At 72.9% G+C, this 57,671-nt stretch carries 49 protein-coding genes (1 of these 49 running past the window's edge); 26 read left to right on the top strand and 23 right to left on the bottom strand.

Annotation, left to right across the window (positions count from 1 at the left end):
• The 3 genes in view from M8C17_RS30295 to M8C17_RS30285 are tightly spaced (at most 3 nt apart) and all read left to right on the top strand, a layout consistent with a single transcriptional unit that may run on beyond the window.
• Nucleotides 1-538, top strand: the 3' portion of a protein-coding gene (locus tag M8C17_RS30295; RefSeq protein WP_252420001.1) for a macrolide family glycosyltransferase. The gene continues 686 nt to the left of window position 1, outside the view; 538 of the gene's 1,224 nt are visible here — the last part of the coding sequence; its start codon lies off the left edge, out of view; the stop codon is at nt 536-538.
• A gap of 3 nt (nt 539-541) precedes the next feature.
• Complete coding sequence (locus tag M8C17_RS30290; RefSeq protein ID WP_252420000.1) at nt 542-1,033, top strand: hypothetical protein; 492 nt, start codon at nt 542-544, stop codon at nt 1,031-1,033.
• Entirely contained in the window at nt 1,030-1,974 is a 945-nt protein-coding gene (locus tag M8C17_RS30285) for a hypothetical protein (RefSeq protein WP_252419999.1), read from the top strand. The genes M8C17_RS30290 and M8C17_RS30285 overlap by 4 nt, the downstream gene beginning before the upstream one ends.
• Before the next feature lie 43 nt (nt 1,975-2,017).
• Here M8C17_RS30285 and M8C17_RS30280 read toward each other — a convergent pair whose 3' ends face one another.
• The 3 genes from M8C17_RS30280 to M8C17_RS30270 all read right to left on the bottom strand — a co-directional run bounded on the left by M8C17_RS30280 (nt 2,018) and on the right by M8C17_RS30270 (nt 4,264).
• Nucleotides 2,018-3,133 (bottom strand): aromatic acid exporter family protein, encoded by a 1,116-nt coding sequence (locus M8C17_RS30280; RefSeq protein ID WP_252419998.1) that lies wholly within the window; start codon nt 3,131-3,133, stop codon nt 2,018-2,020.
• Between the two features lie 146 nt (nt 3,134-3,279).
• Nucleotides 3,280-4,002: a dienelactone hydrolase family protein gene (locus tag M8C17_RS30275; protein WP_252419997.1), complete on the bottom strand. Its 723-nt coding sequence runs from the start codon at nt 4,000-4,002 to the stop codon at nt 3,280-3,282.
• 73 nt (nt 4,003-4,075) lie between these two features.
• Nucleotides 4,076-4,264: a hypothetical protein gene (locus M8C17_RS30270; protein WP_252419996.1), complete on the bottom strand. Its 189-nt coding sequence runs from the start codon at nt 4,262-4,264 to the stop codon at nt 4,076-4,078.
• 19 nt (nt 4,265-4,283) lie between these two features.
• On the opposite strand from M8C17_RS30270, the gene M8C17_RS30265 reads away from it, so the two are divergent.
• From M8C17_RS30265 to M8C17_RS30255, 3 genes are all read left to right on the top strand, one after another.
• On the top strand, nt 4,284-4,955 hold the full coding sequence (locus tag M8C17_RS30265; protein ID WP_252419995.1) for a hypothetical protein: 672 nt from the start codon (nt 4,284-4,286) through the stop codon (nt 4,953-4,955).
• Nucleotides 4,956-4,992: 37 nt separating this feature from the next.
• Entirely contained in the window at nt 4,993-5,382 is a 390-nt protein-coding gene (locus M8C17_RS30260; RefSeq protein WP_252419994.1) for a hypothetical protein, read from the top strand.
• Between the two features lie 136 nt (nt 5,383-5,518).
• Nucleotides 5,519-6,205 (top strand): hypothetical protein, encoded by a 687-nt coding sequence (locus M8C17_RS30255; RefSeq protein ID WP_252419993.1) that lies wholly within the window; start codon nt 5,519-5,521, stop codon nt 6,203-6,205.
• A 52-nt stretch (nt 6,206-6,257) separates the two neighbouring features.
• On the opposite strand, the gene M8C17_RS30250 is transcribed toward M8C17_RS30255, so the two are convergent.
• Nucleotides 6,258-6,713: a hypothetical protein gene (locus tag M8C17_RS30250; protein WP_252419992.1), complete on the bottom strand. Its 456-nt coding sequence runs from the start codon at nt 6,711-6,713 to the stop codon at nt 6,258-6,260.
• Between M8C17_RS30250 and M8C17_RS30245 the strand changes: the two genes are divergently transcribed.
• On the top strand, nt 6,688-6,978 hold the full coding sequence (locus M8C17_RS30245) for a cellulose binding domain-containing protein (protein WP_252419991.1): 291 nt from the start codon (nt 6,688-6,690) through the stop codon (nt 6,976-6,978). The two genes, M8C17_RS30250 and M8C17_RS30245, sit on opposite strands and share 26 nt — an antisense overlap.
• Before the next feature lie 132 nt (nt 6,979-7,110).
• Entirely contained in the window at nt 7,111-12,612 is a 5,502-nt protein-coding gene (gene pulA / locus M8C17_RS30240) for a pullulanase-type alpha-1,6-glucosidase (protein WP_252419990.1), read from the top strand.
• Nucleotides 12,613-12,719: 107 nt separating this feature from the next.
• On the opposite strand, the gene M8C17_RS30235 is transcribed toward pulA, so the two are convergent.
• From M8C17_RS30235 to M8C17_RS30225, 3 genes are all read right to left on the bottom strand, one after another.
• Nucleotides 12,720-14,372, bottom strand: coding sequence for a hypothetical protein (locus M8C17_RS30235; protein ID WP_252419989.1), 1,653 nt, complete (start codon nt 14,370-14,372; stop codon nt 12,720-12,722).
• A 299-nt stretch (nt 14,373-14,671) separates the two neighbouring features.
• On the bottom strand, nt 14,672-16,411 hold the full coding sequence (locus tag M8C17_RS30230; RefSeq protein ID WP_374559653.1) for a right-handed parallel beta-helix repeat-containing protein: 1,740 nt from the start codon (nt 16,409-16,411) through the stop codon (nt 14,672-14,674).
• Nucleotides 16,412-16,792: 381 nt separating this feature from the next.
• Nucleotides 16,793-18,274: an aminopeptidase P family protein gene (locus M8C17_RS30225; protein ID WP_252419987.1), complete on the bottom strand. Its 1,482-nt coding sequence runs from the start codon at nt 18,272-18,274 to the stop codon at nt 16,793-16,795.
• A gap of 133 nt (nt 18,275-18,407) precedes the next feature.
• Between M8C17_RS30225 and asnB the strand changes: the two genes are divergently transcribed.
• Nucleotides 18,408-20,369 (top strand): asparagine synthase (glutamine-hydrolyzing), encoded by a 1,962-nt coding sequence (asnB, locus tag M8C17_RS30220; RefSeq protein WP_252419986.1) that lies wholly within the window; start codon nt 18,408-18,410, stop codon nt 20,367-20,369.
• Nucleotides 20,370-20,483: 114 nt separating this feature from the next.
• On the opposite strand, the gene M8C17_RS30215 is transcribed toward asnB, so the two are convergent.
• The 4 genes from M8C17_RS30215 to M8C17_RS30200 all read right to left on the bottom strand — a co-directional run bounded on the left by M8C17_RS30215 (nt 20,484) and on the right by M8C17_RS30200 (nt 25,529).
• Entirely contained in the window at nt 20,484-21,578 is a 1,095-nt protein-coding gene (locus M8C17_RS30215) for a lytic polysaccharide monooxygenase (RefSeq protein WP_252419985.1), read from the bottom strand.
• 261 nt (nt 21,579-21,839) lie between these two features.
• Nucleotides 21,840-24,071, bottom strand: a complete 2,232-nt coding sequence (locus tag M8C17_RS30210) for a xanthine dehydrogenase family protein molybdopterin-binding subunit (protein WP_252419984.1) — start codon at nt 24,069-24,071, stop codon at nt 21,840-21,842.
• On the bottom strand, nt 24,068-25,063 hold the full coding sequence (locus tag M8C17_RS30205) for a xanthine dehydrogenase family protein subunit M (protein WP_252419983.1): 996 nt from the start codon (nt 25,061-25,063) through the stop codon (nt 24,068-24,070). Before M8C17_RS30205 ends, M8C17_RS30210 begins: the two co-directional genes overlap by 4 nt.
• Nucleotides 25,050-25,529, bottom strand: coding sequence for a (2Fe-2S)-binding protein (locus tag M8C17_RS30200; RefSeq protein WP_252420005.1), 480 nt, complete (start codon nt 25,527-25,529; stop codon nt 25,050-25,052). Before M8C17_RS30200 ends, M8C17_RS30205 begins: the two co-directional genes overlap by 14 nt.
• Nucleotides 25,530-25,682: 153 nt before the next feature.
• Here M8C17_RS30200 and M8C17_RS30195 point away from each other — a divergent pair, with 153 nt between their 5' ends.
• Both M8C17_RS30195 and M8C17_RS30190 read left to right on the top strand, forming a co-directional pair.
• Nucleotides 25,683-26,834, top strand: a complete 1,152-nt coding sequence (locus M8C17_RS30195; protein ID WP_252419982.1) for an XdhC family protein — start codon at nt 25,683-25,685, stop codon at nt 26,832-26,834.
• A 139-nt stretch (nt 26,835-26,973) separates the two neighbouring features.
• On the top strand, nt 26,974-27,909 hold the full coding sequence (locus M8C17_RS30190) for a carbohydrate kinase (protein ID WP_252419981.1): 936 nt from the start codon (nt 26,974-26,976) through the stop codon (nt 27,907-27,909).
• Between the two features lie 112 nt (nt 27,910-28,021).
• Here M8C17_RS30190 and M8C17_RS30185 read toward each other — a convergent pair whose 3' ends face one another.
• Nucleotides 28,022-28,852: an MBL fold metallo-hydrolase gene (locus tag M8C17_RS30185; RefSeq protein WP_252419980.1), complete on the bottom strand. Its 831-nt coding sequence runs from the start codon at nt 28,850-28,852 to the stop codon at nt 28,022-28,024.
• A complete protein-coding gene (locus M8C17_RS30180; protein WP_252419979.1) occupies nt 28,849-29,253 on the bottom strand; it encodes a thioesterase family protein in 405 nt (134 codons plus the stop codon). Before M8C17_RS30180 ends, M8C17_RS30185 begins: the two co-directional genes overlap by 4 nt.
• A gap of 150 nt (nt 29,254-29,403) precedes the next feature.
• Here M8C17_RS30180 and M8C17_RS30175 point away from each other — a divergent pair, with 150 nt between their 5' ends.
• Complete coding sequence (locus tag M8C17_RS30175) at nt 29,404-30,504, top strand: phosphatase PAP2 family protein (RefSeq protein WP_252419978.1); 1,101 nt, start codon at nt 29,404-29,406, stop codon at nt 30,502-30,504.
• An 18-nt stretch (nt 30,505-30,522) separates the two neighbouring features.
• On the opposite strand, the gene M8C17_RS30170 is transcribed toward M8C17_RS30175, so the two are convergent.
• From M8C17_RS30170 to M8C17_RS30160, 3 genes are all read right to left on the bottom strand, one after another.
• Nucleotides 30,523-32,058, bottom strand: a complete 1,536-nt coding sequence (locus M8C17_RS30170; protein WP_374559645.1) for a PH domain-containing protein — start codon at nt 32,056-32,058, stop codon at nt 30,523-30,525.
• Nucleotides 32,059-32,098: 40 nt separating this feature from the next.
• Nucleotides 32,099-32,680 (bottom strand): PH domain-containing protein, encoded by a 582-nt coding sequence (locus M8C17_RS30165; protein WP_256483661.1) that lies wholly within the window; start codon nt 32,678-32,680, stop codon nt 32,099-32,101.
• Between the two features lie 222 nt (nt 32,681-32,902).
• Nucleotides 32,903-33,136 carry a hypothetical protein gene (locus M8C17_RS30160; RefSeq protein WP_252419976.1) on the bottom strand — a complete coding sequence of 78 codons (234 nt, stop codon included), beginning with the start codon at nt 33,134-33,136 and terminating at the stop codon, nt 32,903-32,905.
• 240 nt (nt 33,137-33,376) lie between these two features.
• Between M8C17_RS30160 and M8C17_RS30155 the strand changes: the two genes are divergently transcribed.
• The 3 genes from M8C17_RS30155 to M8C17_RS30145 are packed head-to-tail and all read left to right on the top strand — an operon-like array spanning nt 33,377 to nt 36,410.
• The gene (locus M8C17_RS30155; protein WP_252419975.1) at nt 33,377-34,483 is read left to right on the top strand and encodes a MoxR family ATPase; all 1,107 of its coding nucleotides are present in this window, start codon (nt 33,377-33,379) and stop codon (nt 34,481-34,483) included.
• A complete protein-coding gene (locus M8C17_RS30150) occupies nt 34,462-35,463 on the top strand; it encodes a DUF58 domain-containing protein (protein WP_252420003.1) in 1,002 nt (333 codons plus the stop codon). The genes M8C17_RS30155 and M8C17_RS30150 overlap by 22 nt, the downstream gene beginning before the upstream one ends.
• Entirely contained in the window at nt 35,460-36,410 is a 951-nt protein-coding gene (locus tag M8C17_RS30145; RefSeq protein ID WP_252419974.1) for a VWA domain-containing protein, read from the top strand. Before M8C17_RS30150 ends, M8C17_RS30145 begins: the two co-directional genes overlap by 4 nt.
• A 347-nt stretch (nt 36,411-36,757) precedes the next feature.
• On the opposite strand, the gene M8C17_RS30140 is transcribed toward M8C17_RS30145, so the two are convergent.
• The 4 genes from M8C17_RS30140 to M8C17_RS30125 form a co-directional block, all read right to left on the bottom strand.
• Nucleotides 36,758-37,993 carry an acyltransferase family protein gene (locus M8C17_RS30140; protein ID WP_252419973.1) on the bottom strand — a complete coding sequence of 412 codons (1,236 nt, stop codon included), beginning with the start codon at nt 37,991-37,993 and terminating at the stop codon, nt 36,758-36,760.
• Nucleotides 37,990-38,895: an alpha/beta hydrolase gene (locus M8C17_RS30135; protein WP_252419972.1), complete on the bottom strand. Its 906-nt coding sequence runs from the start codon at nt 38,893-38,895 to the stop codon at nt 37,990-37,992. The genes M8C17_RS30140 and M8C17_RS30135 overlap by 4 nt, the downstream gene beginning before the upstream one ends.
• A gap of 99 nt (nt 38,896-38,994) precedes the next feature.
• Nucleotides 38,995-39,657, bottom strand: a complete 663-nt coding sequence (locus M8C17_RS30130; RefSeq protein WP_252419971.1) for a response regulator transcription factor — start codon at nt 39,655-39,657, stop codon at nt 38,995-38,997.
• A complete protein-coding gene (locus M8C17_RS30125) occupies nt 39,654-40,892 on the bottom strand; it encodes a sensor histidine kinase (RefSeq protein ID WP_252419970.1) in 1,239 nt (412 codons plus the stop codon). Before M8C17_RS30125 ends, M8C17_RS30130 begins: the two co-directional genes overlap by 4 nt.
• 155 nt (nt 40,893-41,047) lie before the next feature.
• Between M8C17_RS30125 and fabG the strand changes: the two genes are divergently transcribed.
• The 4 genes from fabG (at nt 41,048) to M8C17_RS30105 (ending at nt 44,502) form a co-directional block, all read left to right on the top strand.
• On the top strand, nt 41,048-41,752 hold the full coding sequence (gene fabG, locus M8C17_RS30120) for a 3-oxoacyl-ACP reductase FabG (RefSeq protein WP_252419969.1): 705 nt from the start codon (nt 41,048-41,050) through the stop codon (nt 41,750-41,752).
• A 36-nt stretch (nt 41,753-41,788) separates the two neighbouring features.
• Entirely contained in the window at nt 41,789-42,556 is a 768-nt protein-coding gene (gene fabI / locus M8C17_RS30115; RefSeq protein WP_252419968.1) for an enoyl-ACP reductase FabI, read from the top strand.
• 101 nt (nt 42,557-42,657) lie between these two features.
• On the top strand, nt 42,658-43,686 hold the full coding sequence (locus M8C17_RS30110) for a ferrochelatase (RefSeq protein ID WP_252419967.1): 1,029 nt from the start codon (nt 42,658-42,660) through the stop codon (nt 43,684-43,686).
• A gap of 36 nt (nt 43,687-43,722) precedes the next feature.
• Nucleotides 43,723-44,502 carry an HAD-IIA family hydrolase gene (locus M8C17_RS30105; RefSeq protein ID WP_030488300.1) on the top strand — a complete coding sequence of 260 codons (780 nt, stop codon included), beginning with the start codon at nt 43,723-43,725 and terminating at the stop codon, nt 44,500-44,502.
• A gap of 46 nt (nt 44,503-44,548) precedes the next feature.
• On the opposite strand, the gene M8C17_RS30100 is transcribed toward M8C17_RS30105, so the two are convergent.
• Nucleotides 44,549-45,343: a hypothetical protein gene (locus M8C17_RS30100; protein ID WP_252419966.1), complete on the bottom strand. Its 795-nt coding sequence runs from the start codon at nt 45,341-45,343 to the stop codon at nt 44,549-44,551.
• A 172-nt stretch (nt 45,344-45,515) separates the two neighbouring features.
• Between M8C17_RS30100 and M8C17_RS30095 the strand changes: the two genes are divergently transcribed.
• Entirely contained in the window at nt 45,516-46,328 is an 813-nt protein-coding gene (locus M8C17_RS30095) for a DUF3097 domain-containing protein (RefSeq protein WP_252419965.1), read from the top strand.
• A gap of 33 nt (nt 46,329-46,361) precedes the next feature.
• On the opposite strand, the gene M8C17_RS30090 is transcribed toward M8C17_RS30095, so the two are convergent.
• Entirely contained in the window at nt 46,362-47,663 is a 1,302-nt protein-coding gene (locus M8C17_RS30090; RefSeq protein ID WP_252419964.1) for a serine hydrolase, read from the bottom strand.
• 130 nt (nt 47,664-47,793) lie between these two features.
• On the opposite strand from M8C17_RS30090, the gene M8C17_RS30085 reads away from it, so the two are divergent.
• The 4 genes from M8C17_RS30085 (at nt 47,794) to M8C17_RS30070 (ending at nt 52,737) form a co-directional block, all read left to right on the top strand.
• Nucleotides 47,794-48,267, top strand: coding sequence for an NfeD family protein (locus tag M8C17_RS30085; RefSeq protein ID WP_252419963.1), 474 nt, complete (start codon nt 47,794-47,796; stop codon nt 48,265-48,267).
• A 5-nt stretch (nt 48,268-48,272) separates the two neighbouring features.
• A complete protein-coding gene (locus M8C17_RS30080) occupies nt 48,273-49,379 on the top strand; it encodes an SPFH domain-containing protein (protein WP_252419962.1) in 1,107 nt (368 codons plus the stop codon).
• Between the two features lie 151 nt (nt 49,380-49,530).
• Nucleotides 49,531-50,298, top strand: coding sequence for a hypothetical protein (locus M8C17_RS30075; RefSeq protein WP_252419961.1), 768 nt, complete (start codon nt 49,531-49,533; stop codon nt 50,296-50,298).
• 237 nt (nt 50,299-50,535) lie between these two features.
• The gene (locus M8C17_RS30070; protein WP_252419960.1) at nt 50,536-52,737 is read left to right on the top strand and encodes a transglycosylase domain-containing protein; all 2,202 of its coding nucleotides are present in this window, start codon (nt 50,536-50,538) and stop codon (nt 52,735-52,737) included.
• 113 nt (nt 52,738-52,850) lie between these two features.
• Here the strand turns inward: M8C17_RS30070 and M8C17_RS30065 are convergent, their stop codons facing one another.
• Entirely contained in the window at nt 52,851-54,698 is a 1,848-nt protein-coding gene (locus M8C17_RS30065; RefSeq protein ID WP_252419959.1) for a thiamine pyrophosphate-requiring protein, read from the bottom strand.
• Between the two features lie 82 nt (nt 54,699-54,780).
• Here M8C17_RS30065 and M8C17_RS30060 point away from each other — a divergent pair, with 82 nt between their 5' ends.
• Nucleotides 54,781-55,638: an RNA methyltransferase gene (locus M8C17_RS30060; protein ID WP_252420002.1), complete on the top strand. Its 858-nt coding sequence runs from the start codon at nt 54,781-54,783 to the stop codon at nt 55,636-55,638.
• Between the two features lie 49 nt (nt 55,639-55,687).
• Complete coding sequence (locus M8C17_RS30055; protein WP_256483647.1) at nt 55,688-57,481, top strand: PucR family transcriptional regulator; 1,794 nt, start codon at nt 55,688-55,690, stop codon at nt 57,479-57,481.
• The last annotated feature ends 190 nt before the right edge of the window (nt 57,482-57,671 follow it).

Genomic DNA, 57,671 nt, shown 5'->3' with positions numbered 1-57,671 from the left:
CGCCTCGCTGGGCACGGTGTTCGGCGCCGACCCGGGGCTGCTCCGTGCCTTCGCCAACGCGCTCGCCCCGCTGGGTGGCACCGTGATCGTCTCCACCGGACAGACCGATCCCGCCGCGCTCGGCCCGCTGCCGGCCAACGTGATCGCGCACCGCTCCGTACCGCAGTTGGAGGTGCTGGCCCGCGCGGCGCTGTTCGTCACCCACGGCGGGGTGAACAGCGTCAACGAGGCCCTGTACGCCGGCGTACCGATGCTGGTGGTCCCGCAGGGCGCTGACCAGTCGTTGGTGGCCTCCCGCGTCGTCGAGCTCGATGCCGGGCTCGCCGTCCGCACCGAGGACGTCAGCGTGGAGGTCGTGCGCGCCCTCGCCCAGCGCCTGCTCGACGAGCCCCGATTCCGTGACGCCGCGAGCACCTTGCGGGTCGCCCAGCGTCAGGCGGGCGGCTATTCGCGCGCCGCCGACGAACTCGAGCGCTATGTGCAGCAGACCGGCCGGGTCGCTCAGCCGGTCTCTGCCGATCTGCCGCCGCAGGGCTGACCGATGTCCCCCGTCGTCGTCATCCTGCTGCTGTTCGCTGGGCTGTCCGAGGCCGCCGGCCGTCTCCTGCCCGTGGTGGCCCGCCTGTCTGGCGTGTCGCACGTCAGGGTGTTCGGGTTGCTGCTGGCCGGCGCCGTGGTCGACGGCGCGGTATTCGCGCTCTGGCCGCTGTCCGCGTGGGCACTCGCCGAGATGGTGCTGCCCGCCGTGCCGTCCCATGGAGCCGCGTTGGTCTGGACACCAGGCCTGGCCGCTCCGCTGCTGCTTGCCGCAGTCCTCGCGTTCCCGCTGCTCGGGCCGCTGCTGCACTTCGTGCTCATGCTGGGAGTGGGGGCTGGTCTCGCCGCCTCACTCGCCACGGTGGCCGGGCTCGGCTGGTGGGACGCCGTCGGCTGCGTGGCCGTCGCGGGGGTCGGCCTCGGCGTTGCCGTCGAAGGCGTCCGCCGCCTGGTGGTGAGGCTCAACACGACACGAGCACCGGAGCCCCTCACGTGACCGAGCTGGTGCTCCTGCTGCTGCTCGGCGGGATCGGACCTGTCCTGCTCGCCGAAGCTCTGCTCGCCCGCTACGAGGTGCTGGTCTATGCCGCGGGCTGGCGCACTCCCACCATCGCACGCCCCGCGGGCGCCCTCCCCGCCCGGGGCGCGGACCCGGACCGCCCACCGGACGCGTACCTGGTCTATCTGGACGGCATCGGGAAACGCCGCTTCCACGACACCCGCGACGGCGGCCGACTGGTGAAGTCCCTGATCGCCGGAGCGCCGGAGCTCAGGGTGCTGGGCCAGGTGCAGCCCTACTCCCCGCTGGCCCTTCCGCTGGCCGACCGGCCGGTGTGGTCGTGGCTGCGCCGCCACATCGGGCTGGTGCTGTTCCTGCACAACGTGATGCAGACCTTCGTCGCCGCCGACCGCCGGTACCGTCCCCTGTACAACCGCGCCGTCGGCTCGCAGATCGCCACCGAGCTTCGGCTCGCCGGTTACCAGCCCGACAGCGGTATCCCCGTGGTGATGCTCAGTTACAGCGGCGGCGCCCAGGTCGCCACCGGCGCGGTGGACGAACTGTGGTCCCAGCTGCGCTCCCCGATCTGGCTGATCACTCTGGGCGGGTTCCACAACGGCGCCAACGACATCAGCCGCGCGCAGCACCTCGACCGGCTCACCAGTGCCGGCGACCGCATCGAGCGGGTCGGCACCTGGTTGTTCCCGCAGCGGTGGCGGCTGTTCCGCGGAAGCGGTTGGAACAGGGCCGATCGCGAGGGGAAGATCACCGAGCACTGGCTCGACCCGGCCACCCACGTCGGTCCGCGCAGCTACATCAGCCCGGAGGCCCGGCTACCCGATGGCCGCAGTCACCTCGACCGGACAGCCGACACCGTGATCGCGCTGATCCGGGATCGTCTCAGCGCGACTGCGGAAACCGACGGCCCGCTGCCCTGAACGGCGCGATCCATGGCGCACAGCACGACCGCTGGTGCATCGGTCAGACGTCGGCGTTCAAACCCGCCTGCTGATTCGCCTCGCTCCGGGGGAGCCCGGACACCTGGAGCAGTTGGCTGATGACAACGCGCAGTTGTGTGACGACGACAGCCCCGGTGAACTCGACACCCTCGGCGCATGCCTCGTCGACGTCATCGATCGCCCGCAGCGCTCGCTCCCGGGCGCGATCCGGCTCCCGTCCGGCGAGGAAGTCACGATGCAGGAGCCTGAACGCCTGGCCGAAGTGCTCGATCGCTGTCGGAAGGCCAGCCGGCAGCGGCTCTCGGGCGCGAATGGCCGACACGGCCCACTGCACCATCTCGCGGCTGTTGGTGTAGGCGAGTTCAAGGTGTTCGGCCGCGTGCTCGTACCGGCGCATGATGCCCAGCCGTCGTCTTCGCCACGGTGAGAGTCGCGCGACCTCGCATGCCGCGGCGACCATCTCTGTCGTGTTGCGTCGTGCCGCCTCCGCCGTACGCAGTCGTTGCAGTGCCTCCTCGGCCTGCCGGACGTCGCGGCGGGTCAGCGCGTCGGCGGTGGCGGTCATTTCACGGGCGATGGCATCGACTGCCGGACCGGCGGCGCGGTGGACGATCCGCACCGGATTGAGCGGCAGGATCAGCAAGGCCACGACGATGGCCACCAGGACACCGACCAGCGCGTTCGCCGTCCGCGGCACGGCCAGATCCGGCCTTTCCGGAGACACCGTTCCCAGCAGGACGGCGGTGCTTCCCGCCTGCACCATGACGGCGCCGGTGCCTCGGAACAGGGCTGCCGCCGAAATCGTCAATGCCACGACCAACCCGGTCTGTATCGGTCCTGCCCCGATGAACCGTATGATCCCGTCCCCGATCAGCACGCCCAGGATCACGCCGGCGAGGAGTTCCACGGTGCGCCTGGCCCGGTTGCCGATGGCCGCCGCGATCGTGCCGACCGCGGCGGCGGGCGCGAACAGCGGCTGCGGATTGTGCAGCACGTCGCTCGCGATGAACCACGCCAACCCGGCGGCCAGCCCCGCCTGCACCGCGACGATGAGGTAGGTACGAAGCCGGTCGTAGGCGTCCCGGCCTTCCCGCAGCGCGCTCTCCGCCGGTCGGGCACCCCGACGTCTGCTGCGCACCTCTCACCTCCACCGTCGATCGGCCCTGTGACGATCGTCGTACGTTGGTGAGCGTCGGGTGCGCGAGATCCCCAATCTGGTGCGCCGACGGCGGAAGCCCGAGTGGTGCCTGGTCAGGAGCCTTGGCGACCCCGGCCGACGGGGGGTCAGCCGGCGTCGAGCAGGTCCAGGACCGCGTCCCGGGCGGCCAGGACGGCCGTCTCGGACTGCGGCGTGTGGTCGAGGATGTCGAAGCTGTGCTGCCCGTCCGGCACCTCGATGACCTGCACGGGCCGGCCGTGGGTGGTGGCCGCGGCGAGGAACGCCTCGATGCCGGCCAGGACGGGGGGTATGTCCCGCCCGGCGCGGGTCAGCACCAGCGGGACATCGGCGCCCGAGCCGAGCGCGTCGACGGGCAGGAACCTCGGGTCGATCTCCCAGCCGGGCAGCGGGATGAGCAGCGGGTAGGTCAGCGCGATCCCGCGCAGCCACGGCGGTGGGACCCGGAGCCAGTCGGCCGCGAAGAGGCCCCCGCCGGAGAAGAACCAGAGCACCACCCGGTCCGGGTCGACCCGGGGGTCGGCGCGGACCTGCTCGACCATGGCGGCGATGTCGTCGGCCGTGGCGGGCAGCGCCGACAGGTCGGCCACCTGGTAGCTGATCAGCGCGGCGACCAGGCCGCGCTCGGCGAGCAGCGCGCCGTAGCCGCGGTAGAGCATCCAGTCGCGGGGATCGGGCACGTCAGGGGGCAGCGGGGCGCCGTGCACGATCACGACGGCGGGCGCGGGACCGGTGCCGGCGGGTAGGTGGAGATCGACGTTGCCGTGCCGTTCGACCGGCGCGGCGGGGGCTGACAGGACGAAGGGTCGTTGTGCGACGGGCGTCGTCATGCGCCGAGAATATCGATCATCAGCCCGCCCAACTGTCCCGTCGTGTCCACGGGGGAGCGTCGGGAGCGGGTGGTCAGGCGGGGTCGGCCGGCTTCGCGGCGTCGCTGGCCTGGGCGTGCCGCTCCAGCAGTCGCTGCCGGATCTCCTCGGGGGTGTACGCGCGGCGGCGCCGTTCGGCCCGCGCGATGACCACGCCGGAGGCCGCGACCCCGGCGAGGCCGGCGAGCCCCAGGACCTTCCACCACCGCATCCGTTGCCGCATCGGCCTAGGGTAGACCCTCATGAGCATCAGCCTGGATGAGGCGGTCGAGTTGACCCGCACCGGCGACGTGTGGGTGTTCCGGGGCCGTAGCGTGCCGGACCGGGCGATCCAGTTCACCACCAACAGCCCGGTCAACCACGTCGGCATGGCGGTGGTGCTGGACGACATGCCGCCGCTGATGTGGCACGCGGAGTTGGGCAGGTCGTTGCCGGACCTGTGGTCGGGCAGCCATCAGCGCGGGGTGCAGTTGCACGACCTGCGGGACGCGGTGTGCGTCTGGGCCAACCGGTACGGCCAGCGGGCCTGGCTGCGGCAGCTCGACCCGCCGGCGGACGGGGAGATGGAGCGGGCGGTGCTGCGGACGGTCGCGCGGTTGGACGGCACACCGTTTCCGTCCACCGCCCAGTTGGCCTGGCGGTGGGTGCGGGGTCGGGTGCCGGCGCTGCCGCGTCCCGGTCGGCCCGCATCGCCGTCGACGCCGGTGACATCGCCGGGGGCTCGGGACCGGGCGCTGGAGACGGCGTACTGCGCCGAGGTGGTGGCGGTGACGTACGAGGCGATGGGGCTGCTGCCCGCCGGCCGGCGTCCGAACTGGTACGACCCGGGGCGTTTCTGGAGTGGGGACGACCTCGGTCTGGCCGGGGGTGCCGGGCTGGGTGCGGAGATCGAGGTCCTGGTTCCGCCGCGGTGAGGTTTGGCCGGGGCGGTGACCGGCAATTGCTGTCGCCGTGAGTGCCTCCACCGATCTCGACACGCTGGCCGACTTCTTCGACCGGTACGGCGTGGCGTTGACCTGCGGCGACCTGCCGGCCATCGCCGGTTGTTACGCCCTGCCGGGTCTGGTGGTGGCCGACACGTACAGCTTCTCGTTCACCACGCCGGCGGCGGTGGCCTTGTCGTTCGTGGGTGCGGCGCCCGACTACCAGGACCGGGAGTTGGTGGCGGCGCACGCCCTGATCGAGGATGTGCAGCCGATGTCCGCGCTGCTGACGATGGTGGCGGTGGAGTGGGAGTTCCTGGACAGTCGGGGGCGTGCGGTGCCGGGGGAGCGGTACCGCTACCTGCTGCGCACCACGGACGACGGGCCGGTCATCTGCACGGTCGTCCGGACGGCCTGACCGGCGGGACCGTCCGCGCGGGCGGGCCGTTTTCCGGTCCGGGCCGGCCGGTCGGCCCGATCCGTACCCGCCCGATTTCCGTTCTGGCCGGTGCTGGCTACGCTGGCGCGTCGGCGGGGGGACGAGGGGAGACCTGATGGCGGTGCGGCCGGACGGCGCGGCAGGTGCGCCTACCGCGACGCGGGTGCTGGCTTCGGTGCCGTGGATCGTGGTGTTGCTCGGCGTGTGCGTGCTGGTGGTGCTGCTGGTGGTCGCGCTGCTGTCGTTCCGTACCCGGGAGCGGGAGGGCATGCCGGCGGCCGCGCCGCCGGTGTTCCTGCCGACGGCGCCGGCGGTCGTGTCGCCGAGCGCGACGCCGACCCCCGGCGCGGAGCGGCGCTCGGCCTCGCCGCGGCCGTCGCGCAGCAGCCGGACGCCGTCGCCGCGGCCGACCACCGGCTCGCCGGCTCCCGCGCGGACGAGTTCTTCCGCGCCGCCGGCGGTGCCGCTGGGACCGGCGGGTGACCCGGTCGCCGCCCGGTACCAGGTCGGTACGGATGGCTGGGACGGGACCGCGGCGGTGCTGTCGATCAGCAACACGTCGGGGCAGTCGGTCCAGTGGCGGGTGGAGTTGACGTTCGACGAGGACATCCGTGCCCTGCGCGTCGGTGACGACTCGGGGGTCTCGGTGTGGTCGCGTGGAAACGGTGAGTTCGTGCTGCAGGGCACCCGTTCGCTGGACCAGGGTGACTCTCGGACGTTGCGGTTGCGGGTGGGCTGGGGCGAGTCGGCGGAGCGGCCGGTGCGGTGCACGATCAACGGGGTCGACTGCCAGGTGGGTTGAGCGTGTGGCCCGGGGCGGTGTGTGTGTCGGCGGCGCTTCCGGGCGCTGGTCGCTACGCTGCTCGGACGGCCCGCTGAGGGAGGTCCATGTCCGGCATGCGTCGCGCCGCGCGCCAGTCTCGCGGTCCGATCGCCATCACGTCGTCGCCCTGGATCGTGGTGTGCGCCGGCGTCGTCGTGATGGTCGTGCTGCTCTTCGTGGCTCTGGGTGCGTACCGGGGGCGTAGTCCCGCGCCGGAGGGCGCATCGGCGCTGCCGTCGGCGGTGCCGCTGCCGCAGGCGCCGGTCCCGCCGACTGTCTCGACGCCGGCGTCGCCGAGGTCGTCGGCGCCGCCGTTGCTGCCCGGGCTGTCGCCGCGCGCGAGCGGGCTGCCGTCGAGCGTCGCGGCCGGGTCGCGAACGCCGGCTGCCGGGCCGACGTCGTCGCGGCCGCCGACGCGGGCGCCGGAGCCTCCGACGGGGATGAGTGGTCGGTACCGGGTCGTGCAGAGCTTCGACGGGGGTTTCATCGGCGAGGTGCTGATCGTCAACGCGTCCGGCGGGGCCCGGGGTTGGACGGTGCGGCTGGATTTCTCGGGCGGGCGGCTGGTGACCACCTGGGTGGAGGGTGTGCCACAGGGGACGGTGCGGCCTGCCGACGGTGGCGGCTTCACGTATGTCAGTGGGGTGGACGTGCCGGCGGGTGGCTCGGCGGCGCTGCGGTTCCACGTGGAGAGGGCGTCGACCCGTCCGCAGGGGTGCACGGTCGACGGGGTGCGCTGCACGGGGTTCTGATCGGGACGGTCACCAGGTGAGGCGCATGCTTTCGCAAGGAAGCTGCTTTGTTGCCACCATGTTTGCAAGGTATTGCAGAATGTTTCGGCAAGGGTTAGCGTGCGGCCAATCCGCGACCAGAGGAAGGCGTCGATGAAACCCCCGCCGATACCGCGCACCGCCCTGCTGGCCCTCGTCTCCCTGCTCACTCTCACGCTCGTCGGCACTCCGGTCGCCGTGCACCAGGCGGACGCCGCGGCGGCCCCCCGCCCGTCTGGCACCGACCCGTTGGCGACCGCCGGCGCGGCGCAGTGGAACGACGAGCCCACCGCCGAGGCGCTGCTGAAGGCCGGCGGCGACACCGCCCGCGCCGAGCAGTTCTACTTCGTCCTGCCGGACCGGTTCGCCAACGGCGACCCGCGCAACGACCGGGGCGGCCTCGCCGGTGACCGGCTGCGTACCGGGCTCGACCCGACGGACAAGGGCTTCTACCACGGCGGCGATCTCAAGGGCGTCATCGACAAGCTGGACTACATCCAGGGGATGGGCACCACGGCCATCTGGCTCGCCCCGATCTTCAAGAACCGGCCGGTGCAGGGCGCGGGGGCCGACATCTCGGCGGGCTACCACGGCTACTGGATCACGGACTTCACGCAGGTGGACCCGCACTTCGGCACGAACGAGGAGATGAAGCGGCTGGTCAAGCTCGCCCACCAGCGCGGCGTCAAGATCTACCTCGACGTGATCGTCAACCACACCGCCGACGTCATCAAGTACGCCGAGGACACGTACGCCTACGTGGACAAGGCCACCTCGCCGTACACCGACGCGCAGGGGCGGGCGTTCGAGGACCGCAACTACGCCGACGGCAGCCGCGCCTTCCCGCCGGTGAACCAGGGCTCGTTCCCCTACACCCCGATGTTCGACGAGCCGAAGGACGCCACGGTCAAGGTCCCGGCCTGGCTGAACGACGCCACCATGTACCACAACCGGGGCGACTCCACCTTCGCCGGTGAGAACAGCGAGTACGGCGACTTCTTCGGCCTCGACGACCTGTGGACCGAGCGCCCCGAGGTGGTCCAGGGCCTGACCAGGGCGTACGGGGACTGGATCGGCAGCACCGGTGTCGACGGGTTCCGGCTGGACACCGTCAAGCACGTCAACATGGACTTCTGGCCGCAGTTCAGCCGGGGCATCGAGCGGGCCGCCGAGAAGGCCGGCAAGAAGGACTTCTTCATGTTCGGCGAGGTGTACAGCGCCGACCCGGAGGTCAGTTCCAGCTACGTCCGGCAGGGTGGCCTGCCGGCCACCCTGGACTTCGCCTTCCAGGAGGCCGCGCGCGGTTACACCGCCGGCGCCGGTTCGGCGAAGGCGCTGGCCGACGTGTACGCCCGCGACGACCTCTACGCCGCCCGGGACACCGACGCCGGCCGGCTGACCACCTTCCTCGGCAACCACGACATGGGGCGGATCGGCTCGTTCATCGCCGGCGGCGGCACCGACCCGGCAAGTCACCTGCGCCGCGACCAGCTCGCCCACCAGTTGATGTTCCTGACCCGTGGCCAGCCGGTGGTCTACTCCGGCGACGAGCAGGGTTTCACCGGCCCCGGTGGGGACAAGGACGCCCGGCAGGACATGTTCGCGTCGAAGGTCCCCGACTACCTCGACGACGACCTGCTCGGCACCGACCGCACCCACGCCAGTGACCAGTTCGACCCGGCCCACCCGCTGTACCGGACCATCGCCGAGCTGGGCCGGCTGCGCCAGGCGCACCCCGGGTTGCGCGACGGCGTGCAGGTCACCCGGTACGCCGCCGACGGGCCGGGCGTCTTCGCCGCCTCCCGGGTCGCCGCCTCCGATCGCACGGAGTACGTCGTGGCGGTGAACAACGCCGACACCGCGCAGACTGTCACCGTGGACACCTGGTCGGCCGGCGCCACGTTCACCGGCATCTACGGATCGTCCGGCGCCGCGAACGCGGGCGCTGACGGCAGGCTGACCCTGACCGTGCCGCCGCTGTCGGCGGTGGTGCAGCGGGCGGGTACGCCCATCGCCCGGCCGGCCGGCACGCCGACCGTCCGGATCACCAGCCCCGCCCCCGACGCGCTGGTGGCCACCCGGGCGGCGGTCACCGCCCAGGTCACCGGGGATCCGCTGGCCACCGTCACGGTCGCGGCCCGGGTCGCCGGCGGTCGGTGGACGCTGCTGGGCAGCGCCGACCACGCGCCGTACACGGTGCAGCACGACCTGACCGGGCTGGCCGGCGGGACGCCGGTGGAGTACAAGGCGGTGGTCCGCGACGGGCGGGGCCGCACCGCGACCGCCCGGTCCACCGCGATCGTGGGCACTCCGGCGCAGGGCGGGTCCCGGGAGTGGGCGGTCGTGCACTACCAGCGCCCCGCCGGTGGGTACGACGACTGGGGGCTGTACGCCTGGGGTGACATCGACCCGGCGTACGTCACCGAGTGGCCCAAGGGACAGCCGTTCGCCGGGGAGGACTCGTACGGCCGGTTCGCCTGGGTGAAGCTCAAGCCGGGCGCGAGGTCGGTGGGCTTCGTGGTGGTCGACAGGAACGGCACCAAGGACGTCGGCGCGGACCGCAGCATCGACGTCACGTCCACCGGCGAGGTCTGGCTCAAGCAGGGCGACCCGGCGGTCTACCCGACCCGCCAGGCAGCCACCGGTGAGCCGGCACCGCCGGTCGAGGAGGGCACCGCGGTGATCCACTACCGGCGGGCCGACGGCAACTACGACGGCTGGGGCCTGCACCTGTGGGACGGCGCGGCGAACCCGACGGAGTGGTCGGCGCCGTTCAAGCCCACCTCCACCGACGCGTTCGGTGCGGTGTTCCGGGTGCCGCTGGCGGCCGGGGCCACCGGGCTGAACTACATCATCCACAACGGCGACGCCAAGGACCTGCCGGACGACCAGCGGCTTGACTTCGCCAGCGCGGGCCGGGAGGTGTGGCTGTTGGCCGCCACCCCGGGCCGGCTGCTGCCGACCACCACCACCGGCGCCGGCCGGGACACCGACATCGGCAAGCAGAAGGCGCACTGGATCGACCGGTCCACCGTGGCGTGGCAGACCGGGCTGACCGACGGCAGGACGTACGCGCTGGTCGCCGCGCCGAACGGTGGGGTCACCGTGGCCGACGGGGAGCTGACCGGGACGTACACCACGTTGCCGTTGCGGGCGCAGCGCAACGGGCTCACCGAGGCCCAGCGGACGGCATTCCCGCACCTGTGGTCGTACCGCAGCTTCACGCTGGAGCGGGCGGACCTGGCCAAGGTGCCGGCGGCGTTGCGCGGGCAGCTGCTGGTCACCGAACGCGACGCCGAGGGCGCGCTGCTCGCGGCGACCGGCGTGCAGATCCCCGGTGTGCTCGACGACGTGTACGCCCGCGCCGCCGACGCCACCCTCGGGCCGACGTTCACCGGCCGCACGCCGAGCCTGGCGGTGTGGGCGCCGACCGCCCGGACGGTGGCGTTGCAACTGTTCGACTCGCCCACCGCGCAGCCGACGACGGTGCCGATGCGCCGCGACGACCGCACCGGGGTCTGGTCGGCGCGCGGCAGCCACGCCTGGACCGGGAAGTACTACCGGTACGAGGTGCGGGCGTGGCAGCCGGCGGCGCAGCGGATGGTCACCGCCTCGGTGACCGACCCGTACTCGGTGGCCCTGGCGGCGGACTCCACGCACAGCCAACTGGTCGACCTGAACGACCCGTCGCTGGCACCGGCGGGCTGGCGGACGCTGCGCAAGCCGGCGGCGGTGCCGGCGGCGAAGGCGCAGGTCTCCGAGCTGTCGGTGCGGGACTTCTCCATCGCCGACGACACCGTGCCGGCGCGACGGCGGGGGACCTACCTCGCCTTCACCGACCCGAAGACCGCCGGCATGACACACCTGCGGCAGCTCGGCGAGGCCGGCGTCACCCACCTGCACCTGCTGCCGGCGTTCGACTTCGCCACCATCCCCGAGAAGCGGGCCGACCAGCGCCAGCCGGCCTGCGACCTGGCGGCGCTGCCGCCGGATTCCGAGGAGCAGCAGAAATGCGTGGCGGCGGTCGCCGAGGCCGATGGCTACAACTGGGGCTACGACCCGTTGCACTACACGGCGCCGGAGGGCGGCTACGCGGTCGACCCGGCCGGCGCGGCGCGGACCACCGAGTTCCGGCAGATGGTCGCCGGGGTGAACGACGCCGGCCTGCGGGTCGTCATGGACGTGGTCTACAACCACACGTCGGCGGCCGGCACCGACGCGAAGTCGGTGCTCGACCAGGTGGTGCCCGGCTACTACCACCGGCTGCTGGAGGACGGCACCGTCGCCAACTCCACCTGCTGCGCCAACACCGCTCCCGAGCACGCCATGATGGGCAAGCTGGTCGTCGACTCGCTGGTCACCTGGGCCAGGCAGTACAAGGTGGACGGCTTCCGGTTCGACCTGATGGGTCACCACCCGAAGGCGAACATCCTGGCCGTGCGTGCGGCGCTGGACAAGCTGACCGTGGCCCGCGACGGCGTCGACGGCAAGGCGATCCTGCTGTACGGCGAGGGCTGGAACTTCGGCGAGGTCGCCAACGACGCCCGGTTCGTGCAGGCCACCCAGGCCAACATGGCCGGCACCGGCATCGGCACCTTCAACGACCGGCTGCGCGACGCGGTGCGCGGCGGCGGCCCGTTCGACGCCAACCCGCGCGTCCAGGGCTTCGCCTCCGGGCTCTACACCGACCCCAACGGTGACCCTGTGAACGGGTCGACGGCCGAACAGAAGGCCCGGCTGCTGCACGCCCACGACCTGATCAAGGTGGGGCTCACCGGCAACCTGCGCGGGTACCGGTTCACCGACTCCTCCGGACGGCAGGTCACCGGCGCGCAGGTGGACTACAACGGCTCTCCGGCCGGCTACACGGCCGCACCGGGGGAGGCCGTCACCTACGTCGACGCGCACGACAACGAGATCCTGTACGACGCGTTGGCGTACAAGCTGCCGCAGGCCACCGCGGCGGCCGACCGCTCCCGGATGCAGGTGCTGGCGCTGGGCACGGTGGTGCTGGGGCAGGGCACCGGTTTCGTCACCACCGGCACCGAGCGGCTGCGGTCGAAGTCGCTGGACCGCAACTCGTACAACTCCGGTGACTGGTTCAACCAGATCCGCTGGGACTGCGCCAGCGGCAACGGGTTCGGCGCCGGCCTGCCGCCGGCGCAGGACAACCAGGACAAGTGGTCGTACGCGAAGCCGCTGCTGGCTGACCGGGCGCTGGTGCCGGACTGCGCGGCCATCGACACCACCAACGCCCGGTACGCCGAACTGCTGCGCATCCGGGCGTCCTCGCCGGTGTTCGGGCTGAGCACCGCCGCGCAGGTGCAGCAGCGGGTCGCGTTCCCGCTCTCGGGTGCGACGGAGACGCCGGGTGTGCTGACGATGACGCTGGACGCCCGCGGGCTGGGTGGCCCGTGGACGTCGGTCACCGTGGTCTTCAACAGCACCCCGGCGGCGGCGAAGCAGACCCTGACCGGTCTGCGCGGGGCGGACGTGGCACTGCACCCGGAGCTGGTCAACTCGGCCGACCCGGTGCTCCGTACGGCGTCGTTCGACCGGGCGGCCGGCACCTTCACCGTCCCGGCGCGCAGCGTGGCGGTCTTCGTGCAGAAGTGAACGGAACGGACGTGAACCGGCCCCCTTCCGCGCGCTGCGGAAGGGGGCCGGTTCGCCTCTGCTGGCCGTCGTGCCGCCGTCACCGGCCGCACGTCACCCGAGGGTGATCAGGCGAAGCAGTTCTCGACGGTGCCGCCCGGGATGGCCAGGCAGTTCGTCGGACGGTTCGCGGTGATCGCGGACTTGTCGTCCACGTTCACCTCTCCGAAGAAGCTGAAGACACCGCCCGGAGCGAAGGTGGAGAAGTTGTGGGCGACCTTCGTCTTCGACAGGTTGACCTCGCCGAAGATGTTGAAGATGCCGCCGCCGACCCCGATCGGGCCGACGGCCCGGTTACCGACGACCTCGCTGTCGCGCAGCGTGAGGACGCTGTCGGCGTTGAAGACCCCGCCGCCGAAGAACCCGGCGGTGTTGTCCTTGATGGAGCTCTTCTCCACGGTGACCGCGCTGTCGAAGGCGATGGCCAGGCCACCACCCACGCCGACGGTGCTGTTCTTCTCCACCGTGACGTTGTGCAGGTTCATCTGGCTCTCCGCCGCGGCGATGCCGCCGCCAGCGAGGACCGCGGTGTTCGAGACGAACTTGGTCTCGTACGCGGTGGTGTTGCCCTCGATGTCGAGGAGGCCACCGCCGAAGCCCAGCGTCTTGTTGTCGCTGATCTCGCTCTTCTTCAGCTCGACGGTCCCGCCGTCGATGTCATCGGTGAAGATCTCCGCGGCGCCGTTCGAGATACCGCCACCGCCGATGATCGCGACGTTGTCCTTGATCTTCGACTCCTCGACCTTGAGGACGCCGGCGTTGAAGACGCCGCCACCGAAGAAGAAGGCGGTGTTGCGGGCCACGGTGCTGTGCCAGATCTTCGTGGTACCGAAGTTGGCCACGCCACCGCCGTTGCCGCCCGACTGGTTGAGGACGACCTCGGACTCCAGGATGTCGGCGGAGCCGCCCGGCTGCACCAGGATGCCGGCACCGTCGTTGTCACCCGGCTCCTCGACGAGCGGCGTCACGACGCCCGGCGTGGCCTTCGGCGTGACCTTGGGCGCGGCCTTCAGCCCCGCCTTCGGGTTGGCCTGCCGCGTGGTGAGCGCCTGGTTCAGCGGGACGCCCGCCTTCACCTGGGCCGCGATCGCCTCGGAGTCCGAGTAGGCCGCCCAGACGTCGGCCGGCTGGACGCTGTTGTACAGCTCGAGGGTCTGGCCGCCCTTGATGGTCAGGCCCTTGATGGTGAGGTGGCCACCGCTGCCCACGTTGAGGATGCGGAAGTAGTCGGCCGTGGCGTCCCGGGTGATCGTCGTGTGCTCACCCTTGAGGGTGATCCGCTCGGTGATCACCGGCAGGCCGTTGCCGTCCTCGTTGCGGGTCAGGTTGTAGGTGCAGCCCTTGGCCAACTCCAGCACACCGCCGTTCTTGCTGTTGGCGAACGTGATCGCCTGGATCAGCTTGTCGGTGTCGCAGGGCACCTCCTTCCCGCGCTCGTGGTCCCGGTCCTTGTCCCGGTCCTTGTCCCGGTCCTTGTCCCGGTCCTCGTTCCGGTCCTTCTCCCACTCGCGACCCTCGTCCCCGCGCTGGTCGCCGTCCTTGCTGACCTGGGCGGTGTTCCAGTTCAGGCCGCTCACCGCACCGGCGCTGCCCGCGACGCCCACCGCCGCGAGACTGACCACGCCCGTCAATCCGGCTACGCCACTGGCGAGCCAGAGCTTGCGGCGGCGCTTGGCCGTCGCCCGCCCGGAGGCTTCGTTGTTCGTTAGGTAGTTGGACATCGGAGCTCTCTGCCCTCTCCTCGTACCAGACAGGGTCGCCGCCCTCAGACGGACGTCCCCTGCTACAAATCGGTTGTAGCTCCCAAAAACACCGTATGAGAATGTTCCTCGCCTGGCCGGCTTATCCGAAAGAAGCCCACATTCGGTTCATGTACCGCCGGGACCCCCCGGACACCCCGGCCGGGCACGCATCCCCACAAGCCGGCTGTCGGCCCTTCTGACCTGCACAAACGGGTGCGCCCCTCCGAGCCGTCACCGGCACGGAGGGGCGCACCCTCTATGTGGATCAGCCCCACCGGTCAGGCGAAGCAGTCCGGAACGTTGAAGCAGTTGGTCGGGCGGTTGGCGGTGACCGCGGACTTGTCGTCCAGCGTCACGGTGCCGCCGAGGCTGTTGAAGATGCCCCCCGGCGGGAGGGTGGAGAAGTTGTGCGCCACCTTCGTCCGGTGGAGCGTGACCTCGCCTCCCTCGGTGTTGAAGATGCCGCCGCCGCGGGCGAACGGACCGACGGCCCGGTTGCCCACCACCTCGCTGTCGCGCAGCGTGGTGACGCTGTCCTCGTTGAAGAGGCCGGCGCCGAAGAACCCGGCGGTGTTGTCCTTGATCGCGCTGTTCTCCACGGTCGCGGTGCTGTCGAAGGCGACCGCCAGGCCGCCACCCACACCGGCGGTGCTGTTCCCGGCCACCGTGGCGTGTTTGAGGGTGAGCTGGCTGTCGGCCACCGCGACGCCGCCGCCGGCGAGGAGCGCCGTGTTGTTCCTGACCGTCGTCTCGTGCAGGGTCGTGGTGCCCTCGACGTCGAGAACGCCGCCGCCGAAGCCGAGCGTCCGGTTGTCGGAGACCTCGCTCTTGTAGACCCAGACCGAGCCGCCGTCGACGTCATCGGTGAAGATCTCCGCGGCGCCGTTGGCGATACCGCCGCCGCCGATGATCGCGTTGTTGTCCTTGACCTTCGACTCGTCGACCTGGAGCACGCCGGCGTTGAAGATGCCGCCACCGAAGAAGAAGGCGGTGTTGTGCGCCACGGTGGTCTTGCTGAGCTTGGTGGTGCCGAAGTTCGCCAACCCGCCGCCGTTGCCGCCGGACTGGTTGTAGAGCAGCTCACTGTCCAGGATCTCCGCCCGGCCACCGGGCTGCACCAGCACACCGGCACCGTCGTTGAATCCGGGCTCCTCCACCAGCGGTACCGCCGCCGGCCCGGCCGCTGCGGGCTTGGCCGGAGCCGCTGCCGGCTTCGCTGCTGTCGTGGCGGGCTTCGCCGTGGGCTTGGCCTTCGTCGCGGCTGCCGGCTTGCTCGCTGCCGCCGCGGGCTTGGCCGCTGCCGCCGCGGGCTTCGCCGCAGCGCCCGGCTTCGCCGCCGCCGTGGCGGCCGGCTTGGCCGGTTGGTCCGCCGCGGTCGTCCGGACCGAGGGCGAGTACGGCGCCCAGACCGTCGCCGCCTCCACGCTCATCGCCCGCTGGATGGTCTGACCACCCTTGATGCTCAGGCCCTTGAGGGTGAGGTGCCCACCCGGACCGACGTTGAGGATCCGGAAGTAGGCGGCGGTGGCGTCACGGCCGATGGTCGTGTGCTCGCCCTTGAGCGTGATCCGCTCGGTGATGACCGGCAGGCCGTTGCCCTCGTAGTCGTTGCGGGTCAGGTTGTAGGTGCAGCCCTTGGCCAGCTCCAGCACGCCGCCGTCGCGGTTGTTGGCGAACGTGATCTCCTGGATCAGCTTGTCGGTGTCGCAGGGGACCTGCTTGCCACGGTCCTTGTCGTCACCCTTGTCGTCGCCCTTGTCGCGGCCCTTGTCGTCGCCCTTGTCGTCCTTGCCGGACCGGTCCTCGAAGCCACTCCAGTCGTCGCCGCTCCACTCGTCATCCTGGCCGGTGCTCTCCTTGGCGCCGTCCGCGTTCTCGTCCGCGCCGCCGGCGTCGCTGACGTTCTGCTGGTTGGTCGACGACTGGGCATCGGAGACCCGGTCGGAGGTGGGCTTGTCGTCCCGGGCGGCCACGCCGCCCAGGGCGGCCAGGCCGACCACACCGGTCAGCCCTGCCACGCCGGCGACCCAGAGCGCCCGCCTTCGCCGTGTCGGCGGAGCCGTCGAGGCCCCGCCGTCGGTAGTCGTTACGTCGTTGGACATCAGAGCCTTCCGCCCTTTCCTGCTACCAGACGGGGTCGCACCGCACCAGGCGCCACGACCAGCTACAAATCGGTTGCAGCCTCTGATCCCCACCGTATGAGAACCATCTTCGCGATGCGGACGTATCCGAGAAAACCGCGCATTCACCTCAGGTCAGGGCAGGCGCGCCGGGAGCGGCCGGGTTGACAGGAAGGGTGTGACCAGCGCAAACGCCGACGGACCCCGCCGCCGGGCACGCGGACGTCGAAACGTCGCGGCCCCGCGGCGGGGTCCGCCGTGGGTCGTGGGGCGTACGGGTCAGCCGGGCAGGCGGGGACCCGCCTCGCGCTGCTCGGCCAGCCAGGTCTCCACCTCGTCGGAGGTGCGCGGCAGCCCGGCCGACAGGTTCACCGCACCGGTCGAGGTGACCAGCACGTCGTCCTCGATCCGCACGCCGATGCCGCGCAGCTCCTCCGGGACCAGCTCGTCCTCCGGCTGGAAGTACAACCCCGGCTCGACGGTGAGCACGTAGCCCTCACCGAGCGTGCCGTCGCGGTAGTTCTCCTTGCGGGCGTTGGAGCAGTCGTGCACGTCGATGCCGAGCATGTGGCCGAAGCCGTGCAGCGTCCACCGCCGGTAGACCGACGACTTCTCGTCCATCGCCTCGTCCACGCTCACCGGCAGCAGGCCCAGCTCGGCCAGGCCCTCGGCGAGCACCCGCATGCAGGTCAGGTGGACGTCCTTGAACTTCACCCCGGGCCGGATGGCCTCGATGCCGGCCTGCTGCGAGGCGTACACGATGTCGTAGACCTGGCGTTGCAGGGCGGTGAACCGGCCGCTGACCGGCAGCACCCGGGTCACGTCGGCGGTGTAGAGGTTGCGTCCCTCGACACCCATGTCCATCAACAGCAGCTCACCCGGACGGGTGGCGCCGTGGTTGTGCACCCAGTGCAGGATCGTGGCGTGCTCGCCGGCGCCGACGATCGAGCCGTACCCGACGTCGTTGCCGTCGTGCCGGGCCCGCAGCGCGAAGATCCCCTCCAGCAGCCGCTCCGAGACCGCCCGGTCGGCCGGCAGGATCCGGGCCACGTCCTCGAAGCCACGCACCGTGGCGTCGATCGCGTCCTGGAGCTGGCCGATCTCCCACTCGTCCTTGACGAGCTTCTGCTCCGAGATGGCGATCGCCAGCTCCCGGTCGCGGGGCGGCTGCCCCTCGGCGCGGACCCCGTCGTACGGGCGGATCGCCGCGTCCACCCGGGCGTCGAAACCGCGCAGCACCCGGGTACGCCCCGGTGCCAGGTCGGCCAGCGTCGCCTCCAGGCCGGTCAGGTCGGCGGTGGGCAGGCCCAGCTCGGTGGACTTCTCGCCGAGCGTGTGCCGCCGTCCCACCCACAGCTCGCCGTGGCGGCTGCGGAAGAACTCGTCGGTCTCCCGCGACGAGCGGGGCCGCATGTACAGGGTGGCGTCGTGCCCCGAGCCGTTCGGGCGCAGCACGAGCACGCTGTCCGGGTCGTGGTCACCGGTGAGGTAGGTGAAGTCACTGCCCGGCCGGAACGGGTGGTCGGTGTCGTTGGCCCGGACCTTCTCGGTGCCGGTCGGGATCACCAGAGTCTCGCCGGGGAAGGCCGCCGAGAGCGCGGCCCGCCGCTTGGCGTAGTTGGGCGCCTCCGGCCGGGGCGCGACCGGAAGCGCGGTGTCCCGCCAGCCCTGCCGCATGAAGGACAGGAACGCCTCCGGGAAGTCCGGATCGTGCGATTCTGTACCGTCCGTCGGCGTACCGTCGGTGCGTTCCTCGGTCATTGCGCCGCTCCCTCCGCGTCGTTGCTGGTCCCGACGGTACCGCGCGTGCGGTTCGCGACAGCGCCCGCCGGGAGCGCTCCGGAACCACGGACGGCTGCGACGGGCCGACGGCGCACGTGGAAAGATGACCACCATGTGCGGACTCCTGGCCTTCTTCAGCGCGAACGGTAACGCCGCCGCGCACCGCGACCACATCGCCGGAGCGTTGGAATGCCTGCACCACCGCGGCCCCGACGAGACAGGGGTCGAGGTGGTCGGCGACGCCTCCGGCCGGTACGCGGACGGAGTGTTCGCCCACAAGCGGCTCGCCATCATCGACGTCGCGTCGAGCCACGAGCCGCTGCCCTACGCGAACGGCCGTTACCTGCTCACCTTCAACGGTGAGATCTACAACTACATCGAGCTGCGCGACGAGCTGGCCCGCAACTTCGGTGCCCAGTTCGCCACCGCCGGTGACGGCGAGGTGATCGTCGCCGGGTACCACTTCTGGGGCGAGCAGGTGCTCACCCGGCTGCGCGGCATGTTCGCCTTCGTCATCTGGGACCGGCAGGAGCGGCGCGCGTTCGGCGCCCGCGACTACTTCGGCATCAAGCCGATGCACTACCTGGAGACGGCCGACGGGCTCTACCTGGCCTCGGAGAAGAAGGCGCTGCTGCCGTTCGCGCACAGCAACTACCAGGGCGACGCGGGCGTCGACGCGGCCAACCTCAGCCACTACCTGACCCTGCAGTACGTCCCCGAGCCCGGCACCCTGCACAAGGGCATCAACCGGATCGGCTCGGGTGAGTACCTGACCTGGACCCCGGGCGGGCGGATCGACGTACGCCGCTGGTACCGGCCGGTGTTCCGGCCGGCGGCGGTCGACGACGAGCAGAAGCTCTACCACGAGATCCGGGAGACGCTGCGGGAGAGCGTGCGCATGCACATGCGCTCCGACGTGCCGGTCGGCTCGTTCCTGTCCAGCGGCATCGACTCCACCGCGGTGGTCGCGCTGGCCCGTGAGTTCAACCCGAACATCCTCACCTTCACCGTCGGCTACGACGTACCGGGATATTCGGAGATCGACGTCGCGCAGGAGTCGGCCCGGCACCTGGACGTCACCACCATCCCGACCAAGATCGGTCCGCAGGACATGATCGACGCGCTGCCGAAGATCGTCTGGCACCTGGACGACCCGGTGGCGGACCCGGCGCTGGTGCCGCTGTACTTCGTGGCCAAGAAGGCCGCCGAGCACGTCACCGTGGTGCTCTCCGGTGAGGGCGCCGACGAGTTCTTCGGCGGCTACACGATCTACCGCGAGCCGCTGTCCCTCGGCACCGTCAACGGCCTGCCCGGCGGGGTGCAGAAGGGGCTGCGCGCGGTCTCCAAGGCGATCCCGCAGGGGGTCAAGGGCAAGAGCTTCCTGGAGCGCGGCACCACGCCGATCGAGGAGCGCTACTACGGCAACGCCCGGATGTTCACCGAGGAGGAGAAGCAGCAGCTCATGCGCCGCTACGACCCCTCGGTGCGCTACACCGACGTGACCGCGCCGATCTACGCCGAGTGCACCGAGCTGGACGACGTCACCAAGATGCAGTACGTCGACCTCTACACCTGGCTGCGCGGGGACATCCTGGTCAAGGCCGACCGGATCTCGATGTCCCACTCGCTGGAGGTGCGGGTGCCGTTCCTCGACCGCGAGGTGTTCGACGTCGCGGCGAAGATCCCGGTGGACCTCAAGCTGCCGCCGCGCTCGGACGCCACCAAGTACGCGATGCGCCAGGCGTTGCAGGGCGTCGTCCCGCCGGCCATCGTCAACCGCAAGAAGCTGGGCTTCCCGACGCCCACCCGGGTGTGGCTGCGCGGCGAGATGTACGAGTGGGCCCGGCACGTGCTGAGCACCTCGGGTGCCGGCGACCTGCTCGACCTGTCGTACGCGCTGCGGCTGCTCGACGAGCACAAGCGGGAGGAGGCCGACCACTCCCGCAAGGTGTGGACCGTGCTGATCTTCTGCATCTGGCACGCCATCTTCGTGGCCAAGACCCTCGACCCGGGCATCCAGCGCAACCAGTCCGCCCTGCTCACCAAGCCGGTCGTGGGTTCCATGGTCCGCTGACGCGAACCGCCCACCCTCCCAGACCCTGTTGATCAAGAGGTTTGCGTCACCCGGAGACGTTCCGGTGACGCAAACCTCTTGATCATTTCGGGCAGGAGCGGGGCGGGGGCGGGGTCAGCGGCGGGCGCAGGTGACCGTGGGGAGGGTGTTGGTGCCTGTGGTGCTGGCCAGGAAGCCGAAGGTTGTCGTGCCCTCCGGGGCGACCGTGCCGTTGTGCGCCACGTTGGTGGCCGTCACCGACGAGCCGGATGACGTCTGGGAGGCGTTCCAGATCTGACTGATCGACTGCCCGCTGGGCCAGGTCCAGCTCGCGGTCCAGCCGGCGAACGGCGTACTGCCGTGGTTCATGATCATGACTTCGCCCTGGAAGCCACCCTGCCAGGCGCTGACGACCTTGTAGACGGCCATGCACTCACCGCCGGGCGGCGGGGTGGTCGGGTTCGGCGGCGGGGTGGTCGGGTCCGGCGGGGGAGTGGTCGGGTCCGGCGGCGGCGTACCGCCCGGACCGACACCGGTCACCTGGCCGTTGCCACCGTCGAAGGTCACGTCGGAGCAGCCGAAGAAGTTCTCCTGCGAGTCCGAGCGCACCCAGCGGGAGTAGATGATGTGCCGGCCGCTCTTGCCCGAGGGCAGGTTGCCGCTGAAGTAGTAGTGCCCGTCGTTGGTGCCGACCGCGCCGCGCTGCGGCGGGTTGGTCACCGTCAGGAACGGCTGCTCCTCCAGGTCGCTCCAGGCCAGCGCCCGGGTCGGGCTCCAGCTGTTCTTCGTCACGTAGAAGTAGAAGGTGCCCGGGTGGTGCGCCCAGTTGCTGTACCGGAAGTCCAGCCGCGCACCGGCGGTCAGGTGCGTCAACGGCCAGTCCGTGCGGGGCAGGTCGTAGCCGCGGTAGCCGGGGTTGCCGCCGCTGCACAGCTGCCCGTCGGGGATGAAGCCGACGGTCCGGCCGCCGGCGTCGGAGCGCAGCACGCTGAACCAGTTGTAGAGCGAGTTGGCCCCGCTCTGCGCCACCGCGGCGGAGCACGCCGGGTTGTTCGGCCTGATCTCGCCGGTCTGGCTCTTGCCGTCCTGCCAGCACAGGTACGTACGGCTGCCCGGGGTCATCGCCGCGCCGTGCGCGGCAGCCGGCTCCGAGTTGGACGCCAGGGCGACGGCGCCGAGGGTGAGGGTCACGGCCGCGGTGAGTAACGCGGCCGTACGGGATCGGTTCACGGGTTCTCCTGACTCGCGAGGCGCGCCGCCCGAGCCGCCCCGCCGCCATCGGGTGGAATAGCGACGATCACGGTGACGTGCCCCGGCGGGAACCGCCCGGTGGGCACGTGCCGTCAACGGTCCCTGTCGTGGACCGGCGCCCTCGCGTGAAAAAACCCGGCAACCGGCGGCACGGCAGCCCCCCGCACCGCCCGGTACGCGTCATCCCACCACGCCGCCAGCCGCGACGCAATAGCCGACCCTCGATGTGTCAGTTCACCCTCAGAGGAGCTTCTCCAGGGTGATCGGCAGCTCGTACTGCCGGCGTCCGGTGGCGTGGTGCACGGCGTTGGCGATCGCGGCGGCCGCACCCACCACGCCGATCTCCCCGACGCCCTTCATCCCGAGCGGGTTCACCACCTCGTCGTGCACCTCGATGGTGTCCACCACGACGTCCGGCGCGTCCGCGTTGACCGCCACCAGGTAGTCGCCGAGGCTCGCGTTGGCCCAGCGACCGGACCGGGGATCCATCCGGGTCGCCTCCATCAGCGCCTGGCCCAGCCCCCACAGCATGCCGCCCATCAGTTGGCTGTGCGCGGTCTTGCGGTTGAGCACCCGGCCCGGCGCGAACACCCCGACCATCCGGCGTACCCGGACCACGCCGAGGTCGGCGTCGACCGCCACCTCGGCCATCTGCGCGCCGAAGGTGTGCACCCCGTACCCGGCGTCCTGCGGTGGTGGTGTCCAGGTGCCGAGCACCTCCGCGTCCGGGGTCAGGGTGCGGGCCATCATGTCGGCGTACGTCTCGCCGACGTCCGGCCGGTCGCGCAGCACCATCCGACCGTCCTGGACCGCCACCGCGCCGGGGTCGGCGCCGTGCAACGGCGAGTGGGCATCGGCCACCGCGCGGCCGATCAGCTCGTCCCGCAGCTGGGTTGCCGCGATGTGTACGGCGGAGCCGACGGCGCTGGTGCCCGCGGAACCCACGGCGGCCGTGACGTTCGGCAGGTCACTGCTGCCGCCGACGAACCGCACCCGCTCCACGGGGAGGCCGAGCGCGTCCGCGGCGACCTGGGTCATCGCGGTGAAGACCCCGGTGCCGAACTCCGACACACCGGCCTCGACGACCGCCGTGCCGTCGTTGTAGAGCCGGGCGCGGGCGCGCTGCGGGTTCACCGGCTGGGTCACCGGGTAGAGCGCGCTGGCCATGCCGCTGCCGATCAGCCACTGGCCCTCGCGCCGGGGTCGGGACTCGCGGTCGCGCCACCCGAACAGCTCCGACGCCCGCTGGTAGCACTCCTTCAACCCGGTGCTGGACCACGGGTGCCCGCTCTCCGGGTCGGTCTCCGAGTAGTTGCGCAGCCGCAACTCCAGCGGGTCGATGCCGATCCGCTCGGCCAGTTCGTCCATCGCGCACTCGAGGGCGAACATGCCGGTCGCCTCACCCGGGGCGCGCATGAACGTCGGGGTGATCGTGTTGCCCCGGATCAGGTGGTAGGTGCCCTCGTAGTGGGGGCTGCTGTACGCCACCGCCGGGCTCTGCAACGACGGCTCCGCCCAGTCGTCGAAGCGCGAGGTGAGCGACAGCTTGTGGTGGCGCAGCGCGGTGATGCGACCGTCCGCGCCCGCGCCGATGGTGATCCGCTGCTCCTGCTCCTCGCGGTGCCCGCAGGAGGTGAACATCTGCTCCCGGGTCAGCGCCAGCCGTACCGGCCGGCCGACCTGCCGGGCGGCGAGAGCGGCCAGCGCCGGGTGGTGCCAGATCATCGCCTTGGAGCCGAAGCTGCCTCCGACGGCGTGGCTCACCACCCGGATCGAGATGGGTGGCAGGCCGAGCAGCGCCGCGACGGTGAACTGGGTGGCGTTCGGCCCCTGCGTCGAGTCGTAGATGGTCAGCCGGTCGACGTCCTCCCAGACCGCCGTGCTGGCCGACGGCTCGATCGGGTTGTGGTGGTTGGGCGCGAAGCGGTACGTCGCGTCCACGCACACCTCCGCCTCGGCCAGCGCCTTCGCCACGTCACCACGGGACCCGTGCCCGGGCAGCAGCCCGCCGAAGATCCGTTCGGGCACGTACGCCTCGTCCCGGGCCTGGTCGAGCAGGGTGATGGCCGGGGTGGTGGCGTACTCGACGCGGATCAGGGTGCCCGCGTGGTCGGCGCGTTCGACGGTGTCGGCGACGACGATGGCGATCGGCTGGCCGGAGTAGTGGACGGCGTCGTCCTGCATCGGGAAGAAGGTCTGCCCCGGCGCGGCCAGCCCGGCCAGCGACGGGAGCAGCTTCGGCACGCTGGCGACCGGGTCGAGGTTGCGGTGGGTGAACACGGCCAGCACCCCGTCGGCCCGCTCGGCCTCGGCGGTGTCGATCGAGGTGATCCGGCCGCTGGCCACCGTCGCGTTGACCAGCACGGCGTGGACCAGGCCGGTCAGCGGGACCTCGGCGGAGTAGCGGGCGTCCCCGCGTACCTTGGCGCGGCCATCGACCCGGTTGAGCGTGCCGCCGATCGCCGGGCTCATGCCGCCACCTCCCGCTGCGTCATCTGCTCCAGGGCCCGCACGATGGTCCGCCGGGCCAGCTCGATCTTGAAGGCGTTCATGCCGTGCGACACCGCCGGTGCCAGCTCGGCCGCCGCGGCCCGGGTGAACGATTCGGTGGTCGCCGGGGCGCCGTCGAGCTCCCGCTCGGCCGCCCGGGCCCGCCAGGGTTTGGTGGCCACCCCACCCAGAGCGAGCCGGACCTCGGTGATCCGGCCACCGTCGACCGCGATGGCCACCGCGACCGAGGCGAGCGCGAACTCGTACGACTCGCGGTCGCGGATCTTGATGTAGCGGGAGGTGGCGGCCACCGGTGCCGGTGGCAGGTCGATGCCGGTCACCAGCTCGCCGTGGGCCAGCGGGTGTTCCCGCTCCGGGGTCTGACCGGGCAGCAGGAAGAAGTCGTCGATGGGGATGCTCCGCGCGCCGCCCGGCCCCTCGGTCTGCACCACGGCGTCCAGCGCGACCAGCGCCACGGCCAGGTCGGACGGGTGGGTGGCGATGCAGTTGTCGCTGGTGCCGAGGACCGCGTGCCCCCGGTTGATGCCGTCCAGAGCGCTGCACCCGCTGCCGGGGACGCGCTTGTTGCAGGCCGCCTCGGTGTCGCGGAAGTAGCCGCACCGGACCCGTTGCAGCAGGTTGCCGGCGATGGTGGCCATGTTGCGCAGCTGCGGGGAGGCGCCGAGCAGCAGCGACTCGGCGACCATCGGATAGCGCCGAACCAGCTCCGGCGCCTCGGCCACGTCGCTCATCCGGGCCAGCCCGCCGAGCCGTAGCCCGCCGTCGGGCAGCTCCTCCACCCGGTTCAGCGGCAGGTCGTTGATGTCGATGAGGCGGCGGGGCTGCTCGACGTAGATGCGCAGCAGGTCGATCTGGGTCGTGCCGCCGGCCAGGAAGGTGCTTTCCGGGTCGGCGCTCACCGCACCGACCGCGGTGCCGACGTCGAAGGCACGCGAATAGCTAACTGGCCGCATCGCCGCCGCCTCCTCCGTCGCGGACGCGGCGGATGGCCGCGCGGATGTGCGGGTACGCGGCGCAGCGGCAGATGTTGCCGCTCATCCACTCCCGGATCTCCGTGTCGTCGCCGGCGTGCCCTTCGGTTAGCAGCGCGACCGCGGACAGGATCTGCCCGGGGGTGCAGTACCCGCACTGGAACGCGTCGCAGTCCAGGAAGGCCTGCTGCATCGGATGCAGGGTGTCCCCGTCGGACAGCCCCTCGATGGTGGTCACCTCGCGGTTCTCGCAGGTGATCGCCAGGGTCAGGCAGGCCAGCACGCGGCGACCGTCCACCCACACCGTGCACGCGCCGCAGGCGCCCTGGTTGCAGCCCTTCTTGGTCCCGGTCAGGTCGAGCCGGTCACGGAGGGCGTCGAGCAGGCTGACCCGTGGCTCGATGTTCGTCGTCCGGCTCTCGCCGTTGACCTGTAGGCGAACCTCCACCTCGCCGGGACCCCTGACCACCGCGTGGTCCGGGTTCGGCGCGGTACGCAGTGCCTCGTAGGACTTCACCGACTCACACCCCCTCATGACGAAACTGACCATATCCTTCACATAAGGATGTTTTCCTCCTTTCGCCATGAAACGGGGCAGCGCGTGCCGGACGTGTTCGACGAGATGCTCCGCCGCTGCCGGGCCGGCGAGGCCGTCGCCCTGGCGACCGTCGTGGCGACCTGGCGCTCGGCGCCACAGCCGGCGGGCGCCACCATGCTGGTCGCCGCCGACGGCACCGTCACCGGCAGCGTCTCCGGCGGCTGCGTGGAGGCCGACCTCTACGAACGGGCCCGCCACGTGCTCGACACCGGGACACCCGAGCTGACCCGCTACGGAGTCAGCGACGACGACGCGTACGCCGTGGGTCTGACCTGCGGCGGCGTGCTCGACGTGTTCGTGGAACGCGTCGAGCCCGCTGCCCTCACGCAGGTGGACGCGGTCGCCGACGCGCGCCGGGCCGGCCGACCGGCGGCGGTGGTCACCTGCGTGGCGGCCGACGCCGCGGATCCGCCGGGCGCCGGGCCGGCGGACCCGGCGGGGCGGCTGGGCCGACGGCTGGTGCTGACCGGGGACCAGGTGATCGGCTCGCTCGGCGCGGACCGGCTGGACGCCGCCGCCAAGGCCGACGCCCTCGGACTGCTCGCCGCCGGGCACAGCGGGATGCTCCGGTACGGGTATCACGGGCAGCGCCGCGGCGGCGGCCTCAGCCTGTTCGTGGCCGCCCACGCCACCGCACCCCGGATGATCGTCTTCGGGGCGATCGACTTCGCCGCCGCGGTGGCACGGATCGGCGCGTTCCTCGGCTACCGCGTGACCGTCTGCGACGCCCGCCCGGTCTTCGCCACCACTCGACGCTTCCCCGAGGCCGACGAGGTGGTGGTGCGGTGGCCGCACCGCTACCTGCGCGACGAGCTGGACGCCGGCCGGGTCGACGGACGGACCGTCGTCTGCGTCCTGACCCACGACCCGAAGTTCGACGTGCCGCTGCTGGAGCTGGCGCTGCGCCACCGGCTCGCGTACGTCGGCGCCATGGGGTCACGACGCACCCACGACGAGCGGCACAAGCGACTGCGCGAGGCGGGGCTCAGCGCGGAGCAGCTCGCCCGACTCGCCTCGCCGATCGGGCTGGACCTCGGCGGGCGCACTCCGGAGGAGACCGCGGTGAGCGTCGCCGCGCAGATCGTCGCCGGCCGCTGGGGCGGCACCGGCCACCCGCTGGCGGCGCTCTCCGGGCCGATCCACCACCCGGCGTAGCCCCGGCCAGCCCCGCGCGCCTTCCGGTGGGACCCGGACCGCGCCTTCGGCGCCCGCCGGGGCGCGCGCTGTGCCAGCCTGGTGCCACGCCGGTCGCCACAGCGGGCGGCGGACGGTTGGCCACGACGGAAGGACCGGGATGGGATACGCGGCGGTGCTCGGCGAGGCGCTGGTCGACCTGCTCGACACCGAGCGCGACGGCGAGCGGATGTACCGGCAGGCGATCGGCGGCGGGCCGCTCAACGTCGCCGTCGGGGTGACCCGGCTGGGCGGCGCCGCACAGTTCGTCGGATCGCTCGGCGACGACGTGCTGGCCGACCGGATCCGCGCCTTCCTGACCGCGCTCGACGTCGGGCTCGACGGTGCGGTCACGGTGCCGGCACCGACCGCGCTCGCCGTGGTCACCTTCGCCGGCCCGGAACCCGACTTCCGCTTCTACGGTGAGCCGCCCTCCTACGGCCTGCTCGGCCCCGACGACCTCAACGTGGCGCTGACGGAGGGCGCCGACGTGCTCTACTGCGGGTCGGTCGTGCTGCTCCAGCCCACCACGCTGGCCGCCGCCCGGCGCGCCTGGTCGCTCGCCCCCGGGTTGCGGGTCTTCGACCCGAACGTGCGCCCCCGGCTGCTGGGCGGGCCGGCCGCCCTGGACGGGCTGCGCGAGGTGGTGGCCGAGTTCGCCGCCGGCGCGCACCTGGTCAAGCTGAGCGCCGCCGACGCCGAGCTGCTCTACCCGCGCGAGCCGGTCGAGGGGGTGGCCGCGTACCTGCGCGAGCTGGGCGCCGCCACCGTGGTGGTCACGATCGGCGCGGCCGGCGCGGTGCTCGCCGCCGCCGGCGCTGATCCGGTCCGCGTACCGGCACCGAAGGTCAACGCGGTGGACGCCACCGGCGCCGGCGACTCGGTGATGGCCGCGTTGATCGCCGACCTGCTCCTCGACGGCGAACCGGCCGACCCGGAGGGCTGGGTCGAGCGGGTGGCGTTCGCGCTACGGGTCGCCGGCCTCGTCTGCGAGTCCCCGGGTGGCGCCACCGCCATGCCCACCCGCGCCGACGTGCTGCGCCGCTTCACGAACTAACCCCGGAACGACGGCACCCGCCGATCTTGCAGTTTCGGTCGCCGCTTCGCCCGCTTTTGCGGCTTCCGTCCAGGCAGAAACCGCAAGATCGGCGGGGGTGGGGTGGGGTGGGTTAGGGGGTGCCGTCGAGTTCTGCGTAGCCCCGGCGGGCGGCCGTCAGCGCGGCGCGGGCGCCGAAGGGCGCCTCGGCGGCGACCCGTTCCGGCGGTGCGCTCCCGGTGTGCGCGGCCCGGATCAGCCAGGCCAGCCTCGCCAGGTCGGCGTGCTGGGCGCGGACGAACTCGACGTCCACCGGGTCGCCGTGACCCGGCACCACCACCGTGCGCGCGGTGGTCAGCCGGAGCAGGTCCGCGACGGCGTCCGGCCACTGCAGGGGGTACGAGTCCTCGAAGGCGGGCGGCCCGCTCTGCTCCACCAGGTCCCCGGCGACCAGCACGTCCGCGTCCGGTACGTGCACCACCAGGTCGGCGTCGGTGTGCCCCCGCCCCGGGTGACGCAGCAGCACCCGCCGGCCGCCCACGTCGAGCACCGTCTCCGTGTGCACGGGGTGCGTCGGGGCCAGCAGTGGGGTGTCGGCCAGTTCCGCGGCGAGCGCCGGGTGCTCCCCGCGCAGTTCCTCGTACGCCTCCCGGCGCAGCCGCTCCGGCTGCTCGCGCAGCGCCGCGGCGGCCAGCGCGTGGGCGTACACCGGGCGGGACGGCTCGCCGGCCAGGACGGCGTTGCCGAAGCAGTGGTCGTAGTGGTGGTGGGTGTTGACCAGGGTCAGCGGACGGTCGGTTATCGCGCGGACTGCGGCGGCCAGATCGGCGGCCTGACCGGCCGAGGAGAGAGTGTCCACCAGCAGCGCCTCGTCGTCGCCGACGACGAGGGTGACGTTGACGCGCAACAGGGGCTCACGTCGGACGTGCACCCGGTCGGCGATCTCCACGAAACCGGTGGTCATGACTGCCGCCCGGCACGGTCGACGAAACGCTGCCGATCCACCAGGATCCGGTCCACCCGGCCCCGGGCCACCGTCTCGTCACCATCGCTGACGGTGACCTCGAACGACAGCCGGCGGCCGTCGACGGCCGTCAGCCGGGCCTGCGCCCGGACCGTCCGGCCGACCACGGTCGGCGCCAGGTGTTCCAGCTCCACCCGGGTCCCCACGGTCGTCGACCCGGACGGCATCGCGGTCGCCGTCGCCGCGACCGTCGCCGCCTCGGCCAGCGCGAGCACCCGGGGAGTGCCCAGGACCGGTACGTCCCCGGAACCGACCGCCTGGGCGGTGTCCGCGTCCGTGACGGTCAACTCGACCCGGGCGGTCAGACCCGGCGCGAAGGCCGGCTCGGGCTGCTCCTGCATGGTCGTCAGCCTAGGTGCTCGCCGAGCCCGGCGACCACGCGCCCGCCGATCCGGCCGTACCCGCCGGAGCCCGCCGCCGCCCACCTGCGGACGGGTCCTCCGGGTGGTCGCCGTCCGTCAATGCCGTCCCCGTCGCTAACCTTGACCGCGATGGCCGTCGTGACTGACCCCCAGCCCCCCGCCCGGACCGACCCACCCGCGTCCCCTGACGGGGGTCGTCGGCGCGTCGTCGCCATGACGATCTGGGCGGTGGCGTTCGTCGCCGCCTGGCTGGGGATCGGGCTGCCCACCGACCCCGCGTACGCCTTCGTCTGGATCTGGGCGGGGACCATCGCCTGGAACAGTGACCGGCCGTGGCGCAGTCACCTGCGCTTCGCCCGGGACTGGGTGCCGGTGGTGCTGCTGCTGGCCGCGTACAACCTGTCCCGGGGGTTCGCCGACAACGGCGCCACCCCGCACGCGATGGAGCTGATCGTCGCCGACCGGTTCATGTTCGGCTGGGCCACCGGCGGCGAGGTGCCGACCATCTGGTTGCAGGAGCACCTCTACCACCCGCAGGTGCAGTGGTACGACGTCGCGGCGAGCTGGGTGTACTTCTCGCACTTCGTGGTGGCGCTGGCCGCCGCCGCCGTGCTCTGGCTGCGGGACCGGCACCGCTGGGCGGCGTACATGCGGCGGTGGGGCTTCCTGTGCGCCGCCGGCCTGGCCACCTACTTCATCTACCCGGCCGCCCCGCCCTGGTGGGCGGCGCAGAACGGGCTGCTCACCGAGGTCGCCCGGATCTCCACCCGGGGCTGGCGGGCGTTCGGCATGCACGGTGCCGGCAACGTGCTCAACGCCGGCCAGATCGCCTCGAACCCGGTCGCCGCGATGCCGTCGCTGCACACCGCGTGGGCGCTGTTCGTGGTGCTGTTCTTCCTGCACACCACCCGCCGCCGCTGGTGGCCGCTGCTGCTCGCGTACCCGCTGGCGATGACGTTCACCCTGGTCTACTCGGGTGAGCACTACGTGATCGACGTCCTGGTCGGCTGGGCGTACGTCGGGATGACCTTCCTGGTGGTCGGCCTCGCCGAGCGCGGGTGGGCGGCGGTGCGGGCCCGCCGCGCCGGCTCCGGGGGCCCCCCACCGGAGGAGATCACCGGGCCGGACGGCACCGCCGGTCCACCGGAACCCGACCGACCGGCCGGCGAGCGGCGGGCACCGGTCGGGCGGAGCAGCGCCGACCAGCCCGCGGTACCCGCCGACCGCTGACGCCCAGGGTCGGCCGGCTCAGCCGGACTGCCGGGCGGCGTGCGCGCGGGCGGTCAGCTCGGCCGCCAGTGCCCACGCCTCCGCCAGGTCCCGGTCCTGGGCCGCCGCGCCCGACCCGCCAGCGGTGTCCGCGTGCACGGTGGCCAGCCCCAACCGGCGCTGCACCGGCCCCTGCACCACCCGCACGCTCTGGATCCGGGCGTACGGCACGATCGCCAACTGCCGGGTGAGCAGGCCGGACCGGGTGGCGAAGACCCGATCGAACAGGCCGGCGCCCAGTGCGCCACGGCCCAGCGGGTGCAGCCAGCGGGTCCGGGGCGGCGGCGGGCTCAGCGCCAGCGCGTCGAGGCGTACCCCCGGCAGCACCTCCGCGACGATCATCGTGGCGGTCGGCAGGTCACCGACGGGCAGCAGGCGGTCCGGCCGGTTGCGGTCGTCGGCCTCCGCGACCGAGTATCCCGCCACCTCCAGCCGCAGCCGCAGCCAGCCGTTCACCCGCCACAGCAGCGGCCAGGTGGCTCCCACCGTCTGCACCCGGTCCAGCGGCACGGTCTGCGCCCGGGTCTCCAGCAGGCCGTTGTGCACCCGCAGCGTGCCGCCGTCACGGGCCAGCCGGAAGTTCCAGTCGTCGAGGACCCGGCGGATCGGTTGCAGCAGCACACCGGCCATCGCGGTCAGCGTGCTCGCCACCGCGACGAACGACCACGAACCGGCGGTGACGAACTGCACCACGACGAAGGCCAGGCCGAACGGGAGCAGGAACGCCTGCGGCGTGAGCAACTGGCTGACCAGCAGGTGCTGGTTGCGTACCGCGTGCAGCGGTCGGCCCGGCGCGGCCACCGGCGGCGCCGTCCCGGGGGCCGCGGCGGGCACCGGGAAGCCCGGCGCGGGCGGCTGCGGCGCCCGCCCGGCCAACGTCAGCAGCCGCTCGCGCAGCCGGGCCGCGTCAGCCACCCCGAGGTACGCCAGCGGCGCCTCGGTCTTGCCCCCGCCCACCACCTCCAGCCGCAGCTCGGCCAGGCCGGTGAGCTGGGCGAGCAGCGGCCGGACCACCTCCACGGCCTGCAACCGCTCCAGCGGGATGGCCCGGGTACGCCGCCAGAGCAGCCCCTCGTACACCCGCAGCTCCCGGCCCACCACGTGGTAGCCGGTGTTGTACCAGCTGATCACCGACAGAACGGTCGCGCCGAGTGCCAGCACCACCACCATGGCGGCGAACCAGCCGAACCCGACCCGGGACAGCGTCGACCAGGACAGCCCGGCGATCACCACGACCAGCGACTTGGCGCCGTGCAGCAGCGGGCTGAGCGGGTGCAGCCGCTGTCGTGGTTCGCCGTCGCCATCCGTCGGCGGCACCGGCAATGGATAGGGCACCTGCGGCGGCACAGCACCGTACGGCGGCGCACCGCCGTAGGACGGCGCGCTGCCGTACGGTGCGGCGCCGTAGGGCACGGCGGTGTGGGGCACCGGCTCGCCGGGCGGTGGGCCGGTGGGGGGCGCGCCGCCGGGCGGCAGGGGCGGCCGGGTGTCCGGCTCGGCGGGACCGTCGCTCATCGGGCCGGCCCCCGACGCGGCCGGTCACCCGGTCGGATCCTCACAGCCCCTCCGCCCGGTCCTCGCCGAGCGCGGTGAGCCGGTCGCGCAGCCGGGACGCCTCCGCCGGGCGCAGCCCGGGCACCCGGGCGTCACTCGCCGCCGCGGCCGTGTGCAACTGCACGGTGGCCAGCTTGAAGGCGCGCTCCAGCGGCCCGGCGCTGACGTCGACGAACTGCATGCGGGAGTACGGAACGATGGAGAGCCGCCGGACCAGCAGCCCGTGCCGGACGAGCAGGTCGTCGTCCCGCTCGGCGTACCCCCAGGCCCGGACCGCGCGGACGATGGCCACGGCGCGCCACGCGCCGAGCAGCAGCACGACGGCGAGGGCGAGCCCGAACAGCCAGTGACCGCTCAGCGCCCAGCCGACCGCCGTCACCGCCAGCCCGATGGCGACCACGATCGCCAACCGGATCAGCTCCACCCAGATCAGGTCGGAGGAGATCGGCTGCCAGCGCACCGTGTCCGGCCATGGCTCCAGCGGGCCCCGCCCGGCCGGCTCGCCGGTCAGCAGGGGACCGGGTGCGGCGGCCGGGCCTTGGTCGCCGACGCCGGGCGGCGGGCCGGGTGTGTGCGGCGGCAGGGGAGCGGACGGCGGGGGCGGTGCGGCGGCCGGTTCGTCGACGCGGTCCTCCGCGCTCACCGACGTGATCCGTTCCGCACGTCCGCGCAGCCGGCGCGAGGCGCCACGCTGCTGTGCCAGATGGTTCGCCCGCTGCGCTCGCTCACGCCGCCGCCTCGCTCCGCTCGGCAGCGACGCGAGGCGCCACGCTGCTGTGCCAGATGGTTCGCTCGCTGCGCTCGCTCACATGTCGAGGGTAGGCGATCCGGGCACCGGTGTGACGGCGCGCAGGAAGCCGCGAGCGTCCAGGAAGTCGCCGAGGCTGCCCCGGTGCTCGGCGCAGGCCAGCCAGGTCTTGCGTCGCTCGGGGTCGTGCAGGCGCGGATTGTTCCACTCCAGCGCCCACACGGCGGGGGCGCGGCAGCCACGGGCCGAGCAGATCATGGCCTCGCCGGCGGCGGGGGAGGGGGTGCTCATCACGGCCAGTCTAGGCGGCGCGACGGAGGATTTGAGCGCCGGGCGGCCACGGGGGGAGCCGCCCGGCGACGGGGTGAATCGTACACGCGGTGGGCCGGTCCATGTCCACCCGTGACGGGCGATTTGGCCGCTCGGGACGGCGCGGCGAAAATCGGCTTCTCCCCACCTCGACACTCAGCTAGGCGTGCGAGTCTTGATACCGCACCAGCCGCGACGACCGACCAACGCTGTGGAGGACCGGTGGCCCAGCCGACCATGCCCGATGCCCCGACGCCGAACGGGGCGGCTCCGGACAGACCCGAGCCGGTGACCACGCCCGCGCAGGACGCCACCCTGCTCGAGCGGGCACTGTTCGAGATCAAACGGGTCATCGTCGGGCAGGACCGGATGGTGGAGCGGATGTTCGTGGCGCTGCTCGCCCGCGGTCACTGCCTCCTCGAAGGGGTGCCGGGGGTGGCCAAGACCCTGGCGGTGGAGACCCTCGCCAAGGTCGTCGGCGGGTCCTTCGCCCGGGTGCAGTTCACCCCGGACCTGGTGCCGGCCGACATCATGGGCACCCGGATCTACCGGCAGTCCAGCGAGAAGTTCGACGTCGAGCTGGGCCCGGTCTTCGTCAACTTCCTGCTCGCCGACGAGATCAACCGCGCGCCGGCCAAGGTGCAGTCGGCGCTGCTGGAGGTGATGAGCGAGCGGCAGGTCTCCATCGGCGGGGAGAGTCACCGGGTGCCGGACCCGTTCCTCGTGATGGCCACCCAGAACCCGATCGAGCAGGAGGGCGTCTACCCGCTGCCGGAGGCGCAGCGGGACCGGTTCCTCATGAAGATCGTGGTGGGCTATCCGACCGACGCCGAGGAGCGGGAGATCGTCTACCGGATGGGCGTCGCCGCGCCGGAGCCGTCGGCGGTGTTCGACACCCCCGACCTGATCGCCCTGCAACGCAAGGCGGACCAGGTCTTCGTGCACAACGCGCTGGTGGACTACGCGGTCCGCCTGGTGCTCGCCACCCGCGCTCCGGCCGAGCACGGCATGCCGGACGTCGCCCAGCTGATCCAGTACGGCGCCAGCCCGCGCGCCTCGCTCGGCCTGGTCCGGGCCACCCGCGCGCTGGCGCTGCTGCGCGGACGGGACTACGCGCTGCCGCAGGACGTGCAGGACATCGCCCCGGACATCCTGCGGCACCGGCTGGTGCTCAGCTACGACGCGCTCGCCGACGACGTGCCGGCCGACCACATCGTGCACCGGGTGATGTCCACCATCCCGCTCCCGGCGGTCGCCCCCCGGCAGCAGGCATCCCCGTCGCCGACGGCACCGCCGCCGGGCGCAGGCTGGCCCGGGCAGCGCCCGTGACCTCACCCACCCCTCGACCCGCCCCTCTCGCCGATCGCAGTGAGGCCGTGCTGTCCCGGCTCCAGCTGCTGGTCACCCGCAAACTCGACGGCATGCTCCAGGGCGACTACGCCGGGCTGCTGCCCGGGCCGGGCAGCGAGGCCGGTGAGTCGCGGGAGTACCGCCCCGGCGACGACGTCCGCCGGATGGACTGGCCGGTCACCGCGCGGACCACGACGCCGCACGTGCGGCGTACGGTCGCCGACCGGGAGTTGGAGACGTGGCTGGCGTTGGACCTTTCGGCCAGCCTGGACTTCGGCACCGGCCAGTGGCTCAAGCGGGAGGTGGTGGTGGCCGCCGCGGCCGCCATCACCCACCTCACCGTGCGGGGCGGTAACCGGATCGGCGCGGTGATCGGCACCGGCGGCGGCGCGCCCGCGCCGACCCGACGCTGGCGGGGTGGCGCACCGCCGCCCGGGCCCGGGGTGCTCACCCGGTTGCCGGCCCGCTCCGGCCGCAAGGAGGCGCAGGGTCTGCTGCGTGCCGTCGCCGGCACCGCGATCCAGCCCGGTCGGGGTGATCTGGGCGCCCTGATCGAGATGCTCAACCGGCCGCCCCGACGGCGCGGGGTGGCCGTGGTGGTCTCGGACTTCCTCGCGCCGGCCGAGCAGTGGGCGCGGCCGATGCGCAAGCTGCGGGTCCGCCACGACGTGCTGGCGATCGAGGTGGTCGACCCGCGCGAGCTGGAGCTGCCCGACGTGGGCGTGCTGCCGGTGGTCGACCCGGAGAGCGGCGAGCTGCACGAGGTGCAGACCGCCGACCCGCGGCTGCGGCAGCGCTACGCCGACGCCGCCGCCGCCCAGCGGGCCACCATCGCCGCCGCCCTGCGCGGCGCCGGCGCGGCCCACCTGCGTCTGCGTACCGACCGAGACTGGCTGCTGGACATGGTGCGTTTCGTGGCCGCGCAGCGGCACGCGCGCACCCGGGGGACGACACGATGATCCGTTTCATGCAACCGTGGTGGCTGCTGGCTGTTCTGCCGGTGCTCGCACTCGCCGCCTTCTACATCTGGCGGCAGCTGCACCGCCGGGCGTACGCCATGCGGTTCACCAACGTGGATCTGCTGCGCACGGTGGCCCCGAAGGGGCTGGGCTGGCGTCGCCACGTTCCGGCCACCGCGTTCCTGCTCTGCCTGCTGGTGCTGGCCACCGCGCTGGCCCGACCCGCGGTGGACACCAAGGAGCCACTGGAGCGGGCCACGGTGATGCTCGCCATCGACGTGTCGCTGTCCATGCAGGCCGACGACGTGGCGCCGAACCGGCTGGAGGCGGCCCAGGAGGCGGCCAAGCAGTTCGTCGGCGAGCTGCCGGAGAGCTACAACCTGGGCCTCGTCTCGTTCGCCAAGGCGGCCAACGTTCTGGTGCCGCCGGGCAAGGACCGGGACGCGGTGACCAGTGCGATCGACGGGCTGGTGCTGGCCGAGGCGACCGCCACCGGTGAGGCGGTGTTCACCTGCCTGGAGGCGATCCGGTCGGTGCCGGCCGACGGGGCGGCGGGTATCCCACCGGCGCGGATCGTGCTGCTCTCCGACGGGTTCCGGACGTCCGGCCGGTCGGTGGAGGAGGCCGCGGCCGCCGCGCAGGCGGCCAACGTGCCGGTCTCCACCATCGCCTTCGGCACCGACACGGGGCAGGTCGACATCGGCGGTCAACTCCAGCGGGTGCCGGTGGACCGGTTGGCCCTGGCCGAGCTGGCGGAGACCACCGAGGGCTACTTCTACGAGGCGGCGTCGGTGAGCGAGCTGAAGCAGGTCTACCAGGACATGGGCAGCTCGATCGGCTTCCGTACCGAGCCTCGCGAGGTGACCCAGTGGTACGCCGGGGTGGCATTGCTGCTGGCGCTCTGCGCCGGCGCGCTCAGCCTGCTCTGGTCGTCACGGATGCTCTGACGTCGGCGGTGCCCGGGCTGGCCTCGGGCACCGCTCGTCGGGGCGGCGTGACGGGGCGGGTGAGCGACGGTCAGTGACCGCCGCCGGCCAGGACGAAGACGACGGCCACCCAGACGGCGGCGAGGGTGAAGCCCAGCGGGGCGACGTAGCGGCTCATGGACGGCTCCGGGTGGCGGCTGGACGGTCCGCGTGCGGGGGCGGACCGCAGGGGGTGGGGACGCGCACACGAAGTCGTGACCGGGCGGCTCCCGGCGACCGTCCGGGATCGGACGGCGCGGCACGCGCACCTCGGCGTTGCCGGGCGGCGGGGAGCGGAGCGGGGTCAGCTCACCAGACTGAGTCGTGGCTCAGCGGGGCTGACCATCGGCCCGGCCACGACTGGGAGGATCGCTATCTCGCACAGCGATCACCTCCTGAAGTCGGCCGGGCCGGAACGTCGATGATCGTACACCCGGGGCGCCGCCGGGACGCACTCGGCCGACCGGCCGGCGGCCCCTCCACCGCCCGGCTGGCCCCTTCCGCTCCGACGGCCGGCCCGCCCGTACCAGCGTGACCAGCACCGCGGCGAAAAGGGGCAGCCAGCAGCACCGGGCCAGCACCCAGCCCGGGTCGTCCGGCGCGGTGTGCAGCCCCGGCAGGGCCAACCCGCCCCGGGCGAGGAGCGCGGTCACCGCGACCAGCACCGGCTGGTGCCACAGGTAGATCCGCACAGCGTTCCGGTTGACCTCGGTCACCGCCCGGCCCGGCAGTGGTCGGGCCAGCAGCCGTTCCAGGGCCGGCCGGGCGAGCAGCCCCAGCCCGACCTGGGTGACCGCCAACGCCACCGCCAGCAGCGACGGCGGGTTCAGGTTCGACACACCCGCCCCGGGCACCCCGACCGCGCTGACCGGGTAGCCCAGCGCCAGCAGCGCCACCAGCGCGGCGGCGCCGCCACCGGCCAGCGCACCCGCCGCCCGGCGGCCGGCCAGCCGCCCGTCGGCGTGCGCCACCCCCAGCAGGTACGGCACCGCCCAGGCCACCACCACCGTCACCGGCGGCATGTCGACCCCAGCCGGCAGCAGGCGCGTCACCAGGTCGGCCGCCGCCACCACGGCCACCGCCGGCGCCACACAGCGCGCCACCCCCCACCGCCGGACGGCGGTGACCAACGGACCGGTCGACGCGACCAGGAGCAGCAGCGGCAGCAGGAACCACAGTGGACTGACCGCGAGCCGCAGCGCCACGTTGAGCGTGTCGTCCGGGGTGCCGGCCACGGTGGCGGCGAGCAACACGGCCGCACCCACGCCCAGCAGCGCCACCGCGGGCAGGAGCAGCCGGCGCAGGCGGCCGGCCAGCCAACCGCCCGACCCACCCCGGTTGCGGGCCAGCGACCGGGCCGAGCCGAACCCGGCGGCGAAGAAGAACAACCCGAGCGTCTGCAACACCCAGGTCACCGGCGCCAGCGCCGGCACCGCGCTCAGCGGACTGGCCTGGTGCAGCCCGCCGCCGTCGTTCAGCACCAGGCCGGTGACCAGCCAGTGCCCCAACACCACCCCGCCGATGGCGTACGCCCGCAGCGCGTCGACCGCGCGGTCACGGCTCACCGGGCGTTCCCCGCCCGCTCGGCGTCGGCCCCGTCCCGCACGACCGCCGCCACCGCGACCAGCGTGGCGCTGCCCGGAACCAGGTAGCCGTCGTGCCCCGCCACGCCGGCCACCGGGAGCGGTCGGGCGCCGAACGCCGGGTCGCCGGGACGCCGGCCGTACCCGAGGCCGAGCAACCGCACCGGCGGCACCCGGCGGATCCAGTCGGTGGGCGCCTCGGCCGCCCAGAACCGTGCGCCGCCGGGCAGTTCGTCGGCGTGCTGCACCCCGGCGCCGATCCCGCCGAGGCTGACCACGTCGGTGACCTGCGGTGGGGCGTCCGCCGCGGCCAGCGACACGACCAGCGAGCCGTAACTGTGCCCGATCAGGGTGATCGTGGCGGCGGGACGCCGCTCCGCCAGCTCCCGCAGCAGCGCGGCCATCGCGACCGCGCCGCGCCGGGCACCGGCGCCGCCGGCGGCGGTCAGCACCCCGTCGGGTGGGCCGTAGCCGAGCCAGGCCAGCACCGCGACCCGAGCGGTCGGGTCGGCCCTCCGCGAAACCTCGTACAACTGTTCGGCCTGCACCGCCGGCGCCCGGTGGGCCACCCCGCCCAGCCCTCGGTCGAAGTCGGCCAGCGTGCTGCCCACACCGGGCACCAGCACCGCGATCCGGTCCGCCTCGGCCAGGTCGCCGAGTACCTCCACCGCACGGCCGTCGCCGCGCGGGTCGAACCTCAGGAACCGGCGTCCGACCGCCACCCAGTCCGCGTACGGGGGGCCGGCCGCGCGCATCGCCGCCGCCGTGACCGGGTACGCCTCGACGAACCCGGCCGCCGCGGCCGGCTCGGCCCGGCCGGGCAGAACCAGGTTCACCCCGAGCAGTACGGCCAGCGCCAGCCGGCCGGCACCTCGTCGTCGCATCGCGTTCTCCCTCCGGAATGTGGTCCGGAGGGAGACTGCGCCGGTGGGTGGCGCTCGGGCGTCGTCCCGGGGAGCCGTTCCCGGGCTGGCTCCGCGGAGCTACTCGCCGGCGGCGACCAGACCCGTCTCGTACGCCAGCACGACGGCCTGGGCCCGGTCCCGCAGCCCCAGCTTGGCCAGGATCCGCCCGACGTGCGTCTTCACGGTCTGCTCAGCCACCACCAGGTCGGCGGCGATCTCCGCGTTGTTGCGACCTCGGGCGATCAACCGCAGCACCTCGGTCTCCCGTGGAGTGAGGCCGGCCAGGTCGGTGGGGCGGGGCCGGCGGCGGTCCGGGCGGGCGGCGAACTCGGCGATCAGCCGACGGGTGACCGCCGGGGCGAGCAGGGCGTCCCCGGCCGCCACCACCCGCACGGCCTGCACCAGGTCGGCCGCCGGGGCGTCCTTGAGCAGGAAGCCGCTGGCCCCGGCGCGCAGCGCCTCGTACACGTAGTCGTCAAGGTCGAAGGTGGTGAGGATGAGCACCCGGGGGCGCTGCGCCGACCGGTCGCCGAGCAGCTTGCGGGTGGCCGCCAGCCCGTCCATGACCGGCATGCGAACGTCCATCAGCACCACGTCCGGGTCGAGCCGGCGGGCGGCGGCGACGGCCTGGGCGCCGTCGGCGGCGTCGCCCACCACCAGCAGGTCCGGCTGGGCGGCGAGCAGCGCGCCGAAGCCCTGCCGGACCATCGCCTGGTCGTCGGCGATCAGGACCTTGATCATCGGTTTCCGCCCTCCGCCTCGTACGGCAGCTCGGCCGCCACCTCGTAACCCCCGCCGGGCAGCGGCCCGGCGGTGAACGTACCGCCGAGCGAGGTGGCCCGCTCCCGCATCCCGGTCAGCCCGTGCCCGGCGCCGGCCTCGGTGCCCGGCCGCGCGTCCACGTCGTCGGGCGGCGCGTTGCGCACGCGTACCGCCAGGGTGGACCGGTCGGTGCGGACGGTGACGCGCACCGCGGCACCGGCCGCGTGCCGTGCCGCGTTGGCCAGTCCTTCCTGCACGATCCGGTAGGCGGCCAGCCCGACCGGCGCCGGCACCCGCTCGTCGTCGGCCAACTCCGCGTCCAGGGTCACCGGCAGTCCGGCCCGTCGGGCCGCGTCCACCATCGCGCCCAGATCGGCCAGGTCGGGCTGTGGCGCCGTCTGCGGGCCGCTCGACTCGCTGCGCAGCACCCCCAACAGCCGCCGCATGTCGGTCAGCGCGTCCCGGGCCGAGGAGGCGATGGCTACGAACTCCGCGGCCGCCGGCGCCGGCACGTCGGTCAGCCGGTACGGGGCGGTCTCCGCCTGCACCGCGATCAGCGACATGTGGTGGGCCACCACGTCGTGCAACTCGCGCGCGATCCGGGTGCGTTCCTCCAGCACCGCGCGGCGCTCCTGCTCCCGCTCACTCAGCTCGGTCTGCGCGGCGAGGGCCCGCCGGGACTGCCGGTTGCCCCGGATCTGGTCGCCGACGATCGCCAGCGCGCCGAGCAGCGCCAGAACGGCGGCCCGGTTCTCGGGGTGGACCAGGGTGAGCACCGGCACCGTGGTGATCGCCACCACCCAGGCCAGCACCGGCCGGTCGACCCGCGCGACGACCACCGCGACCACCGCGATCGACCCGAGTGCCAGCGGCGGGGTCCACGGCCCGGGCTGGTCGGTCGGCGCGTTGAACGTGCACACCAGCAGGGCCAGCACCGTCAGCCGCCAGGCCAGCAGCGGACGCCGGGGCAGCGCCAGCAGCGGCGCCACGGTCATCGCCGCGAACAGCACCGCGACCGGCGTCGGCAGGCCCCAGTCGCTCTCCACGGCCAGCGTGATCCAGAAGAGGCCGAGCGCGGCGAGCAGCCCGGCCGGGGCGGCGTACCGGGCCAGCCTGGGCCAGCGGGCCAGCAGCGGTCGGTCGACCCGCGCGTCCGGGCCTAACAGGGTCTGCCGTAAGGCGTGCAGGGCCGCGGCGATCGGTTGCCGGTTCACCACCGGGAGGCTACGGGCCGGCACCCCCGTCGGGCGTGCCACCAGGGGTTGATCCCGGTGTCATACCCCGGTGTGACGCGGCTCCCGTTAGCGCTTACCTGCCGGTAACGCCTAGGCTCCGACGCGTCCGTGCTGACCATTCGCAAGGGGGAACCGTGGCCCGTACCGTGCTGGTGACCGGGGGCAACCGGGGAATCGGCCTGGCCATCGCGCAGGCCTTCGCCAAGCAGGGCGACCGGGTGGCGGTGACGCACCGCAGCGGCGACGCACCCGAGGGGCTGTTCGGGGTGCGGGCCGACGTCACCGACGCCGCCTCGATCGACGCCGCGTTCACCGCCGTGGAAGCCGAACTGGGGCCCGTCGAGGTGCTGGTCGCCAACGCCGGCATGACCGCCGACACGCTGCTGCTGCGGATGACCGAGGAGCAGTTCACCGACGTGCTGGACACCAACCTCACCGGCGCGTTCCGGGTCGCCAAGCGGGCCTCCGGCAAGATGCTCCGCGCCAAGTGGGGCCGCATGATCTTCATCTCGTCGGTGGTCGGCCTCGCCGGCGGCGCCGGTCAGGTCAACTACGCCGCCAGCAAGGCCGGCCTGGTCGGCGTGGCCCGCTCGATCACCCGGGAGCTGGGCAGCCGCAACATCACCGCGAACGTGGTGGCGCCCGGCTTCATCGACACGGACATGACCGCCGGCCTGACCGAGGACCGCAAGGCGGAGATCCGCAAGTCCATCCCGGCCGGCCGGATGGCCAGCCCGGACGAGGTCGCCGGGGTGGTCACCTGGCTGGCCTCCGACAGCGCCGGGTACGTCTCCGGCGCCGTGATCCCCGTCGACGGCGGCCTCGGCATGGGCCACTGACCAGCGCTTTCTCACTACGTACGGAGGAACCCCTGCATGTCCGGACTGCTCGCCGGTAAGCGGCTGCTGGTCACCGGCGTCATCACCGACGCCTCCATCGCCTTCTCGGTGGCGAAGCTCGCCCAGGAGAACGGCGCGCAGGTCGTGCTGACCGGCTTCGGACGGCTCTCCCTGGTCGAGCGGATCGCCAAGCGGCTGCCCGAGCCGGCGCCGGTGATCGAGGTGGACGTGACCAACACGGAGCACCTGGCCAGCCTCGCCGACCGGGTCCGCGAGCACGTCGACGGCCTCGACGGTGTCGTCCACTCGATCGGGTTCGCGCCGCAGAGCTGCCTCGGCGGCGGCTTCCTCGACGCCCCCTGGGAGGACGTGGCGACCGCGCTGCACGTCTCCACGTACTCGTACAAGTCCCTGGCCATGGCGGCGCTGCCGCTGATGTCCTCCGGCGGCGCGGTGGTCGGGCTGACCTTCGACGCGACCAAGGCGTGGCCGGTCTACGACTGGATGGGCGTGGCCAAGGCCGGCCTGGAGTCCGCGTCCCGCTACCTGGCGCTGCACCTGGGCAAGCAGGGCATCCGCAGCAACCTGGTCGCCGCCGGGCCGCTGCGCACCATCGCCGCGAAGTCGATCCCCGGCTTCGACCAGTTCGAGGACGCCTGGACCGAGCGGGCCCCGCTGGGCTGGAGCCTCACCGACCAGGAGCCGGCCGCCCGCGCCTGCCTGGCGCTGCTGTCCGACTGGTTCCCGGCCACCACCGGCGAGATCGTGCACGTCGACGGCGGCTACCACGCCATCGGCGCCTGACGTTCCCGGCGGCGCCCCCCGACCGTCGGCCCGTGTGATCCACGCCGGCCGGAGCAGGGGGCGTCGCCGGGTCGTTCCGGCCGACCGGCAAGAATGGACCCATGGCGTACGACGCGGTGGTGCTGGTGTCCTTCGGTGGGCCGGAGCGGCCCGAGGACGTGATGCCGTTCCTGCAGAACGTGACCCGGGGTCGCGGCGTGCCGCCCGAGAGGCTGGCCGAGGTCGCCGAGCACTACCAGCACTTCGGTGGGGTGTCCCCGATCAACCAGCAGTGCCGTGACCTGCTGGCCGCCATCCGCGCCGACTTCGCCGCCAACGGCCTCGACCTGCCCGTCTACTGGGGCAACCGCAACTGGGACCCGCTGCTCGCCGACACCGTGACCCGGATGCGCGACGACGGGGTCACCCGTGCGCTGGCCTTCGTCACCAGCGCGTACGGCGGCTACTCGTCCTGCCGGCAGTACCAGGAGGACATCGCCGCCGCCCGGGCCGCGGTCGGCCCGGACGCCCCGGTGATCGAGAAGCTGCGCCAGTTCTGGGACCACCCCGGGTTCGTCGAGCCGCACGCGGACGCGGTCCGTGCCGCGTTGGGCCAGCTCGACCCGGCCAGGCGGGACACCACGAGGCTGGTCTTCACGGCCCACTCCGTCCCCACCTCCATGGCGGCCAACGCCGGCCCGCACGGCGGCCGGTACGAGGCGCAGCTGCACGAGGTCGCCCGGCTGGTGGCCGCGGCCGCGGCACCCGACCTGCCGTACGACCTGGTGTGGCAGAGCCGTTCGGGCCCGCCGCAGGTGCCGTGGCTGGAGCCGGACATCAACGACCACCTGGCCACCCTCGCGCGGAGCGGCACCACGAGCGTGGTGGTCAGCCCGATCGGGTTCGTCTCCGATCACCTGGAGGTGGTGTGGGACCTGGACACCGAGGCGCTGGAGACGGCCAAGCAGCTCGGCCTGGACTTCGTCCGGGCCGGCACCCCGGGCACCGACCCGCGTTTCGTGACCATGGTCCGTGAGCTGGTCACCGAGCGGACCGACCCGGACGGCGCGCAGCTGCGCCGCCGGCTGGGCGAGCTGCCGATGTGGGACACCTGCCCCACCGCCTGCTGCGTGCCGACCCGCCGCCCCTGACCGCCCACCCGCCCACCGAACCCCCGGGGATCACCGATGCAGGACCGTAAGCCCGTGCAGAGCTGGCTGACCGACATGGACGGCGTGCTGGTGCACGAGGGCCAGCCGGTGCCCGGCGCGCCGGAGTTCATCAACCGGATGCGCGCCTCCGGCAAGCCGTTCCTGGTGCTGACCAACAACTCGATCTACACGCCGCGCGACCTGACGGCCCGGCTGAGCCGGATGGGGCTGGACGTGCCGGAGGAGTCGATCTGGTCCTCCGCCCTGGCCACCGGCCAGTTCCTCGCCGACCAGCGGCCGGGCGGCACCGCGTACGTGATCGGGGAGGCCGGGCTGACCACGGCGCTGCACGCCGTGGGCTACGTGCTCACCGACTTCGCGCCGGACTACGTGGTGCTCGGGGAGACCCGCACCTACAGCTTCGAGGCGATCACCAAGGCAGTCCGACTGATCAACGACGGGGCCCGGTTCATCTGCACCAACCCCGACGTGACCGGTCCCTCCGTGGAGGGCGCGCTGCCCGCCGCCGGCTCGGTCGCCGCCATGATCTCCAAGGCGACCGGGGTGGAGCCGTACTTCGTGGGCAAGCCCAACCCGATGATGATGCGCTCGGCGCTGAACACCATCAACGCGCACTCGGAGAGCACCGCGATGATCGGCGACCGTATGGACACCGACATCCTGTGCGGCCTGGAGGCCGGGCTGGAGACCATCCTGGTGCTCACCGGGATCAGCAGCCGCACCGAGGCGGAGCGCTACCCGTACCGCCCGTCCCGGATCGTCAACTCGGTCGCTGACCTGCTCGACGAGATCTGACCGCCCGGCCACGCCCGGCCGCGGCCTCGAGCACGGCGGCCTCCCGTCAGGGTCGTAACGGGGCGTTGCAGGCGGCCACCAGTGCCTGCCGGCAGGCCGTTGTCAGCGGGCGGAGCGCGGCGTCGCGCTGCTGCGCCTCGTAGTTGTTGATGGCGCCGCCGGGCGCGGCGTGCCCCGCCAGTGCGAGCACCCGGTCGAGCACCGCGGCGCGGGCGAAGAGCCGACGGGCCCGTGGGTCGAAGCCGGGTGGCAGGTCGGTGGCGCCGTCCGGGCGGCGCAGCGCGGCCAGGGCGCCGGCCAGCTCGGGCCGCCACTGGGCGACGTCGAGGCGGGTCAACGCGGCGGTGGTCTCGGCCAACGCGGCGGCCAGTTCGGCCTCCGCCTCGGCGGCACCGGGCAGCGATAGTGAGGCGGCGGGCGCGTTGGCCGGCAGCGGGTACACCCGCCAGAGCACCGTCTCGAAGCAGTCCCCGGAGCCGGAGGTGTGCGACCGCACCTGCGGGATCAACCCGAGCCCGCCCGCCACCACCGCCTCGCCAGTGACCAGCGCCGCGCCGGCGAAGTCGCCGGGGCCGGGCAGCCCCCGCGGGTCACCCGGCGCGGGCAGCACCAGGCGGATCTCGTCCGGGGAGAGCTTGGCCAGGGTGGGCAGCGCGGCCGAGAGCGGGACGTCGGTCCAGGTGCCGGGGGCGTCCGCCACGAGGTGCTCCTCGTCGCCGGCGATGGCGTCGGCGACCTCGTCGTACGGCACCAACCCGGCACGCCACGCGCGCACCCAGGCGACGAACCGGCTCGACCGGCGCGGCGTGAGTGTGGCCGCGCCCGTTGCGGGGGTGGACATGCCGAAAGGGTACGTGGTGACCGGCGGCCCTGTCTCGACTGCCGCTCCGGCCGCCCTGCGTGCCCCGAACTGCCCCCTTCGCCCCACCCCACCCGCCCCCGACCCCCGGTTGGGAGCGGGTGGGCGGTGTGTCGGGGTGATGCGTGGGGACACCGGGGTTAGCGTGATCGACATGGCGGGGCGATACGGCGAGGACGTGTTGGCGGGGGACTGGCGGCGGCGGAAGGTCACGCCCGAGGTGGACGCCGAACCGGATCTCGTGGTGGAGGACGCCGACTCCGGGTTCTGCGGAGCGGTCGTGGGCTTCGAGGCCGGCGCCGTGGTGCTGGAGGACCGGCACGGCAAGCGGCGCAACTTTCCACTGCTGCCGGCGGCGTTCCTGCTCGACGGCCGACCCGTGACGCTGCGCCGCCCGACCCGCGCGCCGGTGCCGGCCGCCCGCCGGCGTACCGCGTCCGGTTCGGTGGCGGTGGACAACGTCCGCGCCCAGGTGGCCAAGGCCAGCCGGATCTGGGTGGAGGGCATCCACGACGCCGCGCTGGTCGAACGGATCTGGGGCGACGACCTGCGCATCGAGGGTGTGGTCGTCGAGCCGTTGGACGGCATCGACGCCCTCGACGCCGAGGTACGCGACTTCGGCCCCGGCCCGACCCGGCGACTCGGCGTGCTCGTCGACCACCTGGTGCCCGGCAGCAAGGAGAGCCGGATCGTGGCCCGGGTGAACTCGCCGTACGTGCTGGTGACCGGGCATCCGTACGTGGACGTCTGGCAGGCGGTCAAGCCGGCGGCGCTGGGCATCGCGGCGTGGCCGGTGGTGCCGCCGGGACGGCCGTGGAAGGAGGGGGTCTGCGCGGCCCTCGGTGTCGCCGAGCCGGCCGACATGTGGCGGCACATCCTGTCCCGGGTCAACAGCTTCGCCGACGTCGAGACCCCACTGATCAACGCCATGGAGCGCCTCATCGACTTCGTCACCGAAGCCCCGTGACCGGCTGACCCTCCTCGTGCGCCCGGCGGCGGGTCAGGGGACCTCGTCGGGGCTGCGCGTGAAGACGAACGTGGCGATGTCGACCGCCACCGCCCGTCCGCTGTCGTCGCGCAGCACCGACAGGATCTCACCGTTCTCCGGGCCGGAGCGACCCCGCCAGCGGTCCGTCCCCTCGGCGGCGAACCGGCTCACCCGCTCACCGCGGACGTGGGCCACCAGGTCACCGGCGTCCCAGCTCAGGTCCAGCGGAGTGCCCATCCACCACCAGCGGCCGGTCAGCTCGGCCAGTTCGGCCGCAGGCGCGGCGGTGGCCGGCCGCCACGGCTGCGGGAACGCCGGTTCGGCGTCCAGCACGGCGGTCAACAGCCGGCGAGCGAGCCCGGTGATCGGGAAGCCGTACGAGTTGGCGAAGCCGACCACGGCGGTACGGGTGGGCCGGTGCACCACGAGGGCGGCCACGTACCCGGGCATCGAGCCGCCGTGCCCGACGTACACGCGCTCGCCGTCCCGGTAGAGCTCCAGCCCCAGACCGTGCCCGCCGGTCCACGAGTCGGGATCACTGATCACCACGGGCGCGCACATCTCGGTGAGCGTCCCGGCGGCCAGCAACGACGGGTCGGGGTCGGCGAGGAAGGCGGCCCACCGGCCCAGGTCCTCGATCGTCGACCAGAGCTGCCCGGCCGGGGCCATCGCCCCGGTGTCGGTACGGGGCTCCTCGCGCACCGTGTGGTGCCACGGGTGGACGACGTAGCCCCGGGCGAAGGGCTCGGTGGCCGCGTACGTGGTGCGGTGCATCCCGAGCGGGGTGAGGATCCGCTCGGCGAGCAGGTCGGCCCAGGGCGTCCCGGTGAGCCGTTCGAGGACTCCGCCGAGCAGCCCGTACGCCAGGTTGGAGTAGTGGTAGGTGGCGTGCGGCGGGTAGGCGATCTTGTCGGCGGTCAGCCCGGCGAGCAGGGTGCTGAGGTCGGCGCCCGCGGCCCGCTCCCACCAGTCGCCCTCGGGTTCGCGTTGGATGCCGCTGGCGTGCCCGAGCATCTGGCGCAGGGTGAGCCCGCCGACGCCGGTGCCCGGCAGGTGCCGCTCCAACGGGTCGTCCAGGGCCAGGCGGCCGGCGTCGCGCAACTGCATGATCAGCGTGGCGGTCATCGTCTTGCTGATCGAGCCGACCCGGTACTGCAGGTCGACGCCTGGGCGGGGGTGCTCGCCGGCGGCGGCCAGGTGCACCAGCGCGCCGTCACGGACCACGCCCAGCACCAGCGACGGGGTACGGCCGTCGATCTGTGCCCGGGCGACCTGGTTGTCGACCTGTCGGGCGGTCTCGGGCAGCAGGGTCAACGGGATCTCCTCGCTTGTCGGCTCGGCGGGGCCGCCGGCGCGCGGTGTCTCGGTGGGCCGGGTCGGTGTCGCCGAGCGTACTGATCATCACGGGTCGGCTGCTCGTGCATTCGCGTGTCACGATTGTCGTGTGGACGCCGTGGTGTGGATCGTGTTGGGTGTGCTCCTGGTTGTCGCCGAGATCTTCACGACGACGCTTTTCCTGATCATGTTCGGTGTCGGCGCGTTCGCCGCCGCGGGTGCGGCCGCCCTGGGCGCGCCGGTCGCGGTGCAGGCGCTGGTGTTCGCGGTGGTGTCGGCGTTGAGCCTGGTGGTGGTCCGGCCGGTCATCCGGCGGCATCAGCGGACGGCACTGGACAGCGGTGAGCAGCCGTTCGGCGTGGAGGCCATCGAGGGGTCCACGGCGCTGGTGCTGGAGCGGGTGGACGCCGACCACGGCCTCGTCAAGATCGACGGGGAGCTGTGGAGTGCCCGGCCGTATGACACGACGCAGACCTTCGAGCCCGGTCAGCGGGTTCGGGTGATAAAGGTCCGGGGCGCGACCGCCCTGGTCTGGCAGGACGAGGTTTCTTCCGCCGGCGAACTGCCGGAACCGAGAGGGTGAACGGGATGACTGTCATAGGCGTGCTGGTGATCGCGGTGGCGTTGATCGCCGTGGTGACACTGGCCAAGGCGGTGCGGATCGTGCCGCAGCAACGCCAGGACGTGGTGGAACGGCTCGGAAAGTACAAGCGGACCCTCAGCCCCGGCCTCAACCTGCTGGTGCCCTTCATCGACGCGGTCCGTACCAAGGTCGACATGCGGGAGCAGGTCGTCAGCTTCCCGCCGCAGCCGGTGATCACCTCGGACAACCTGGTTGTCTCGATCGACACGGTCCTCTACTTCAAGGTGGTCGACTCCGTCCGGGCGACGTACGAGATCTCCAGCTTCCTCCAGGCCATCGAGCAGCTCACCGTCACCACCCTGCGGAACGTGATCGGTTCGCTGGACCTGGAGCGGGCGCTGACCAGCCGGGACGAGATCAACCGGCACCTCTCCGGCGTGCTGGACGAGACCACCGGCCGTTGGGGCATCAAGGTGACCCGGGTGGAGATCAAGGCGATCGAGCCGCCGGCCAGCATCCGCGACTCGATGGAGAAGCAGATGCGCGCCGAGCGGGACCGCCGTGCGGCGATCCTGACCGCCGAGGGGCACAAGCAGTCGGTGATCCTCACCGCCGAGGGTGACAAGCAGTCGGCGGTGCTGCGGGCCGACGGTGACCGGCAGGCCCGGATCCTGCAGGCTGAGGGTCAGGCCAAGGCCATCCGCACGGTGTTCGACGCGATCCACCAGGCGAACCCGAGCCAGAAGGTGCTCGCCTACCAGTACCTGCAGGCCCTGCCGCAGATCGCTCAGGGCAGCGCCAACAAGGTCTGGATCATCCCGGCCGAGCTGACCAAGGCGCTGGAGGGAATGGGTGGCGCGCTGGGTGGTCTGAGCCAGATGGTGGGGGATCTTCCCGCGCCGGAGGCGGCCGACCACGCGAGCCAGGTCGAGCGCGAGGCCGCGGAGGCCGCACAGGCCGCGGCGGACGCCGCCCAGCAGATCCACGACGAGGTACGCGTCGCCGAGGCGCAGGTTTCCGGCGGTAAGGGGCCGCAGGGCCTGCCCGCGCCGGAGCCGGTCTCGCCGGCCAGCCTGGTCAACGACCCGAGCGACCAGCGCGAGCGCGGCTGATCCAGTACACCGGCCGTCCGGCCGGGTAAATACGAGAAAGACTCATGGGGCGCTCCGACGCCTGCCACGATCGGTCCTAGGACGGGTGGTGACCAGGCAATCGGGGCGCCCCGGCGCGTCCCGCACCGCTCGTGGACGAGCGAGGTGACGCATGAAGGATCCGGCGAATCGGATGTGGTCCTCGGCCCCGGTGCCCGGCGCGCACGACCCGGCCGGCCCACTGGGCTCCCGGCGCAGCGGCGGCGGCTTCGGCGTACTGCCGTTCGTGGGCGAACCGACCCCGGCGGGGCCGGCGACGAACGCCAGTTGGGCCTGGTCGATACGCCGGTTCGCACGGGCGGCGGTGTGGCTTCTGCCCGCGTACGCCGTCCTCTACGGCGCGGTGGCGATGGCCAGTGACGGCGGGGTGGGCAACGACCCGTACCCGGCTGACGGTCGGGCCGCGTACCTGATCGGTTGGGTCGCCGCGGTGTGGCTCGGGCTGCTCGCGCTGCTGGCCCTCACCGGGCTGCTCGCCGCGACCCGCAGCCGCCGGGTGGCCGCCGCCGGGCTGCTGGTCAGCATCGCCGGCACCGTGCTGATGCTGCCGTTCGCGGGGCTCGCCGAGCAGACACCGGTGTTCGGCACCACCGCGCGTTCGCTGGTCCTGGTCGGTGCGACCTTCTACAGCGTGGGTTGGTTCCTCACCGGGTGGGCGGTGGCCCGCTCGGGCACGTTCAGCCTCGGCGACGGGGTCATGCTGATCATCGCCGCTCCGCTGCTCGGTCTGGGCGGCGCCCTGATCGGTTCGCTGCAGACGTTCGGCGCGATCTTCGTCCTGATCGCCGGCATCGGCATCGGCTACCGCTCCGGCCGCCTGATGCCCCGCGAAACGGCCCGCGACGCCGCCAGCGCCAGCCTCTCCACCCCAACCCCCTAACCCACCACCGGCGCACCCCACCCACCCACCCCACCCACCCACCCCACCCCGGTCGATCATGAAGTTGTTGCCCTCCGCGACGGCGCGTCGTGGCAATAACTTCATGATCACCGGGGTGGGTCGGGGTGGGTCGGGGTGGGGTCTGGGTGGGAGTTTGCTGGTGGGGGGTGGTGAAGTTGCTGACAATCGGGCTTCGGGGGTGGTCGGTTGGCGGCTTTCGTGGCAATCCTGGGGAACATGGCCGCCCCCCGCTCGCCGCTGTCGCGGCTGTTCACCGTGCTGCTCGCCGGCTTGCTGGCCGGGCTCGCCCTGGCAGTCGCCGCGCTGCCGGGCAACCTGCTGCTCGGGTTCGCCGCCCGTTCCGCGATCGGCTCGTACGCCGCGTTGCCCGACGCGCTGCGCACCCCCGCCACCCCGCAGCGCTCCTACCTGTACGCGAATGACGGCAAGACGCTGATCACGACGTTCTACGACGTGAACCGCACCGACGTGCCGCTCGCGGACATCGCACCGGTGATGCGGCAGGCGATCGTGGCGGCCGAGGACCGGCGGTTCTACTCGCACGGCGGCGCCGACCTGCGCGGGCTGGCCCGTGCGCTGGTGGCCAACGTCAAGGGCGGCGGCACCGAGCAGGGCGGCTCGACGCTGACCATGCAGTACGTCCGTAACGTGCTCAAGACCGACCCCACCCGCACCGCCGAGGAACGCGCCGCCGCCACCGACCCCACCATGGGCCGCAAGATCCAGGAGATCCGGTACGCGGGCGCGCTGGAGCAGAGCCTCGGCAAGGACGAGATCCTCAACCGGTACCTGAACATCGCCTACTTCGGTTCCGGCGCGTACGGGATCGCGGCGGCCAGCCAGCGCTACTTCGGCAAGCCACCGGCACAGCTCACGCTCGCCGAGTCGGCCCTGCTCGCCGGCCTGGTGCAGTCCCCGGACGCGTACAGCCCGATCGACGGCAACAAGGACGACGCGCTGGCCCGCCGGTCGTACGTGCTGGACTCGATGGCCGACACCGGGGCGATCACCGCCGCGCAGGCCGCCCAGGCGAAGGCGGAGCCGCTGACCCTGCACCCCACCGCGCAGCCCAACGGCTGCACCGCCGTGGCCCAGGGCCACGACGACTGGGGTTACTTCTGCGACTACCTGCGCCGCTGGTGGGTGGCCCAGCCGGCGTTCGGGGCCACCGTGCCGGAGCGCGAGCAGGCCCTGCGCTCGGGCGGCTACACCGTGATCACCTCGCTGGACCCGCAGGTCCAGGCCACCGCGCAGCAGCAGGCCACCAAGGTCTACGGGTACGACAACAAGCGCGCCCTGCCGATCGCGGCCGTGCAGCCGGGCACCGGGCAGGTGCTGGCGATGGCGGTCAACCGGCACTACAGCCTCGCCGACAACCCCAACGGGCAGGCCAACTACCCGAACACCGTCAACCCGCTGATCTCCGGCGGGGCCAGCGTCGACGGCTACCAGGCCGGCTCGACGTTCAAGCTGTTCACGATGCTCGCGGCGCTGGAGTCGGGCCGTACCCTCTCCACCGGCTTCGACGCACCCGCCAAGCTGCCCACCCGGTACGCCGCCGAGGGCCCTGGCAGCTGTGACGGCCGCTGGTGCCCGGCGAACGCCAACCCGGACTGGATGGACGGGTACCGGATGATGTGGGACGGCTTCGGCCGTTCGGTGAACACCTACTTCGTCTGGCTGGCCGAGCAGGTCGGCCAGGACAAGGTGGTGGAGATGGCGCAGCGGCTCGGCATCACCTTCCGCGCCGACGCCGACGCGGCCTTCGCCAGGAACGACGCCGCCAACTGGGGTTCGTTCACTCTCGGCGTGGCCGCCACCACCCCGCTGGACCTGGCCAACGCGTACGCCACGGTGGCCGCCGAGGGCACCTACTGCGCGCCGGTGCCGGTGGTGTCGGTGACCGACGCGAAGGGTCAGCGGGTGCCGGTCGGGCAGCCGTCCTGCAAGCGGGTGCTGGACGCCGACGTGGCCCGTGCCGCGACCGACGCCGCCCGCTGCCCGGTCGGCCAGCAGTCGCCGTACGGGCAGTGCAACGGCGGCACCGCCACCGGGGTGAACGACATCCTCGACGGCCGCCCGGTGGCCGGCAAGACGGGCAGCTCGGAGCAGAACTCCACGGAGACCTTCGTCGGCTTCACCCCGCAGGTCGCGGTCGCCGGCATCGCCGCCAACCCCGACGACCCGACCGACTCGGTGGGCTCCGCGGTGCAGGCCAAGGTGATCGACGCGGTCGCCCGGGTCATCGCCACCGCCGTCAAGGGCCAGCCGGAGAAGGCGTTCGAGGCGCCCAGCCGCGAACTGGCCGGCGAACCCCGCCGCCCGGTCGAGCGCGCCCCGGTCGTCCCGGACCGCCGGCCCACCACCCAGGACGACCCCCGCTCGGCCTTCGAACGCTGGCTCAACCGCCGAGGCTGACCCCTCGTACCCCGCGATCTTGCACTTTCGGTCGCCGACTCGCACCATTTGCTCCTTCTGTCGAGTCAGAAAGTGCAAGATCGCGGAGTGCGGCGGGCGGCGCGTGGCTCGGGTTAGGGCTTGCGGCGGCGGGGGCGGTAGCTGGCGACGGTGGCAGGTAGGCCGCGGCGGATGATGCCCGCCCAGTCGGTGTCGCCGCGCAGCACCGCCGCAGCGGTCTTGCGTGCCTGCTCGGCGGTGAAGTGCGGCGGCAGCATCAGCTCGGCCGGGTCGACCAGCGCGTTGATGACGACCGGCCGGTCGGCGGCGAGCGCCCGGTCCCAGACGCCCGGCACCTGCTCCGGTGAGTCGACCAGCTCACCGTGCAGCCCGAGCACCTGCGCCCACTGGTGGTAGCCGATGTCCGGCAGCTGCTGGCTGTCCGGGAACATCGGCGTCCCCTCGCTGGAACGCTGCTCCCAGCTGACGAACGCCAGGTCCCGGTTGTTGAGCACCAGCACCACGAACCGTGGGTCGGTCCAGCTCCGCCAGTACTTGGCCACCGTGATCAGCTCGTTCACGCCGTTCATCTGCATGGCGCCGTCGCCGATCAGCGCGACGAGGGGCCGGTCCGGGTGGGCGAACTTGGCGCTGAGCGAGTACGGCATGGCGCCGCCCATCGACAGCAGGGTGCCGGAGAGGCTGGCCAGCATCCCGGGGCGGACCTGCACGTGCCGGGCGTACCAGGCGGTCGCGGTGCCGCAGTCCACGGCGATCATCGCGTCGTCGGGGAGCCGCTCGTTGAGCGTGGTGAACAGCAGCTGCGGGTTGACCGGGTCGGCGGTCTGGTCGGCCAGGTCGCGCTGCACCCGGCGCCACTCCGAGGTGGCCTCGGCGATCTCCGCCCGCCATTCGGTCGGACCGGGACCGGGGCCCAGCTCGCGCAGCAACGCCCGCAGCGTCGGGCCGGCGTCGCCGGTCAGGTTCACCTCGGTCGGGTAGCGCAGCCCGAGCTGGGTGCCGTCCACGTCGATCTGCACCGCGCGGGCCTGCCCCTGCGGCGGGTAGAACTCCGAGTACGGCATGTTGCTGCCCACGATCAGCAGCCGATCGCAGCCGCTCATCAGCTGCCAGCTCGGTCGGGTGCCGAGCAGCCCGATCGCGCCGGTCACCCACGGCTCCCGGTGGTCCACGGCGGCGAAGCCGAGCAGCGCGGTGGCCACCCCCGCGCCGAGCCGCTGGGCGATCTCGCGGACCTCGTCCTGGGCCCCGAGCGCGCCCTGCCCCACCAGCATCGCCACCCGCTGCCCGCTGCGCAGCACCTCGGCGGCACGGCGCAGGTCCGCCTCCGGCGGCACGGTCGTGGAGCTGCTCGGCACGTTGCTGGTGTGGTAGTAGCCGTGCGCATGCGGCGGGTCGGGGACGGCCGGCTCGTCCTGGATGTCGAGCGGGAGGATCAGTGCGGTGACCGTGCGCCGGGCCAGCGCCGTGCGGCAGGCCCGGTCGACCAGGTGGCGGACCTGCGCCGGGTGGTCGAGCTGGGCCAGGAACGCCGCGGCGACGTCCTTGTAGAGGGCCAGCAGGTCGACCTCCTGGTAGTAGCCGCCGCCCTCGGCGGTGACCGCGGTGTTGCCGACCAGGGCGATCACCGGCTGGTGGTCGAGCTTGGCGTCGTACAGGCCGTTGAGCAGGTGGATGGCGCCCGGCCCGCTGGTCACCAACGCGCACCCCAGCGGACCACCGCCGTACTTGACGTGCGCGGAGGCGGCGAAGCCGGCGGTCTCCTCGTGTCGCACCTGGATGAACTGGGCGCGCTCGTTGGTGCGTTGCAGTGCGGAGGTGAGGCCGTTGATGCCGTCGCCCGGGTAGCCGAAGTACCGGTGCACGCCCCAGCTGAACAGGCGGGCGACGATGTGGTCCGCGACGGTCGGGTGTTTGGGCAGGGCGAGCGGTTCGCCCGGCACGTTGTGGTCTGGGCTCACCTGGCTGGTCCTTCCCGTCGGGTCCGTTACGCCGCCCGCCATTCCCCTTACTTTCCGGACAAAACGCCCCGCGCGGTGTGGGATCGACCGGCCCCGGAACGCCCAGCCCGGCGTCCGGCAGAATCGTCGGGTGCCCGTCCACCAGATCACCGACCCCGACGACGACCGGATCGCCGACTACCGCGCGCTCACCGACGTCGAGCTGCGCACCCGCTGGGAACCGCCGCACGGCCTGTTCATCGCCGAGGGGGAGCTGGTGCTGCGCCGGGCGCTGCGTGCCGGCTACCCGGCCCGGTCGTACCTGGTGGACGCCAAGCGCATCGACCAGCTCGCCGACCTGGACACCGGCGACGCGCCGGTCTACGCGGCGACGCAGGACGTGCTGCAGCGGGCCACCGGCTTCCACGTACACCGGGGGGTGCTGGCGTCGTTCCACCGCCGGCCGCTGCCGACGGCGGCGGAGGTGCTCGCCACCGCGCGCCGGGTGGTGATCCTGGAGGACGTCAACAACCACACCAACCTCGGCGCGATCTTCCGGGCGGTGGCGGCGCTCGGGGTGGATGCGGTGCTGCTCTCGCCGAGCTGCGCCGACCCGCTCTACCGGCGCAGCGTCCGGGTCAGCATGGGGGAGGTCTTCGCCGTGCCGTACGCGAAGCTGGACCCCTGGCCGGACGCGCTCGCCGAGGTCCGGGCGGCCGGGTTCACCGTGCTGGCGATGACCCCGGCACCGGACGCGGTGCCGATCCAACGCCTCGACGCCGCCCAGCGGGCCCGTTCGGCGCTGCTGCTCGGCGCCGAGGGCGCCGGGCTGACCCGAGCGGCGATGGACGCCAGCGACGTGCGGGTGGTGATCCCGATGCGCCGCGGCGTCGACTCGCTCAACGTGGCCGCCGCCACCGCCGTGGCCTGCTGGGAACTGAGCCGCGACGACCCGATGTGAGGGCGGACACCGCGTCCGGTCGCCGGTGATCGCCGGCACCGACGGCGGGATGTCGAGATCCGGCGTCACGGACGGTAGCGTGACGGCCGTGTTCCCTACCGTCCGTGAGGTCCTCGCCCTGGACCCGGTCCGCCACGGCGCGCCGCGCGTGGTCGCCGGGGACGCCGGGCTGGACCGTCCGGTCCGCTGGGTGCACGTCGCCGAGGTGCCGGACATCGCGACCCTGCTCGGCGGCGGCGAGCTGGTGCTCACCACCGGCATCGGGCTCCCCGGCGACGACGCGGGGCTGCGCGCGTTCATCGGGGACCTCGCCGACGTCGGCGTCTCCGGTCTCGTCGTCGAGTTGGGCCGCCGGTACGTCAGCGGGGTGCCCCGCGTGATGGCCGCCGCCGCGGAACGGCGCGGCCTGCCCCTGGTGGAGCTGCGCCGGGCCACCCCGTTCGTACGGATCACCGAGGCGGTGCACGCGTTGATCGTCGACGCGCAGCTCACCGAACTGCGTGCCACCGAGGAGATCCACCAGCGGTTCACCGACCTCTCCGTCGAGGGCGCCGACGCCACCGAGGTGATCCGGCAGGCCGCCGAGCTGTCCGGTTGCCCGGTGGTGCTGGAGAACCTGTCCCGCCAGGTGCTCGGGTACGACCCGGCGGGGGAGAGTGCCGAGCTGCTGCTGGACGGCTGGGAGCAGCACTCCCGGCGGATCCGGCCGGCCGGGCGGACCGCGTACGACCCGGACAGCGGATGGCTGGTGACGGTCGTCGGCGCCCGGGGGCAGGACTGGGGGCGGCTGCTGCTGCGCTGGCCCGCCGGCGGGGAACTGCCGACCCGGCGCGGCACCGATCCGGCGGGACCCGGTCCGCGCCCCGGCGACGGGCCGCCGACCCGCCTCACCATCCTGATCGAGCGCGCCGCGTCCACCCTCGCGCTGGGCCGGCTGATCCGCCGCGACGCCGAAGGGCTGGAACGGCAGATCCACCGCACCCTGCTCACGGCGCTGCTCGACCACTCCCGTCCGGTGGACGAGGTGGCGCTGCGGGCCAAGGCACTCGGCGTGGTGCTCGACCGGCGGCACCTGGTCGGCGTGATGGTCCGGCACCGAGCCGACGACCCGGCCGGGGAGGGCGGCCCGGAGGCCGGCCCGGCCCGGCTGCGGGACCTGTCCGAGGCGGTCGGCCAGGCGCTGCGGGAGGCGAAGCTGACCGGGCTGACCAGCGCCGTCGACGACCACTCGGTGGGCGTGCTGCTGGCCCTGCCGGAGGCGGCCGCCGAGGACCGCGCCTTGTCCGCGTTCGCCGCCGCGCTGCGTCGGGTACGCCTCGACGCCGGCGCGTCCCGGGCCACGTCCGGCGCTGACACGTCCCGGGTGCTGGCCGACGGTGGTGGCCGGTCGACGGGCGGGGTGATCGTGGCCGCCGGTTCCGGGGTGGGCGGCCTGCGGGAGGCCCGGCGGTCGCTGGTCGAGGCCCGGCAGATCGCCGAGGCGGCTCGCCGTGACCGCCGTGACCTGCCGATCTTCCGGCTGCCGCACGTGGGTCTCGCCGGCCTGCTGCATCTGCTGCGCGACGAGCCCCGCCTGCAGACCTTCGTGGAGCGCGAACTCGGGGCGCTGCTGGAGTACGACGCCCGGCACCCCCGGGAGCGGCTGCTCGACACCCTGCGCGCGTACCTGGAGCAGGGTCGCAACAAGTCCGCCGGCGCCGCCGCCGCCCACCTGTCCCGGCCGGCCTTCTACGAGCGCCTGGCCCGCATCGCCCGCATCCTCGACGTCGACCTCGACTCCGTCGAAGCCTCCCTCTCCCTCCACGTGGCCCTACTGGCCCTCGACGCCGTCCGCACCCCCTGACGCCCCCGCGCGCCGGCCCGCCGGCCCGCCTTCCCCGGTGATCATGAAGTTGTTGCCGCTCTCGCCGGCGTGTCATGGCAATAACTTCATGATCACCGGGGGGGGTCGGGGTGGGTCGGGGGTGGGGTCTGGGTGGGAGTTTGCTGGTGGGGGGTGGTGAAGTTGCTGACAATCGGGCTTCGGGGGTGGT

The organism is Micromonospora sp. RHAY321, assembly GCF_023896955.1.
GTDB lineage: Bacteria > Actinomycetota > Actinomycetes > Mycobacteriales > Micromonosporaceae > Micromonospora.
Note: the sequence above shows the minus strand (reverse complement) of the source record. Positions and strands in the feature narration are given on the sequence as shown.

Coding starts and splice junctions, on each gene's coding strand:
- M8C17_RS30190 (WP_252419981.1), top strand. CDS start 26,974: ATGGGATACGCGGCGGTGCTCGGCGAGGCGCTGGTCGACCTGCTCGAC.
- asnB (WP_252419986.1), top strand. CDS start 18,408: ATGTGCGGACTCCTGGCCTTCTTCAGCGCGAACGGTAACGCCGCCGCG.
- M8C17_RS30170 (WP_374559645.1), bottom strand. CDS start 32,058: ATGAGCGACGGTCCCGCCGAGCCGGACACCCGGCCGCCCCTGCCGCCC.
- M8C17_RS30205 (WP_252419983.1), bottom strand. CDS start 25,063: ATGCGGCCAGTTAGCTATTCGCGTGCCTTCGACGTCGGCACCGCGGTC.
- M8C17_RS30095 (WP_252419965.1), top strand. CDS start 45,516: ATGGCGGGGCGATACGGCGAGGACGTGTTGGCGGGGGACTGGCGGCGG.
- M8C17_RS30160 (WP_252419976.1), bottom strand. CDS start 33,136: ATGAGCACCCCCTCCCCCGCCGCCGGCGAGGCCATGATCTGCTCGGCC.
- M8C17_RS30265 (WP_252419995.1), top strand. CDS start 4,284: ATGAGCATCAGCCTGGATGAGGCGGTCGAGTTGACCCGCACCGGCGAC.
- M8C17_RS30145 (WP_252419974.1), top strand. CDS start 35,460: ATGATCCGTTTCATGCAACCGTGGTGGCTGCTGGCTGTTCTGCCGGTG.
- M8C17_RS30075 (WP_252419961.1), top strand. CDS start 49,531: ATGAAGGATCCGGCGAATCGGATGTGGTCCTCGGCCCCGGTGCCCGGC.
- M8C17_RS30235 (WP_252419989.1), bottom strand. CDS start 14,372: ATGTCCAACTACCTAACGAACAACGAAGCCTCCGGGCGGGCGACGGCC.
- M8C17_RS30080 (WP_252419962.1), top strand. CDS start 48,273: ATGACTGTCATAGGCGTGCTGGTGATCGCGGTGGCGTTGATCGCCGTG.
- M8C17_RS30225 (WP_252419987.1), bottom strand. CDS start 18,274: ATGACCGAGGAACGCACCGACGGTACGCCGACGGACGGTACAGAATCG.
- M8C17_RS30110 (WP_252419967.1), top strand. CDS start 42,658: ATGGCGTACGACGCGGTGGTGCTGGTGTCCTTCGGTGGGCCGGAGCGG.
- M8C17_RS30275 (WP_252419997.1), bottom strand. CDS start 4,002: ATGACGACGCCCGTCGCACAACGACCCTTCGTCCTGTCAGCCCCCGCC.
- M8C17_RS30105 (WP_030488300.1), top strand. CDS start 43,723: ATGCAGGACCGTAAGCCCGTGCAGAGCTGGCTGACCGACATGGACGGC.
- M8C17_RS30175 (WP_252419978.1), top strand. CDS start 29,404: ATGGCCGTCGTGACTGACCCCCAGCCCCCCGCCCGGACCGACCCACCC.
- M8C17_RS30135 (WP_252419972.1), bottom strand. CDS start 38,895: ATGCGACGACGAGGTGCCGGCCGGCTGGCGCTGGCCGTACTGCTCGGG.
- M8C17_RS30185 (WP_252419980.1), bottom strand. CDS start 28,852: ATGACCACCGGTTTCGTGGAGATCGCCGACCGGGTGCACGTCCGACGT.
- fabI (WP_252419968.1), top strand. CDS start 41,789: ATGTCCGGACTGCTCGCCGGTAAGCGGCTGCTGGTCACCGGCGTCATC.
- M8C17_RS30210 (WP_252419984.1), bottom strand. CDS start 24,071: ATGAGCCCGGCGATCGGCGGCACGCTCAACCGGGTCGATGGCCGCGCC.
- M8C17_RS30250 (WP_252419992.1), bottom strand. CDS start 6,713: ATGAAACCCCCGTCGAAGCTCTGCACGACCCGGTACCGACCACTCATC.
- M8C17_RS30290 (WP_252420000.1), top strand. CDS start 542: ATGTCCCCCGTCGTCGTCATCCTGCTGCTGTTCGCTGGGCTGTCCGAG.
- M8C17_RS30070 (WP_252419960.1), top strand. CDS start 50,536: ATGGCCGCCCCCCGCTCGCCGCTGTCGCGGCTGTTCACCGTGCTGCTC.
- M8C17_RS30100 (WP_252419966.1), bottom strand. CDS start 45,343: ATGTCCACCCCCGCAACGGGCGCGGCCACACTCACGCCGCGCCGGTCG.
- pulA (WP_252419990.1), top strand. CDS start 7,111: ATGAAACCCCCGCCGATACCGCGCACCGCCCTGCTGGCCCTCGTCTCC.
- M8C17_RS30180 (WP_252419979.1), bottom strand. CDS start 29,253: ATGCAGGAGCAGCCCGAGCCGGCCTTCGCGCCGGGTCTGACCGCCCGG.
- M8C17_RS30130 (WP_252419971.1), bottom strand. CDS start 39,657: ATGATCAAGGTCCTGATCGCCGACGACCAGGCGATGGTCCGGCAGGGC.
- M8C17_RS30055 (WP_256483647.1), top strand. CDS start 55,688: ATGTCGAGATCCGGCGTCACGGACGGTAGCGTGACGGCCGTGTTCCCT.
- M8C17_RS30270 (WP_252419996.1), bottom strand. CDS start 4,264: ATGCGGCAACGGATGCGGTGGTGGAAGGTCCTGGGGCTCGCCGGCCTC.
- M8C17_RS30255 (WP_252419993.1), top strand. CDS start 5,519: ATGGCGGTGCGGCCGGACGGCGCGGCAGGTGCGCCTACCGCGACGCGG.